Origin of the sequence: Pseudomonas sp. MPC6, from assembly GCF_006094435.1 — a bacterium.
GTDB lineage: Bacteria > Pseudomonadota > Gammaproteobacteria > Pseudomonadales > Pseudomonadaceae > Aquipseudomonas.
Map to the genome: position 1 here is coordinate 6,515,491 of NZ_CP034783.1, position 57,671 is coordinate 6,573,161.

Consider the following 57,671-nt stretch of genomic DNA (forward strand, 5'->3'; position numbering starts at 1 on the left):
GCCGAACAGGCGTCCAGCGTTCGCGCCTACAACCTGCCGGCCGCGCCACTGGCCAGCACGCTGAACCAGATCGCCAGCCAGGCCGGCCTGGCGCTGTCGCTGAATCCATCCCTGGCGGCAGGCAAAACCTCGGCCCCTGTCCAAGGCCAGTTCGACGCTGCCGGCGCCCTGCGCGAAGCCCTGCGTGGCACCGGCCTGCAGCTGGAACAGAGCAGCGCTGGCACCTATAGCCTGGTGGCCGTGCCCGAGGGGGTGATGGCGCTGCCGGAAACCGCCGTCATCGGCGTGGAAAACACCGAGAGCGCCTGGGGCCCGGTGGAAGGCTACCTGGCCACCCGCACCGCCGCCGGCACCAAGACTGACACCGCCCTGGTCGAAGCCCCGCGTTCGATTTCGGTCGCCACCCGGCAGCAGATGGACGACCGCAAAGTGCAAAACATCGATGATGCCGTGCGCTACATGCCCGGGATCACCGCCAGCAGCTACGGCAGCGACACCCGCGCCGACTGGCTGCGGGTGCGCGGTTTCGAACCGACGCAATTCCTCGACGGCCTGCCGCTGCCCAAAGGCGTGTACGCCAACCCGAAACAGGAAACCTGGAACCTGGATCGCCTCGCCCTGCTGCGCGGCCCGGCTTCGTCGGTGTACGGCCAGACCCCGCCAGGCGGTTTGCTGGACATGGTCAGCCGCCGCCCCAGCGCCGAGTCGAGCAACGAAATCCAGGTGCAATACGGCAGCGACAACCATCGCCAGATCAACTTCGCCAGCACCGGCAAGATCGACGAGGAAGGCCGATTCCTCTACGGCCTGAGCGGCGTGATACGCGACAGCGGCACCCAGATCGACCACGTCGACAACAAACGCTACAACATTGCGCCGAGCCTGACCTGGAACATCGACGACGACACCCGCTTCACCCTGCTCACGCAGTTCACCCGTGACGATACCGGAACCACCAGTCAGTTCTATCCCATCCAGGGCACCAAGATCGACATGCCCTTCGGCAAGATCTCCCACCACAAGAATCTGGGTGATCCGAATTACGAATACTACGACCGCACCTACTACGCACTGGGCTACGCCTTCGAACATCGGCTGAACGACGTATGGCAGTTCCGGCAAAATCTGCGCTACACCAAGTCTGATCTGTCGTTCCAGGCAATCACCGTCAACAGCTACTTCCCGGAGTTTGGACTGGTCGTCGACGATGAAGGCAATACCGGGCGGGGCACCACCAATGTGGACGAAGATATCAGCCAGTTCGCGGTGGATAACAATTTCCAGGGCGACTTTGCCACTGGCGATATCCAACATACGCTGCTGATCGGGCTCGACCACCAGCGTAACAACACCAACTACACCTCAATCTTCGGTTCCGCCCCAAGCATCAACGTCAATCACCCGGAATATGGCTTGCCGATCACACGCCCACCTCGCTCCGCAGCATTCTATGACTACGACCAAAAAACTCGTCAGACCGGACTGTACATCCAGGACCAGATGGCTCTGGACCAATGGCGCCTGACCGTGGGTGGGCGTGAGGATTGGGTCCACACCGGGACTAAATTCTTTAACAAAGGCGATGCCACCAACACCGAGCGCGACAAGAAATTCAGCGGCAACGCGGCAATCAGCTACGTGTTCGACAACGGTTTCGTGCCCTACTTGTCCTACGCCGAATCATTCCAGCCGACCAGCAACGCCACGGCGTCACCGACCGACTCGTTCAAGCCGACCGAGGGCAAACAATGGGAACTGGGCATCAAGTACCAACCGCCTGGCAGCAACACCCTGCTGACCGCTGCGGTGTACAACCTGACCCAGAAAAACGTCTCCGTCACTACCACCAACTCGGACAACGTGCCGATCACCAGCCAAACCGGTGAAGTCAAAGTCAAAGGCCTGGAACTGGAAGCCGTTTCAGACGTGACCGACAACCTCAAGGTCATCGCCGCCTACACCCTGGCCAAGTCCGAAGTGCAAAAAGGCGACTTCAAAGGCAACCGCCTGCAACTGATGCCCAACCAACAGGCCTCGCTGTGGGCCGATTACACCTGGCACAACGGCGTGCTGGACGGCTTCGGCATCGGCGCCGGCGCGCGTTACACCGGCAATACCTACGGCGATCAGGGCAATACCTGGCTGGGCAAGGCCGACGCCTACACCGTGTTCGATGCAGCGGTGCATTACGACCTGGGGCGTCTGGATAACAGCCTCAAAGGCGCCTCCCTGGCACTCAACGCGACCAACCTGTTCGACAAGGACTACATCTCCACCTGCGACAGTTTTTATTGCTACTACGGCGACCAACGCAGTGTCGTCGCCAGTGCCACGTACAAGTGGTAATTGCTTGATCTGACACGCTCGATACCCAGGCCGTCCTACGAGGACGGCTTTGGTATTTCTGAAGGCCATGAAATGAAAAGTAAAACAATTCGCCGCTGGTCCTTCGTCCACACCTGGACCAGCCTGATCTGCACCGTGTTCCTGCTGATGCTGGCGCTGACCGGCCTGCCGCTGATCTTCCATCACGAGATCGACCACCTGTTGGGCGATGCCGCCGAGTTGAAGGCAATGCCGGCGGACACCCCGCAGCTGAACCTGCAGCAGTTGGTGCAGGCGGCCGAAAAACATCGTCCCGGCGAAGTCATGCAGTACTTCGGCTTCGAAGAAGACGAGCCCAACGCCGCGATCGCGATCATGGCGGCCACGGCCGGCACCGAGCCGAACTCGTCGCACACCTTCATGCTCGACGCCCGCACCGGCGAAGCGCTGGAGATGCCGTCGGCCAACGGCGGTTTCATGATGGTGATGCTGCGCCTGCACGTGGACATGTTCGCCGGCCTGCCGGGCAAGCTGCTGCTGGCGTTCATGGGGCTGCTGTTCGTGGTCGCGATCGTCTCCGGCACCGTGCTTTACCTGCCGTTCATGCGTCGCTTGAAATTCGCCACCGTGCGCCAGGACAAATCCACCCGCCTGCGCTGGCTCGACTTGCACAACCTGATCGGCGTGGTCACCCTGACCTGGGCCCTGGTGGTCGGCGTGACCGGCGTCATCAGCGCCTGCGCCGACCTGCTGATCGCCGCCTGGCGCAACGACAGCCTCAGCGCCATGATCGCACCGTACCGCGATGCGCCAGCGCTGACGCAACTCGCTCCGGCGACACGTTTGCTCGACATCGCCAAAGACGTCGCGCCCGGCATGCAACCGGACTTCATCGCCTTCCCCGGCACCCGGTTTTCCAGCGAGCACCATTACGCCGTGTTCATGAAAGGCAGCACGCACCTGACTTCGCATCTGTTGACACCGGTGCTGATCGACGCCAGCACCCTGCAAGTCACCGCCGTGGCCGAACGGCCGTGGTACATGGACGCCATGGGCATGTCGCAGCCCCTGCACTTCGGTGATTACGGTGGCATGCCGATGAAAATCCTCTGGGCGACCCTGGATGTGCTGACCATCATCGTGCTCGGCAGCGGTGTTTACTTGTGGGTCGTGCGGCGCAAGGCCGCCAGACCTGTCCATGAAAACGCGGAGGCTCAAGCGTGAAGCCACGGCAGTCGAACTTCTGGAAGGTCTTCGCCACGCCCACGGTCATTGCCCTGCTCAGCGGCGCGGGGTTGTTTGCCGCGTTGCTGGGCGACGGCGTATGGGATGCCTTGAGCTGGCTGGGGCTGGGCGTCCCCGCAATCCTAGCCCTTCGCGGCTTGATGCAACGCCCCTGACGTTTTGCATGGTCATCACATCCCCCTGTAGGAGCCGGCTTGCCGGCGAAGGCGCCCTAGAGCCTGGCGCAAGATTCGAAGACGCATTCGCCGGCAAGCCGGCTCCTACAGAGTTCGGTTCGCGAAAATTACGCGCTATGCTGCCGACACTGCCACTGACCGAGACGCTGCCATGTCCGCCCCAAGCATGACCCTCTACCACAACCCCCTATCGCCCTTCGTTCGCAAAGTCATGGTGCTGCTCCACGAAACCGGCCAACAAAACCGCGTGGCCCTGCAAAACTGCGTGCTGACGCCAGTCGACCCGGACCTTGCACTGATCGGCGACAACCCCCTGGGCAAAATCCCGGCCCTGCGCCTGGCCGACGGCAACGTCATCCATGACAGCCGGGTCATCCTCGACTACCTCGACCACCAACACGTCGGCAACCCCCTCATCCCCCGCGACGGCTCGGCCCGCTGGCGGCGCATGACCCTCGCCTCCATGGCCGACGGGATCATGGACGCGGCGGTGCTGACCCGCTACGAAGTGGCCCTGCGCGCACCGGAAAAACACTGGGACGAATGGCTGGACGGCCAACGCGACAAGATCCGCCGCACCCTGGCGCTGCTGGAAAAAGACGCGATCGCCGAGCTGACCAGTCATTTCGATGTGGCGGCCATCAGCGTGGCCTGTGCATTGGGTTATCTGGATTTGCGTCACCCGGACCTAGACTGGCGTGAAGCGAATCCCAAGCTGGCGGGCTGGTATTTCGAGGTGAGCCAGCGGCCGTCTATGTTGGCGACGATGCCCAAGGTTTGACGCCAGCAAGAGCAGATTTATTGATGAGCATAAACAGCGGGCCAGATTTGAACCAAACAAAACTGTCCCGCTTCGTATTCTAAAAAACCGTCCTTACCTGCCATTATTTTTTGTGCTCGCCTCAACTTCCCTGTGGGAGCGAGCTTGCTCGCGATGGCGGTATCACCGTCGCCTAATGACCTGGATCAGACTCAGCTTTCTTCATCCCCAGACAATCAATCGACCGATCAACCATGGCCTTGGCGATCTCCAGCAAATGCCAGACGGAAAACACCATGGCCCTGTCTGCGCCTTTGAGGTGCTCGCCGCACTGATAGGCGGTGACCGAGGCACAGCGCAGCAGGTCGGCGACATAGAGTTGGGTATCTTCGAAACTCACATCATCACTGACGTTGTAGAACCGGAGCTCATCCGGTGCCGACGGTTGTTCGCCGGTCAGGTAGAAATCGATCGCCCGATAGAGTGCGGAGCGGTCTCTGGGCAGTTCGTCGTTTTCGGTTGGATTGGAAGGTGGATCGGGAACTGATCGTTTCATCTGTGTTGCTCCTATTGCTACGTGGGAGCCGACACTTCTCGCCTACTAAACGATGGGTGGCAGCTGTGCGTAGGTTAGTAGGCCGGTCAATAGGAAACCCGGTGCATCCGAAGATGCCCCACACACAGCCGCCATATTCAATACCCGGCAACATTGCCGGGCATGAGCATGAAAACGCTATGCACCTATTGGTCCGGGCTACTAAACCCGATCACTGATGAGCAGTGACGGACGAAGACTAGGCACGGAAATCTGTCGGCGCAAGCGTGCGGAATAATCTAGGAAACGTCCTGCAAAGGGAAGGGATTAGCCCTGTAGGAAGCCTGTTTTTCCTGTAGGAAAACTTACTTTTTTACGAGAGAAATCCTCTGTGCGAAGCAACGACGGAACAGATTTATTTAACCCGTTACCAGGCAGCTCCCCTCACTGACCCCTTGGTGAACAAACCCGCACACACTTCATCTTTGTGGAAGCGAGACCGGCTTGCCGGCGAAGGCACCAAACCGAATCTGCTGGAAACAACATCGCAACCCGCGTCGCCAACGCTTCCCCCTCCCGCTGATCTTCGCGCAATCCCACGGACCGGCTCATTCCACCGCCCCGATGTCGAACGCCAGTGGCTTGGCAGTCTTCTGCCCAACCCCATACCAATCCAGTTTCCGCGTCAGCACCATAAACACGCCCAGCAACCCGAACAGCAACAGCGAGCCCATCAACAGCGCGTAATCCTCTGCACTCAACAACCCATAGAGCAAGCCATACAAGGCCGCCAACCCGGCCGAAAAACTCAGCCCGTGACGCACGCTACGCAGTACGTGGCATACATAGAAGCCGATCAGCAACACACAGGCGCTCGCCGATAACAGATACGCCAAGGCAAAGCCGATATGTTCGGCAAGCGACAACAGCAGCAGATAAAACAACGCCAGGGCCACGCCGACCAGGGCATATTGCACCGGGTGCACCGCCAGGCTTTTCAGCACTTCGAAGAGGAAGAAACCCGCGAACGTCAGGACAATAAACAACAGCGCGTATTTGATCGCCCGATCGCTTTTCAGGTACTGGTCCACCGGGTCGATGAAGCTCACGCCAAAGCTGCGGCCGCTGAATGCTTCGCAACCGCTGCCCGACACGCAGCTGTTCAGGGCTTCTTGCAAGTTGGTGGAGAAAAACGAGGTTTGCCAACTGGCAGTGAACCCCAGGTCGGTGACTTCGCGCTGAGCCGGCAGGTAGTTGCCGATGAAGCTCGGATGCGGCCAGTTGGCGGCCAGCGATACCTTGCTGGTTTTGCCCACCGGCACGACTTGTAACTGACCGGTGCCTTGCAGGCGCAGGTCAAAACCAAAGGTCAGTTCCGTTGGCTGCCCGGCGTCCAGGGCCGGCAGCGTTACGTGTACGCCTTCACCCAACCAGCGAACCTGGGTGCCTGGAATGAAGTCCAGACGTTGGCCGTCCAGCTCCAGTTTCAAGGCGTTCTCGATGCCGCGAATATCGCTGATACCGACGGCAAGGAACGGCTGATCGAACTGGTAATCGTTGAAGTCTTCCTTGATCCCCAATTGCGCTGGCAGCGAAAAATGCCCACTGATGCGATTGTCGGCGTGGAACAATCGCGCTTCATAAATGCCCCGTTTACGCAGTTCAGTCTGAACCTGGCCATCGAGCTCGAAGCGCTCAGGCAGGAAATACAGGCGACCTCGTTCCTCACCGAGTTCCTGATAGCGCTGGTTGGTTTTCTCGTTGAGTTTCCAGGTGCGGACCACCTTGCGATAGGGCACCACCATCAGCGGGCCGCTCAGTAGTTGGCTGTAACTGGAGCTGCGGGCGATGTCTTCGAGCACGCCATCGCGCAGTTGCTGGCGGTCCTGGATTACGCCGCTGATCATCAGCAACGGGATGAGCAACAACAGCATCAGCAGGGCAATGGCCCCGAGTTTGAGGGTCAGGCTTCGGTTCATGGGACGCTCCCTGTTTGGATAGGGAGAGTCTGGTGTGGGGGTGTGGGGGTTTTATGTGGGGAATATGGAGACTGTGTGGAGACTGGGCCGGCGAAGGGGCGCAACTCGGTCCTAAGCCAGGCGCAACCTGACTTCAACCCCGCCCTCGACGTTACCGATACTCATTTCTGCGCCATGCAGCTTCACCACCTCCGCCACAAAGTTAAGCCCTAGCCCGGTGCTTTTACGTCCACTGTCCGGACGCGGCAGCGAGTAAAAACGCTCGCTCAGGCGCGGCAGCGCATAGTCGGGAATTGGCTCGGCCTGGTTGAACAGCCTGAATTCAACCCGGCCCCCAACCCGCTCGGCGCTGAATCGCAGCAGGCCCTGGGCCGGAGTGAAATCCAGGGCATTTTCAAGCAGATTGCCCAGCGCCTGACGCAACAGGAAAGGTTCGCCAAACAGCTGCAGATCCGATGTGATCTGCTGTTCGACTCGCAACTGCTTGCCCTCGATCCGCGCCGCTTGCGCGCTCAACAACTCATCGACCAACGCCGCCAACGGCACCCTCACCCGCTCCTCCAACCCCTGCCGTTGTTCCACCTGCGCCAGGTTCAACAAGCGCTCGATCAACTGCTGCATCCGCGCACTTTCGCTGTCGATGTTGTCGACGAACCGTTGCCGCTGCGCTAACGGCATCTCGCCTTGCAGCAGCTCCGCCGCGCCACGAATCGCCGCCAGCGGGCTTTTCAGTTCATGGGTCAGCGTGTGGACATAACGCTCCACGTAAGCCTTGCCTTCAAGCTGGATGCGCATCTGCTCCACCGCTGTCGCCAACTGCTCCAGCTCGCCGCCACGATAGTGCGGCACCTCGACACGCCGACCTTCGCTGACCGCCTGCGCGTACATCGTCAACCGGCGCAACGCGGCGCTCAGCCACCACGACAACAGCGCGCCGAACAACAGGCCAAGGCCGATCAACCCGGCGCCGTACGCGAGCAATCGCCGTTCGGTGCGATCAACATAAGGTTGCAACGAGCTATTGGGTTTGGCCACGGTAACCACGCCGATGATCTGGTCGTTGTCGCGGATCGGCGCGCCGACGTGCATCACCGAGGACTCGGGATCATCCGGATCGCTGCGGCTGGAGCGCGCACCGTATTCACCGCGCAGGGTCAGGTAGACGTCGTTCCAGCGCGAGTAATCCGCCCCCACCGCCACCCCGCTGGAGTCCAGTACCACGATGCCGTTGGCGTCGGTGACGTAAATGCGGTGGTTAACCTGATTCTTCGGCAACCCCCAAATGCTCGCCTTCGGTTGCCGCTCACCGTAGGCCTCGAGCAGTTGCGGCCAGCGGTTCTGATTGAGGGTGCCGGCCTTGAAGTCATCACGCAGAATCTCGGCCATCAGGTTGGCAGTGTCGACCAGGGTTTCTTCGGTGGATTGGCGCACGCCGGGGCGGATTTCCTCCATGACCGTGCTGAGCACGAAGTAACCGGTCAGGCCGATAAACAGCACATAGACCAGGAAGATCCGGATCCCCAGCGGCATCAACTGCGCTCCGGGCTGTAGCTATAACCCAGGCCGCGGTGGGTCTGGATTGGCTCGGCATCAGCCTTCACCAGCCGCAATTTGGCGCGCACGCTTTTGATATGGCTGTCGATGCTGCGCTCATAACCGGCATCTGCGGCGACACCCAGCGCATCGAGCAACTGCTCGCGGCTGAACACACGCTCGGGTCGCTCCAGCAGGCATTGCAGCAGACGAAATTCGTGACGGGTCAGGCTCAGCGACTGGTTGCGATAGCTGATCTGCACACGCTCGCTGTCGATGCGAAACAATGCCGCAGAGGCCTCGGTCACGGCTCGTGGCGCCATGCGCTTGAGAATCGCCCTGACCCGCGCCGCCACTTCACGGGGACTGAACGGCTTGACGACGTAATCGTCCGCGCCGATTTCCAGACCCACCACGCGATCGATTTCCCCATCCCGGGCGCTGAGGAACATCACCGGCACTTCGCTGAACCGCCGCAGCTGCTTGCAGGTTTCGAAACCGCTGATGTCCGGCAAGCCAATGTCGAGAATGATCAGGTCCGCCGGAGTCTGGCGTTGATGCTCAAGCGCCGCCGCGCCGAGACTCAACCAGGTCGTGGTGAAGCCCTCACCCTGCAGGGCGAAAATCAGGGTGTCGGCAATGGCGGCTTCGTCTTCGACTATCAGGATATGGGGCATGGCGTTCGAGCCCGGCAGTTGAGTGGGCGAACGGTGGACCAAGGTTGATACGACGTCAATCCGCAACGGAGGGTTAGAGGCTCGGACCTAGCAGTTCTGTTAGTAGGCAAAAACTGAAAACAGTCTGATGCTGAAGGTCCGACTTTATGGACCTTGCCAGGAGCTCCGCCGATGCCTTCGCACTCTCGCAAAACAATCCTGCTGGCTACCGATCAACAGCGCTCGGTGCTGAACGCGCTTGACTCGAATCGGCCTCGGCCCATCGCCTACACACCCTACGGTCATCGCCCACCGGAAAACGGCTTGCTCAGCCTGCTTGGGTTCAACGGCGAACTGCCGGACCCGTTGACCGGGCATTATCATTTGGGGAAAGGGTATCGACAGTTCAACCCGGTGTTGATGCGGTTTAACAGTCCGGACAGTTGGAGTCCGTTTGGGGAAGGGGGGTTAAATGCGTATGGTTACTGCGGAGGCGATTCGATTAATCGGAGTGATCCATCGGGACATTTTTGGGGGATTGGAAAGTTCTTCAGAAGGATTTTCGGGCGCGGACCTAAAGTAGCTAAAAATACAAACCCGGTATCAAAAACAGTTGCCCGTAGTAGCACCGAGGCATCAATGCCAAGTGGAGTAGCAAAGCCACCTCCTTTGTCCTCCCCAAAGATCGTTACCGATTTAAAACCTCAAGATTATTACGCCGACCTGGATTATGGCCTCTTCGAACCGGCAAAAAAACCAGTCCCCCGCGTTCACGTACAGTATTTACATGACCCCAGGGAAAGGCTCGCTAACCTTGAGTCCGCAAGAATCAATGTATCCAAGAGACTCGCCTCCGACCGCCCCGGTGACAGAGAGAGGCGTCTAATCCTGCTAAATAACATAGACAGCGACATTTCCGAACTCACTAAACAGGTAAATCAGATTCGCAATCCCCGCTCACCAATATCCATATGACGATCACAAAAGGACGTTAAATCTCGATCGATCAACAATCCGGCTTGTCCGCCGTAAACCGCCGAGCCGGATTCACCGCCGCCCCAAACTCACGCAACGCCTTGGCGCCAATCAGCAACGGATAATTAAAGCTGCTGCGGTCGGTCAGGTTGACCTCAACCGTGCGTTTAACATTGCCCAGGCACAGCTCCAGATCAACCACTGGCCGCTTGGTGGGTGCAACGTCTTCGTCGTCATCGTCGCCTTCTTCGGAGCGGGTCTTGATCTTGCTGATCCGCGCGACCTTGTGCTCGTAGACCTTGTTGCTCGCGTCCTTGGTGCCGAGGCGGAAGCGCACCCATTCATCGCCGTCGCGGGTGAAGGTTTCGATGTCCTTGGCCGAGAGAGACGCGGTCAGGGCGCCGGTGTCCATTTTGGCCTTGAGCACTTCGCCGCCGATTTCCGGCAAGGCGATGTATTCGTAGCGGCCGTAAAGGGTCGGCTCGGCGGCCAGGATTGGCAGGGCCACCAGGGAGAGCAATGCAAGGAGGGATTTCACGTAATGGGCTTCCTTGGGGAGTTGGGGCAATGGGGTTTTAGACCGTCGCTCTTGAATTCGTTCGGCGTGGTTGAAGATCAAAAGATCGCAGCCTGCGCCAGCGCCTGCATAGGGATGGCGTACACCCTTGGCCAAGGCTGCGATCATACCGCTGCCCAAGTGAAACATTCGTCACCCGATACGGGAAACCCTCCAGAACCGGGTCAACCAGCTCTGGATCGAAAAGGACCAGCGCATCGACGCCTTGCGCGTCGAGCGCCGCTGAATCAGCTACCGATGCCGGTGCCGACACCCCAAATTCCGCCCAGGCTTTGCAGCAACGAACCGCCGACGCCCTGCTGACCGAAGTATTGCAGGATAAGCGGGGCAAACTGGGCGATCATGCCGGTGTCCATGCCCAAGGCGCTGAACGCATTGTTCAAGTCGTTGGTGTCCTTGACGGCGCCCAGGGCGTTGTCCAGGCCGGCCGCCTTGCCAGACGAACCCAGCAACCCGGCGAGCGCACCCAATTCACCACCGCCCGACAGTTTGTCGATCCCCGGTACACTTTTCGCCAGCTGCGAATAGTCGGTCGAGCTCAACTGGTTCTTCGCCAACCCCAACATCGCACTGGTGCCGCCAACGGCCTGTTGTGGCGTCACGTTCAATTGGCTGAGCGCACTCAGCAGACCGGCCGTCTCGGAAGTAGGCGCGGCCGTGGCGGCGGCGTTATCGCCTTTCATGCCGGAAATGGCATTGGCTGCATCGTTCAGGCTGAACTGGGCAAAGACCGGGCTGGCGGCCAGGGTCATGAGCGATGCCAGTGCAAAACCGCGTGAAATCCTCATTCAGACATCCTCTTGTGCCATGAAAACCGCCTGTTGCCAGACGGAAAAACTGCCGGTTTGACCGGCTATTGGTCGACATGTTCCTCGATGCCACGTCCATTTTTGACCCACTCACGTAGATAAAATGTGAAACCCGAAAGCCTCGTGATGAATGGACCTTGTAACGAGGCCTGAACACCCGCGATGCCTCAGCGACCCTATCAGTTCTGCTAGTAGGCAAACCCGGCGAGTTGCAGCACAGTGAAAATCTCAATCGAGGGGGAGCTCAATCCATGCAGATCGACCGCGAAGCCCTGCTCTGCCGTTATCAGTACGACCCGCTGGATCGACTTGTTGATTACACGCTGTCAGCGAAAGCGAATACCCGGCGTTTCTACCTCAAAGATCGACTGGTCACCGAAATTCAAGACGAGATCCAGCGTTCGATCATGCAGCACGAAGATCAATTGCTGGCACAACAACAGCGCCAGACTGGCACCTTGGAAGTCAGCCTGCTCGCCACCGATCAACAGCGCTCGGTGTTGAGCGTACCCGATGCGTCTGGTCCGCGGCCGATCGCTCACACACCTTACGGTCACCGCCCATTAGCGAGCGGTTTGCTCAGCCTGCTTGGCTTCAACGGCGAACAGCCGGATCCAGTGACAGGGTGTTATTTGCTGGGGAATGGGTATCGGGCGTTTAACCCGGTGTTGATGCGATTTAACAGCCCGGACAGTTGGAGTCCGTTTGGAATGGGCGGGTTGAATGCGTATGCGTATTGTGGGGGAGAACCGATACTCAGGAGAGACTCAACCGGGCACTTTTCATTCTTTCCTAAAGGATACAACCCCTTCAAAGGCCTCAGAAATATGCTGCGCTCCAAGGTTTCATCACCGCCTAAAGCCACATCGGTTGCCAGGTCCCCCATTAGCCCTACCAACAAAATGGCCTTAAACCTCGGCAGCGAGCATGAGCTGGTTGGATACCATGGAACATCAGCGGAACATGCCAGAAAAATGCAAGTAACAGGACTGGACTCACGTTACATTGGCACAGGATCAGGAACTTTCTATGGCGACGGGTTTTATGCGACAACTGACATACACAAAGCGCTTCAGTACGCTAATGTTCGATCAGGAGCGTTTAACTCAAGTAACACCGAAGGTTTACTAGGAGTGTATGTAAAAAAACCCTCAGAAAAAATCTTAAACACACATTACAAATTCTTCCCCGAATCACGAGAACTATTAATAGACCCCTCCATATACAGAGATGTGCGAGTTGCCCCCGTCGAGCTTAGCTCTTACTCACCTCAACCAATTATCGAAGACATATTCAACATCCGATCAGGACGACCATCAACAGCAACCTCGCATTACAAATACTAAATAGACACACATCCCACTCACACTAATGTTATTGCGGCGCACTACAAATAATTATTGCAATTGGGCGACTTTAAGTCGCCCAATTGCAACCACAGCCCTTACGCCGCACTAAACAACTTATGCGGATCAATCACAAACTTCTTCGGCACACCCGCATCGAACTCGCCGTACCCACGTGGCGCGTCATCAAGGCTAATAACCTCAACCCCGACAATGTCGGCAATATGAATGCGGTCCCACATGATCGCCTGCATCAGCTGGCGGTTGTACTTCATCACTGGCGTCTGGCCAGTGTGGAAGCTGTGGGATTTGGCCCAACCCAGACCGAAGCGAATGCTCAGACTGCCCATTTTTGCGGCGGCATCCACTGCACCTGGATCTTCGGTGACGTAGAGGCCAGGGATACCGATCTTGCCAGCAACCCGAACGACGCCCATCAGGGAGTTGAGCACGGTGGCCGGGGCCTCGTGTTTCACGCCGTCATGGCCATGACCGCGTGCTTCGAAGCCTACGGCGTCGACGGCGCAATCCACTTCCGGCTCGCCCAGCAGTGCGGCGATCTGTTCGTGCAGCGGGGTGTCCAGGGACAGGTCGGCGATTTCAAAACCCTGGGCCTTGGCGTGTGCCAGGCGAACGGTGTTGACGTCGCCGATGATCACCACGGCCGCGCCCAACAGGCGAGCGGAAGCGGCAGCGGCCAGGCCGACGGGGCCGGCACCGGCGATGTACACGGTGCTGCCCGGGCCAACGCCGGCGGTGACTGCGCCGTGGTAGCCGGTCGGCAGGATGTCGGAGAGGCAGGTCAGGTCACGGATCTTTTCCATCGCACGGTCGCGATCGGGCAGTTTCAGCAGGTTGAAGTCGGCGTACGGCACCATGGCGTATTCGGCTTGGCCACCGGTCCAGTCACCCATGTCGACATAACCGTAAGCACCGCCGGGACGGGCCGGGTTGACGCTGAGGCAGACGCCGGTGTGCATCTCCTTGCAGGAACGGCAGCGCCCGCAGGCGACGTTGAACGGTACGGAAACCAGGTCGCCGATTTGCAGGTTTTCGACGTCGCTGCCCTTCTCGATCACTTCACCGGTGATTTCGTGGCCCAGCACCAGACCGGTCTGAGCGGTGGTACGGCCGCGCACCATGTGCTGGTCGGAACCACAGATGTTGGTGGAAACCACACGCAGGATGACAGCGTGGTTAATCTTCCTGCCGCGCGGGTCCTGCATTTTTGGATAGTCGATTTTCTGTATTTCGACTTTGCCATTGCCGAGATACACCACACCACGATTGCCAGACATGCTTTCACCTCGATGTTGTTTTTATGGAGTCGCGTCGCCCGGTATCGGCGGCGCGTTGATTGCTCGGGTTGTTGCCTGTATGTCTTGTGTTGTCTGTTCGGGCCTCTTCGCGGGCAAGCCTCGCTCCTACAGTTGACCGCGTTGCCCTTGTAGGAGCGAGGCTTGCCCGCGAAGGCGATCTAAAGAACGACGGTTCTGTTGGCGTTCAAGAAGACCCTTCGTTCAATGTGATAACCCACGGCACGCGCCAAGGTCAGCCCTTCGATATCCCGCCCCTTGGCGATCAGATCTTCGGGGTAATGACTGTGGTCCACCGCCTCCACGCCCTGGGCGATGATCGGGCCTTCGTCCAGGTCGTTGTTGATGTAGTGCGCCGTGGCGCCGACCAGTTTCACGCCCTTGTTGTAGGCCTGGTGATACGGCTTGGCGCCCTTGAAACCCGGCAGCAGGGAGTGATGAATGTTGATCGCCTTGCCGTCGAGTTTGCGGCACAGCTCTGGCGACAGGACCTGCATGTAGCGGGCAAGAATGACCAGCTCGGCGCCGGACTCTTCGATCACTTGCCAGACCTGGCGCTCCTGGGACGGCTTGTCGTTCGGGTCCAGCGGGAAATGGTAGTAGGGAATCTGGTGCCAGTCGGCCAACGGCTTGAGGTCCGGGTGATTAGAGACCACGGCGGCCACGTCCATGGACAACTGGCCGATGCGCTGGCGGTAGAGCAAGTCATTGAGGCAGTGATCGGCCTTGGAGACCATGATCACCACTTTCGGCCGGTAGTTCGGCGCGGTCAGTTCGAAGATCATGCCGAAGGCTTGGCCACGTTCTTCCAGGCCGGCGCGGAACGACTGTTCGTCGAAGCCGTCGGGCTGGCGAAATTCCACGCGAATGAAGAAACGGCCCGAGAGCCGATCATCGAAGGAATGGTGTTCGGTGACGTAGCAGCCCTGCTCGAACAGAAAGCGGGTCACCGCGTCCACGGTGCCGAGCACGCTTGGGCAGTCGGCGGTCAGAATCCATGTGTCTGGGGCGCGGCTCATAGTGCGGTGACTCCTGTTGTTATGGGGCAACCGCTGCGCGGTTGATCGCCGGCAAGCCGGCTCCTACAGGTTTGATGTCATCCGTGAAAATCCGGGACAACACGGTCCACTGCAGGAGCTGGCTTGCCAGCGAAGGCGATCTCAGGCCTGGACGCTAAGCCCGTACTCGGCCGAAGCATCCTGCAACCACAACCACCAGTAATCCGAGAAGCTGCGACGGATCAGCAGTTCCCAGGTGTCTTCGGCGGTGTGGCGGATCATCAGTTGCGACTTGGCAAACACCGTGCCCACCGCCTTGCCTACCGGAAAGCTGTTGGGGTGCACGTCGTAGCTGGTGGATTTCATCAGGACCTGGCGCACGTTCGGGCCGCTCAGTTCGAGGAGCTGCTGGCCGCCGCTGACGTTGACGATGGCGATGTGCAGGTCGCCCAGCGCTTTACGCAGTTTTTGCTCGACGGCGAATTCTTCGCCAGTCGGCACGATCAGCAACCATTCATCCGGCCCCATCCATTGCAGGCTGGTTTCGCCTTTGACGATGACGGTCAGCGCACCTGGCAATTCGATGCCCAAGGCTTTTTGCACGCCCGCGGCGAAGGCCGCATCGTGGCCGTCGCCACGAATGGTCAGGTGGCCGAGCAGTTTTTTCTCGCGCACGATCACGCCGGCGCTTTTTCGACCCTTGCCCACCAGGCTGGCGAGGTCGGCATGATGCAACGACGATTCGGCCTTGGCCCCGGTGGTTGGGCGTTGTTGGTACACATTGGCTGCGGTCATAAAGCACCTGTTCCTGAATTCTGTTGGTTCTAGCCTTGTGGTGGCTGAACTACCGCCTTCGCGAGCAAGCCAGCTCCCACATTTGACCGCGTTCCCCTGTGGGAGCGGGCTTGCTCGCGAAAGCGCCAGCCAGCCCACCACAGGACTCGAGATCATCACACGTTCTGGCGATCACCCTTTGGATCGAAGAACACCGAAGAAACGATTTCCGCCTCGATCACGCTGCCGTCGGCCAGCGGTGCGAACACTCGCTCACCCATGCGCTTCAAGCCGCCCTTGACCACGCCCATGGCAAACGAATAGCCGAGGGAGTTGTGCAGGTAACTGGAAGTCACGTGACCAACCATGGTCATCGGGATGGTTTGCTTGGTGTTGAACACCAACTGCGCACCCTCTGGCAGCCATTTGGTCGGATCGATCGGCTTCAGGCCCACCAGCTGCTTGCGCTGATCACGCACGCAGTCTTCGCGGTTCATGCCACGCTGGCCAATCCAGGAGAACGGTTTGGTGCGACCGACACACCAGCCCATGTTCAGGTCATCCGGGGTCATCGAGCCGTCCGTGTCCTGCCCGACGATGATGAAACCCTTCTCGGCCCGCAGCACGTGCATGGTTTCGGTGCCATAGGGGGTCAGGTTGTACTTCTTGCCAGCATCGACAATTTTTTCCAGCACGCCCATCGCATAGTCGGCCTGCACGTTGACTTCGTACGACAGCTCACCGGTAAACGAAATCCGGAATACCCGCGCCGGCACACCGCCGACCAGGCCTTCTTTCCAGGTCATGAACGGGAAGGCTTCGTTGCTGATATCGATGTCGGTGACTTCGCCCAGCAGCTTGCGGCTGTTCGGCCCGGACAGGGTCATGGTTGCCCAGTGATCCGTCACGGACGTGAAGTACACCTTCAGGTCTGGCCATTCGGTCTGGTGGTAGATTTCCAGCCATTGCAGCACGCGCGCAGCGCCGCCGGTGGTGGTGGTCATCACGAAGTGGTTGTCGGCGAGACAGGCGGTTACGCCGTCGTCGAAGACCATGCCGTCTTCTTTGCACATCAGGCCGTAGCGCGCCTTGCCCACGTCCAGCTTGGTCCAGGCGTTGGTGTAGATGCGGTTGAGGAACTCACGGGAGTCCGGGCCCTGGATGTCGATCTTGCCCAGAGTCGAAGCGTCCAGCAGGCCGACGCTGTCGCGCACGGCTTTGCATTCGCGCTTGACCGCGGTGTGCAGGTCTTCACCGTTTTTCGGGAAGTACCACGGACGTTTCCACTGCCCGACGTCTTCGAACTCGGCGCCATTCTTCACGTGCCAGTGATGCAGCGCAGTGAAGCGCACCGGCTCGAAGATGTGCCCACAGTGACGACCGGCCACGGCGCCGAAGGTCACCGGCGTGTAGTTCGGACGGAACATGGTGGTGCCCATCTGCGGGATGGTCACGTTCAGCGAGCGAGCGGCGATGGCCAGGCCGTTGACGTTGCCCAGCTTGCCCTGGTCGGTGCCGAAGCCCAGTGCGGTGTAGCGTTTGACGTGCTCGACCGATTCGAAACCTTCGCGGGTCGCCAGCTCGATGCCACCAGCGGTGACGTCGTTCTGGAAGTCGACGAATTGCTTCGGCGCTCGTGCAGAGTTCTTTTCATGAGGCACCTGGAACAGCGCCAGCGTCGGTTCTTCGACACGGCCCAGGGCTTTGGGCAAGGTGCCTTCGACCACACTGAAGCCGGCTTCGCTGGCCGCGCGAGCGCCACCCTCGAAACCATCGGCCAGGGAATCGCCGAGGCCGTAGACGCCGTTGATGCCACCGACACACACGCGTTTCTGCGGCGCTTCGCCCGGGACGAAACCGAGGATGTCGTCGCGCCAGATCGGCTTGCCGCCCAGGTGCGAGGCCAGGTGAACCACCGGGCTGTAACCGCCGGAACTGGCAACCAGGTCGCATTCGAGCCATTCACCCGGGCTGGTCACGGCGTGCGCCTTGACGTCGATCGCGGCAACGCGAGCTGCAGTCACGCGCTTGGTGCCGCGAGCCTCGATCACGGCACTGCCGGTCAGGATGCGGATGCCTTTGGCACGAGCTTCTTCAACCAAGGCGCCGCGCGGATTGCTGCGGGCATCGGCGATGGCCACCACTTGCAGGCCGGCATCGAGCCAATCCAGGGCAACGCGGTAAGCGTGGTCGTTGTTGGTCGACAGCACCAGTTTTTTGCCCGGTGCCACACCGTAACGACGGATGTAAGTCGACACTGCGCCGGCGAGCATGTTGCCCGGCACGTCGTTGTTACCGTAAACCAGTGGACGCTCGTGAGTGCCGGTCGCCAGCACCACACGCTTGGCGCGAACCCGGTGGATGCGCTGACGCACCTGGCCAATCGGTGCGCGATCGCCGAGGTGATCGGTCAGGCGCTCGTGAATGGTCAGGAAGTTATGGTCGTGGTAACCGTTGACCGTGGCACGCGGCAACAGCAGCACGTCCGGGGTATCCTTGAGTTCGGCAATGACGCTGGCGACCCACTCGGTGGCAGGCTTGCCGTCGAGGCTTTCGCGGGAATCGAGCAGGCTGCCGCCGAACTCTTCCTGTTCATCCGCCAGAATCACCCGGGCACCGCTGCGGGCAGCCGCCAGTGCAGCGGCCAGGCCGGCAGGGCCACCGCCGACGATCAGCACGTCGCAGTGCTGGTTCATGTAGTCGTAGGTGTCCGGATCGTTCTCGGTCGGCGAGCGACCCAAGCCTGCGGCCTTGCGGATGTACTTCTCGTAAGTCATCCAGAACGATTGCGGGTACATGAAGGTTTTGTAGTAGAAGCCCGGCGGCATCAGCTTGCCGCCGACCTTGCCGAGAATCCCCATCATGTCGTTGTTCACGCTCGGCCAGCCGTTGGTGCTGGTGGCGACCAGGCCTTGATACAGCGCCTGTTGCGTGGCGCGCACGTTGGGAATCTGGGTGGCTTCGGTGGCGCCGATCTGCAGCACCGCGTTCGGCTCTTCGGCACCGGCGGCGAAGATGCCGCGCGGACGCGAATACTTGAAGCTGCGGCCGATGATATCCACACCGTTGGCGATCAGGGCGGCAGCCAGGGAGTCGCCTTCAAAACCTTTGTAGCTCTGGCCGTTGAAGGTGAAGCTCAGCACTTTGTTGCGGTCGATCCGTCCGCCGTTGGACAGGCGATTGATCTGGCTCATACCTTCTCTCCCAGAGCCGTGGCGGCCGCTTTCGGGCTGTCGGTCTTGTCGGTGAATTGTGGCTTGGTGCCGATCTTGTAGGTTTCGAGAATCTCGTAGGTCACGGTGTCGCGGGTGGCGTTGAAATACTGACGGCAACCGGCGACGTGATCCCACAGCTCGTGGTGCAGACCGCGAGGGTTATCGCGGAAGAACATGTAGTCGCCCCACTCCTCGTCGGTGCAGCTGGCCGGGTCCAGTGGACGCGGGATGTGCGCCTGGCCGGAAGCGTGGAATTCCTCTTCGGAGCGCAGTTCGCCACAGTGAGGACAGAAGATATGCAACATAGGGATTTCTCCTGTTAGTGGGCGACTGCTGCAGCGCCGTGTTCGTCGATCAACGCACCGTTGTGGAAACGGTCGATGGAGAAAGGTGCAGCCAATGGGTGCATTTCACCCTTGGCCAGGCTCGCGGCAAACACGTTGCCCGAGCCCGGTGTCGCCTTGAAGCCGCCGGTGCCCCAACCGCAGTTGAAGAACATGTTCGGTACCGGGGTTTTCGAGATGATCGGGCAGGCATCCGGCGTGGTATCGACGATGCCGCCCCACTGCCGGTTCATGCGCACGCGGGACAACACCGGGAACATCTCGACGATGGCCTGGATGGTGTGTTCGATCACCGGGTACGAACCACGCTGGCCGTAGCCGTTGTAGCCGTCGATACCGGCGCCGATCACCAGGTCGCCCTTGTCGGACTGGCTGATGTAACCGTGTACGGCGTTGGACATGATCACGCTGTCGATAATCGGCTTGATCGGCTCGGACACCAGCGCTTGCAGCGGGTGGGATTCGATCGGCAGGCGGAAACCGGCGAGCTTGGCCATGTGCCCGGAGTTACCGGCAGTGACCACGCCGACGCGCTTGGCGCCGATGAAGCCCTTGTTGGTTTCAACGCCGATGCACACGCCGTTTTCCTTGCGGAAACCGATCACTTCAGTCTGCTGGATCAGGTCGACGCCCAAGGCGTCAGCGGCACGGGCAAAGCCCCAGGCCACGGCATCGTGACGGGCCACGCCGCCGCGACGCTGGACGGTGGCGCCCATTACCGGGTAGCGGGTGTTTTTCGAGCAGTCGAGGTACGGAATCTCGTCAGCCACTTGCTTGGCATCAAGCAATTCGCCGTCGACGCCGTTGAGGCGGTTGGCGCTGACCCGACGCTCGGAATCACGAATGTCCTGCAGGGTGTGGCAAAGGTTGTAAACGCCGCGCTGGGAGAACATCACGTTGTAGTTCAGGTCCTGGGACAGGCCTTCCCACAGTTTCATCGCGTGTTCGTACAGGTGCGCCGACTCGTCCCACAGGTAGTTGGAGCGCACGATGGTGGTGTTGCGCGCGGTGTTACCGCCGCCCAGCCAGCCTTTCTCGACCACGGCCACATTGGTGATGCCGTGCTCCTTGGCCAGGTAGTAGGCGGTCGCCAGACCATGCCCGCCACCGCCGACGATGACCACGTCATAGACCTTTTTCGGGGTCGGCGTACGCCACATGCGCTGCCAGTTTTCGTGATGGCTGAGGGAGTGTTTGAAGAGGCCGAAGCCTGAGTAGCGTTGCATAGTCATTTACTCCAAAACCGCGCTCAGCGATAAACCGGGAAGTCCGCGCACAGGGCCGACACTTGCTGGGCGACATTGGCCTCGACATCGGCGTCGCCGAGATTGTCGAGGATGTCGCAGATCCAGCCGGCCAGCTCCGTGCACTGCGCTACCTTGAAGCCGCGAGTGGTCACCGCCGGGGTGCCGATGCGCAGGCCGGAGGTCACGAACGGCGACTGTGGATCGTTCGGCACGGCGTTCTTGTTCACGGTGATGTGGGCGCGACCGAGTGCTGCATCCGCCTCTTTGCCGGTGAGGCCCTGACGGATCAGGCTGACCAGGAACAGGTGGTTATCGGTACCGCCGGACACTACATCGTAGCCGCGTTTGATAAATACGCCGGCCATGGCCTGGGCGTTGTCGATCACTTGTTGTTGGTAGGCCTTGAAACCAGGTTCCAGCGCTTCCTTGAAGCACACCGCCTTACCGGCGATCACGTGCATCAGCGGGCCGCCCTGGCCGCCGGGGAACACGGCAGCGTTGAGTTTCTTTTCCAGCGCTTCGTTGGCCTTGGCCAGGATCAGGCCGCCACGTGGACCGCGCAGGGTCTTGTGGGTGGTGGTGGTGACCACGTCGGCGTACGGCAGCGGGTTCGGGTACAGGCCGGCAGCGACCAGGCCGGCTACGTGCGCCATGTCGACAAACAGATAAGCGCCGACTTTGTCAGCGATCTGCCGGAAGCGCGGGAAGTCCAGGGTCTTCGAGTAAGCGGAGAACCCGGCGATGATCATTTTCGGCTGGTGCTCGACCGCCATGCGCTCGACTTCGTCGTAATCGATCAGGCCGGTGGCGGTGTCGATGCCGTATTGCACCGCGTTATAGAGCTTGCCGGAGAAGCTGACCTTGGCCCCGTGGGTCAGGTGACCGCCGTGGGCCAGGCTCATGCCCAGCACGGTGTCGCCGGCCTGCAGCAGCGCCAGGAATACCGCGGCGTTGGCCTGGCTGCCGGAGTGCGGCTGCACGTTGGCGTAGTCGGCACCGAACAGTTGCTTGGCGCGGTCGATGGCCAGTTGCTCGACCTTGTCGACATGTTCGCAGCCACCGTAGTAGCGCTTGCCCGGATAGCCTTCGGCGTATTTGTTGGTCAGGCCGCTGCCTTGCGCTTGCATGACACGTTTGCTGGTGTAGTTCTCTGACGCGATCAGCTCGATGTGATCTTCCTGGCGTTGCTCCTCGGCATCCATCGCCGCCAGCAGTGCATCGTCGTAGCCTTTGATCTGGTCTTGCTTGCTGAACATCGCGTCTCTCCCAGCGGCGGTGGTGCGCCATTCGTCTCGGTGAGGCACGTACCTTTCGGCAGTGCCCTTTGAATGCGATGGTATGACCGGCGCAGACAGGCCAAATGCCTACGGACGCCACGCAAAGGTGCGTTTACGACATGGCCCGAAATGGCACACTGAACACGATCTCCAATTCAGCAGAGCCCCCCGTAGGAGCGGGCTTGCCAGCGAAGGCGGTGTGTCAGTTAGTACATGTGTCGACTGACACACCGCTTTCGCTGGCAAGCCAGCTCCTACAGGGTTAAGCGGCGAGCTTGCGGATGAGTAGCAGCAATAGAAAATGCAGTGGATACAAGGCATACGCCCAACGCCGCATCGGTGGCGGCTTGAAATGCCCGGCATGTCGCAACAAGACCAGCCCCAGCAATGGCGCGACCAGACAAACGGCGATGCCCAGAATGGCAGTACCATTGCCGAGCCGGGCCGAGTAATACAGCACCTCCCACTGATTGGCCGCCAGGCACACCAGCCCCGGCAACAAGCTCAAATACCAGGGCCGCCTGACCACCAGCAACATTACCCACGGCAACAACACCCCGAAAAAACCGAACATCAGTCGTTCCGGGAACAGTGCCGCCAACACCACGGCAGCGACCGCCAGCAATCGCGATTGCACGAGCGGTTGCTGCCAGCCACGCGCCACCACCAGGCCCAGTGCCAGCGTGGGCAATACATTGAAGGTGTCGGGATCAGGGATGAACAGCCGGTAGGGAATCTCACTGATGGCACTGAACAGCAGCAACCACCCCAGATAACGCCACTGGCCGTCGGTGGTGGCGCTTGGGGCGCGCGACAGATTGGCCGCCATCGCCAGACAGAACCACGGGAACGCCAGCCTGCCGGGCACATACAGGATATCGACGGAATAACCGACATATCGCAGGTGATCGAGCACCATGCTCAATAGCGCCAGCCACTTCAGCAGATCCAGTGCCCCGTCCCGTTGAGTCATGTGCATAATTGCCCTGTATTTTTCTTACAGAAAGATCCCGTGTGCTCCCCGAACGACCTTCGGTAAAGTACGCACCATCATTGACCACGAAGCTCTTCATCATAAGAGCCTCGTTCACGGAAGCCGGCCATGACCGACAAGAGCCAACAATTCGCCAGCGACAACTACTCCGGTATCTGCCCTGAAGCCTGGGCTGCCATGGAACAGGCCAACCACGGCCACCAGCGCGCGTATGGCGACGATGAATGGACCGCCCGCGCGGCCGATCAATTTCGCAAACTGTTCGAAACCGACTGCGAAGTGTTTTTCGCCTTCAACGGCACCGCCGCCAACTCCCTGGCCCTGTCGTCGCTGTGCCAGAGTTACCACAGCGTGATCTGCTCGGAAACCGCCCACGTCGAAACCGACGAATGCGGCGCACCGGAGTTCTTTTCCAACGGTTCAAAATTGCTCGTCGCCCGTACCGAAAACGGCAAGCTGACCCCGGAATCGATCCGCGAAGTCGCCCTCAAGCGCCAGGACATCCACTACCCCAAACCGCGCGTGGTGACCCTGACCCAGGCCACTGAAGTCGGCAGCATCTACACCCCCGAAGAAATCCGCGCCATCAGCGCCACCTGCAAAGAACTGGGCCTGAACCTGCACATGGACGGCGCGCGCTTCTCCAATGCCTGCGCATTCCTCGGTTGCTCACCCGCCGACCTGACCTGGAAGGCCGGTGTCGACGTGTTGTGCTTTGGCGGTACGAAAAACGGCATGGCGGTCGGCGAGGCCATCCTGTTCTTCAATCACAAACTGGCCGAAGACTTCGACTACCGCTGCAAACAGGCCGGCCAGCTGGCGTCGAAAATGCGCTTTCTCTCGGCCCCGTGGGTCGGGATCCTGGAAAACGACGCCTGGCTCAAATACGCCCGCCACGCCAACCACTGCGCCCAATTGCTGGCGGAACTGGTCAGCGACATTCCGGGCGTGGAACTGATGTTCCCGGTGCAGGCCAATGGCGTATTCCTGCAACTGTCGGAACCGGCCATTGCCGCGCTGACCGCCAAGGGCTGGCGTTTCTACACCTTCATCGGCAACGGCGGCGCCCGCTTCATGTGCTCGTGGGACACTGAAGAAGAGCGTGTGCGGGAACTGGCGGCGGATATTCGCGAAGTGATGGCCCGCTAACCTTCGTCACGACACGCAACCCTGTGTAGGAGCCGGCTTGCCGGCGAAGGCGTCTTCATGGGCGCTGCAAGGCTTGAGGCTTGGCAAAACCCAAGCCCTGGTCATCCTCGCCCGCAAGCTGTGCCGGGTGGCATTCGCACTCATGAAAAACCAAAGCGAATACCAGCCGAATTTAAGGTTGCAGGGTTCCCCTGCAACATAGAATCTCCCACAGGTTGTGTGGTGTATTAGAACTCGATCCGCACGTCGCCCTTCGGCACGCTGCAGCACGAAAGAATGAACCCTTCCGCTTCGTCTTCTTCGGTGATCCCGCCGTTGTGGTCCATTTCGACCTCGCCACCCAGTTTCAACACCTTGCACGTCCCGCAAATCCCCATGCCGCAAGCTTTCGGAATCAACAGGCCCAACTTGGCAGCAGCGGCGTGCACGGTTTCCCCCGGTGCCACGCGAATGCTCTTGCCGGACGCGGTGAACTCCACCTGATGCAAATCCGCCACGTCGATGTCCGGTGCGTCCGCGGCGATTTCGGCCTGCTCCACCGCATCGGCGCGGGCTTCCGGTGGCGTCGCGCCGAAGGATTCTTCGTGATAACGCGACATGTCGAAACCGATCGATTCGAGCATGCGTTTCACCGCGTTCATGTACGGCGTCGGGCCGCAGCAGAACACTTCGCGCTCAAGGAAATCCGGCGCCATCAACTCGAGCATCTTCTGGTTCAGGTAACCGCGATAACCGGCCCATGGCTCACCCAGGCCATGCTTCTCGCAGATCAGGTGCAGGCTGAAGTTGTCGATCCGCGACGCCATGTGTTCCAGCTCGCGGTGATAAATGATGTCTTTGGGCGAACGGGCGCTGTGGATAAACACCATGTCGACGTTGCCGTTGGTGTCGTAGAACCAGCGCGCCATGGACATGACGGGCGTGATGCCGACGCCGCCACTGAGGTACAGCACTTTCGGCGCAGTGAAGTCCATCGCGTTGAACAGCCCGACCGGTCCGTGCACCGCCAGTTCCTGGCCTTCATGCAGGGTGTCGTGCAACCAGTTGGAGACCTTGCCGCCCGGCACGCGCTTGATGGTCACCGAAAAGCTGTACGGCACCGACGGCGAGCTGGAAATGGTATAGGAGCGCATGATCGGCACGCCTTCTATTTCCAGCTCCAGGGTGACGAACTGCCCCGGTTTGAAGAAGAACAGGATCGGCTGGTCGGCCATGAAGCAGAAGGTGCGCACATCCCAGGTTTCCTGGATGACTTTGACGCAACGGACGATATGTCGACCATTGGCCCAGGTCTGGGTGGTTACCGGATTCAGGAAGCTGTTGGACATGCTGTTCTCCACCGCCGATGGTCGGCCTTATGTTGGCGATTCTGCGTATACCGCGAACCACCCATTTACCTATCTGCGACATTCACATACTTATCGCGACCAGCCCCCAACTACCGGGGGTTGCGCGTCGGGAACAGATTGGGCCATGTCGCCCATGGATAAGGTTCCGGGCGGCGCCGGCCCCACACTCGCCTCAACAGATAAATGCTGTTTGTGTCTTGCGTAGCAACCGTATCAGCCACTATTCGCCGGCCACACAGAATGGCCATGAGGATCAAATCGATGGACGTCACCGCAAAAATCAGCCTGGGCGATCCGCTGGAACCCGCACGCAAGGCCACCGCGCAAATGCTGCAGGAGCGCGAGCGCACTTTTTCGCTGCCGCAGCCGTTTTACTCTGACGAGCGGCTGTTTGATATCGACATGCAGGAAATCTTCCAGAAAGAGTGGTTGATCGCCGGCATGACCTGCGAGATCCCGGCCAAGGGCAACTACCTGACCCTGCAAATCGGCAAGAACCCGATCATCGTGATCCGCGGCGCCGAAGGTGTGGTGCATGCATTCCACAACGTCTGTCGCCACCGTGGTTCGCGGCTGTGCACCAGTGAAAAGGGCAAGGTCGCCAAGCTGGTCTGCCACTACCACCAGTGGACATACGAGCTGGACGGTCGGCTGCTGTTCGCCGGTACCGAAATGGGCGCCGACTTCGACATGAAGCAATACGGCCTCAAACCAGTGAGCGTGAAGACCGCCGGCGGCTACATCTTCATCAGCCTGGCGGAGAACCCGCCAGCCATCGATGACTTCCTGGCGACGCTGAACCATTACATGGAACCGTACGACATGGAGAACACCAAGGTGGCGATTACCACCACCTTGATGGAAAAGGCCAACTGGAAGCTTGTGCTGGAGAACAACCGCGAGTGCTACCACTGCAACGCCTCGCACCCGGAACTGCTCAAAACCCTGCTGGAATGGGACGACGTCACCGACCCGCGGGCCGACCAGGCGTTCAAGGACCACGTAGCCGCCTCCGCCGCCGCCTGGGAAGCCGAGAAGATTCCTTACGCCCACGCCAGCTTCGGCTTGCGTAACCGCATCGTGCGCATGCCGCTGCTCAAGGGCACCGTGTCGATGACCCTGGACGGCAAGCAGGGCTGCGCCAAACTCATGGGTCGCATCAAGAACCCGGACCTGGGCTCGATGCGCATCCTGCATTTGCCACATTCGTGGAACCACTGCATGGGCGACCACATCATCGTCTTCACGGTGTGGCCGATCAGCGCCCAGGAAACCATGGTCACCACCAAGTGGGTCGTGCACAAGGACGCGGTCGAAGGCGTGGACTATGACGTGGAGCGCATGCGCCAGGTCTGGGATGCAACCAATGACCAGGACCGTCGCCTGGCGGAAGAGAACCAGCGCGGGATCAACTCCACGGCGTACCAGCCTGGGCCTTATTCCAAGACCTATGAGTTTGGTGTGGTGAATTTTGTCGACTGGTACAGCGAGCGCCTGCTGAACAACCTCGGGGCCGAGCCTGCGCCTTACCTCAAAGGCGTCCCGGTTCAGGGCTAACTGCAAAAACATCGCGAGCAAGCTCGCTCCCACAGGGATTGAAGTCGTTCACACTATTTGTGACACCACCAATCCCCTGTGGGAGCGAGCTTGCTCGCGATAAGGCCGGCACATTCACTACTTTACTTTGAAGACCACCGCACGCCCCCTCCTCCCCATAAACTCCTCGATAACGCTCTCCTCTCCCCCACCCACCGCACCTTCACATAACCATTCAACACCCGATCCGGGTACGTTGAGGTTATCCATCGCGCGCTCTCCCTGAACCGGATGTGGATTATTGCCAGCTGTCCTTGTGCCGTGTAAGCGAACAGGTGACCGGTTTGAATCAACACATGCCTTAGAACTGTATGAAATCTGATCTATTGCGTTCAGGCCTATGCTGATCGTGGCTTACAGGGTTTGGCGAACAAGTTATCCACAACTCCACCCACAGCTAATGGGGACAAGTGTGCAATTGGTGGAAATTTTATTCACAGAATGCGAAGAAAATCCGTGACTTATCTGGATACAGGGTTCCTGGCGATAATTGGTTGTTTTTTGATCTAAAGCCTGTAAGCCACGGTTTACCTGGCCCCCAGAGGATGGCGAACACCTTATCCACAGAAGCGCCAACAGACTTTGGGGGCAACTATGGTCGATCTGTGGAAAACCACGCAAACCCGCGATAAATCGGGGTTTGCGCAGGGTATTCAAGAATAAAACGCTGATTTGGCTGTTTTTTAATCAGACACCTAAGAAGCCCGGTTTATATGGCTTGTAGCCGAAAGCAAACATCTTATCCACAGAAGCGCCAACAGAGATTGGGGGCAAGTATTGGCTCGCCGACAAACTTATCCTCTTGAAAAAGCTCGAAAAAACCGTGGGTTAGGCTGAGTGTTTTTTGTACGACGGGCTGCAGGGCTTGGTTTACATAGGCTGGAGCCAGGGGCGAACAGGTTATCCACAGAAGCGCTAACAGAGATTGTGGGCAAGTAAACGGCACCCCTGGGATAACTATCTCAGTTGACGTATTGAACTGACAACATCCACCGGGTCAGAGGGCACTACTTGCGGGTTGACTGCGCCTGCGGATTCCACCCGGACTTGGCTCAAAGGCACGTCTGGCATTCTGACCGGGACTCGACCAGGCGCTTGTCTGCGGACCAGGTTCCATCCGCTTGCCTCCTTGCCTGCCTCCCACAACACGCTCAATGTCGACTGTCCATTGGCGCGAGCCCTCGTGATCCATTGACCGGCGCTAGCGAAATTCTGCATGACAGCACCCGCACCGGTGGATACCTGGCTAAGAATCGTGCCCGCGTTCGATACCAGTGATCTCGAAGTGCTTGGCATCGCCTGGGCCAACGCTTCAGGTATTCCCACAGTACGAGCTGGCAGGCCTGTGGCGCCCCCCCAAAAACTGAGCGTATTACCAACCCGCGTAAGCCAAGCTGGAGTGGTGTTACTGACGATTGCCGCTGCGGCCCTATTGACCGCTGCACCCGCGAAAATCAGGTTCAACCCGGAACCTACAACACTCCCAAGCACTGACAGCCAGGATTTACCCGATGGATCGACTCGATTAATGGGGGAGCCCGAACAATAGACATAGGGATTCAGCCCGCCACGACCAAACGGACTCAACCGGTCCGGGCTATGAAAGCGCATCAACACCGGGTTATACACACGATGGCCATTGCCCAGGTGATACCAGCCCGTTGGCCGCTCCATGAGCTGCCCACTGAAGCCAAGGCTGCTTTGCGCTGCAAGCAGGCTGCTCCGGGAACCATAGGGGGTATAGCCAAGACGATTCGGACCCGTGCGGTCGAGTTCCGCGAGAATGGTTTGTTGCAGATCAGGCGCCAGCAACAGGGTTCGCGAAAAGGCCGCCGCAGGAGAGCGGACAAGACCTCGGGTTTGACGAAGAGCGGGCATCGGCAGCGTCCTTTTGCTGGCGTAATGGACCCGCAGTGTTACAGCAAATTCGCGGGTGAACCGGCGATCACCCCGCTCAGGGTAAGCGGGCATGAACTGTCCAGCAACGTAACAAACCACCCGTAAAACCGACACTAGCAGTTCTGCTAGGATCACCCGCAAACCCGACGAAGAGGAGCCGCACCCCCCATCCTACGGCCGATACATCAGATAGGCCTCACCCGTCACCCGAATCAGCGGATGCGGCGTTATCTGGCAGGTATCGACGATACGAAAGCCATGTCGCTCATAAAATCGGCGGGCGCCGGTGTTCGCGGCGTAATCGATCAGGCTCAAGCCATTGAGGCCGAGCTGGTTGGCACGGTCGTAGGCATAGGCGAGAAATTGCTTGCCCAACCCCTGGTTGCGCCAGCCCTCATGCAGCGCCAGGCTGGAAATGTAGAGGGTGTCGGGGATTTCCATCGTCGCGTAGGGCGCCAGGACCGGGTCCGTGGTCGGCTCCGCCAGCGGATCGTGACGCATCACGTAGCTGTGCATCATGCCAATGACCTGGTCGTTCGACTCGGCGATAAGGCAGTTCTGCCAGGAGAAGTCCACGTCGTCGCGGGCATATCGAATGGCGCCGACATCCAGCAGTTCCTGACCGGGCTGCGCCAATTGGCTCCAGATGTAATCCGCAGCCCCCTCTGATGTGATCTGAAACAAACGGGCTATTTCCCGCGCGTCCGCACGCACGGCCGAACGAAATTCAACTGCCATTTACCTGACTCCACAGGACATCGAACGTCCGTTTTTACACGGACGCTGCAGACGCTACAACGCGCCGAAGGGATGCTTATATATCTGGTTGTTGCTGTTGAAGCTCAACGCTAGCGGACCACGCCTTCTTCGATCAGCAGCTTGAGAATGGCCTCAGCCCCCGCCTCGGGACTCAGCCCTTTGAGCACCTGCCCACCACCGCCACTGGCCTTGGCCGTGGCCGCCTTCATCCGGTCCGCGCCGCTCTTGGCCTTGATCACCTTCAAGCGCTTGGGCCGTGGCTTGGCCGGTTGCAGCGTCGCAACAGCCAGTAACTCATCATCGACCACTTCAACTTCGTCGGCCTGCAACACGCCACGCCGAGCCGGGCCGTAGGCGCTCTGCCGAGGCTTCGGCGCGGCGTTATCCACAGTGGCGAGAAACGGCAACCGCACTTTCAACCGACGACGCTGACCCCGGGGCAAGGCTTGCAGCACCAGGGCCGAACTGCCGTCGATGGATTCAACCTGGGCCAGCCCCACCACCAGCGGCCAGCCAAGACTTTCGGCCAGCAGGAACGGCAGCATGCCCGAGCCTTCGCCGGTTTCCGCCTGGCTGCCGGTCAATACGACCTGAGCGCCGGCGTCACGTAAATAGGCGGTCAATGCGGGCAACGCATCGGCGCCTGCAGGTTGCTCCAGTACATGCAGCTGTTCCAGGCCCATGCCCAGATACGCCCGCAGCGCAGGTTCGGCAACATCGCCGGCATGCAGCACTTGCAAGTTATCCCCAGCCAGTTGCAAGCCCAGTTCCACCGCCCGCGCATCCTGCTCCGCGCGACGTGGCCGGCCGGAGGTCGGGTGGGCGCCGATGGACACCAGGCTGATGATTTTCGTGCTCATAACCCTTTCCTTCCCTTAAGCCGCATCGCGCTTGGCTTCGTTGCGGTAGGCCTCTACCGCCGCGATCAAGGCTTGAAGTATCTCGGCGCTCTCGCCGATCACCGACAGGTCGGCCCGTTTGATCATGTCGCAGCCAGGGTCGAGGTTGATCGCCACCACCTTGTCGCAGGCACCGATGCCTTGCAGGTGTTGGATCGCCCCGGAAATCCCCACCGCCACGTAGACCCGCGCAGTGACCCAGGTGCCGGACGCGCCGACCTGACGGTCGCGGGCCATGAAACCATCGTCCACCGCCACGCGGGACGCGCCTTCGGTAGCGCCAAGGGCGGCGGCGGTCTGGTGGAACAGAGCCCAATCCTTGACCCCGTTGCCGCCGGAGAAAATGAATTCCGCTTCGGCCATCGGAATGGCCGCCGGGTCCACCGCCACCGCGCCCAGATCCTCGATGCGCGACAAACTGCGCGCGATGGCTGTGGATAACTCCACCGGCAGCGCCTCATGCCGGGTTTCGCTGACCGGTTCGGCACATTCGACGGCGGCCAGAATCAAGCGCGCCACCGGGCGTGCCAGATCTTGCAGGCCGGCACCGGCGCGGCCGATGCATGCCTGATCCTTGACCTGCCAGATGCGAGTGGCCGGGCGTTCGCCAAGCGCTGCGGCAAAGCGTCGACCCAGTTCGCCGCCACCGGTGCGACTGTCCGGCAGCAACCAGTGGCGCGGGCTGAACTGGTTATCCACAGCCCGCAGGCCCTGGACCCGTTGTTCCGGTGCATAACCGCTGAATTCATCGCCATCGAGCACCAGCAAGCGATCGACGCCCGCGGTGGCGAAGGCATTTTCCTTGTGTTCACCGAAGACCACGGCCAATACCGCGCCGTCCTTGCCGGCCAGTTGATGCGCCAGGCCGAGCAGGTCGCGGTCATGGCTGCTCAAGCGGCCACCGACCATGTCCGGCACCACGCTGATGTAGAACGCAGGTGCAGGCACCTGATGCAACGGCAATTGCACTTCAACCGCGGCCGAGCGTTTGCTCGCCCCGCCCTGCTGGGCGCCGCTGCGGTCGATGCGCTTGATACCGTTGGGACCGATAAAACCAATGCCATGGGGATTCTTGCGGATGATGCCGTTAGGTCCCATCCAGCTGTGTTGCACCGGTTGCATCGCCGCATGCAGCGGATGCAGGCGGTTGCGGGCAATCCATTCGGCGCGTGGGTCGCGGCGGATAATGTCGCTCATCAGTGGGCCTCCGCAGGTTCTTCACGTTTGGCCGGCGCAATGGGTTTGCTTGGGGCACCGTCTTCGAGCAAGGCATCGGCGACCAGTTCGGCGATGTCCTTGATCAACGGACGGGGTTCGACCACTCCTTCGAGCATCGCGGTGCATTGCGGGCAACCCACGGCCACCAGTTCGGCGCCGGTTTCGCGGATGTCGTCCATGCGCATGTCGGGGATACGTTGCTTGCCCGGAATGTCGGTGATCGGCGCACCGCCGCCACCGCCGCAGCAGCGCGAGCGGAAACCGGAGCGTTGCATCTCTTTCACCTCAATCCCGAGGGCGCGCAGCACTTCACGCGGCGCCTCGTATTCGCCGTTGTAGCGGCCGAGGTAGCACGGGTCGTGATAGGTCACGCTGCTGCCTTTGTGCTGGCCGAGGCTCAGGGCGCCAGCGCCGATGATTTCCGCCATGTAGGTGCTGTGGTGCTGCACGAGGTAGTTGCCGTCGAAGGCGCCGTACTCGTTTTTCAGCACGTGGAAGCTGTGCGGGTCGCAGGTCACGATGCGGTTGAAGCTGTATTTGGCCAGGGTCTGGATGTTGCGTTTGGCCAGCAACTGGAAGGTCGCTTCGTCACCCAGGCGGCGGGCAACGTCGCCGCTGTCGCGCTCTTCGAGCCCCAGTACGGCGAAGTCGACCTTGGCCGCTTTCAGCACTTTGACGAAGGCGCGCAAGGTGCGCTGGTTGCGCATGTCGAAGGCACCGTCGCCGACCCAGAACAGCACGTCGACCGATTTCTTCTCGCTGAGCAGGTTCAGGTTCAAGTCCGCCGCCCAGTTCATCCGCCCGCCCGGGGCGAAGCCGCCCGGGTTGTCGGTGGCGATCAGGTTCTCCAGGACTTCGGCGCCCTTGTTCGGGGTCGCGCCTTTTTCCAGGGTCAGATGGCGACGCATGTCGACGATGGCATCGACGTGCTCGATCATCATCGGGCATTCTTCGACGCAGGCGCGGCAGGTGGTGCAGGACCACAAGGTTTCGGCGTCCACCAGGCCGTTGACGATCGGTTGATGCGGGTTACCGGCGTGTTCGCCGATGGCTTTGCCGGGATACGGGCTGCCGGCGAACTTGGCGTCGGTGCCACCGGCCAGGCCGACCACCATGTCCTGGATCAGTTTTTTCGGGTTCAGCGGCTGGCCGGCGGCAAATGCCGGGCACGCGGCTTCGCATTTACCGCACTGCACGCAGGCGTCGAAGCCGAGCAGTTGGTTCCAGGTGAAATCCTTGGGTTTTTCCACGCCCAGCGGCGCGCTCGGATCGTTCAGGTCCAGCGGTTTCAAACCGGTGGAACGGCCGCCGCCAAAACGCTCGGCGCGACGGTGCCAGGCCAGGTGCAAAGCACCGGCGAAGGCGTGCTTCATCGGCCCGCCCCAGGTCATGCCGAAAAACAATTCCGATACGCCCCACAGCACACCGACGCCGAGGATCGCCGCCACCACCCAACCGCCGAAGTTTTCCGGAAGGATGCCGGCGACCGGCAGGGTCAACAGGAAGAAGCTCGCCGAGAATGCCAACAGGCTTTTCGGCAGACGCATCCATGGCCCTTTGGACAGGCGAGCCGGTGGGTTGCGACGACGCAGGTACATGAAAATCGCGCCGACGAACATCACCGCCGAGGCAATCAACAGGGCAGCACCGAGAATGCGGCTGTGCAGGCCGAAACCGTGAACCAGAATCGCCAGCACAATGGACGCCACCGCACCACCGGCTGTGGCCACGTGGGTGTTGGCAATGTATTTGTCCCGCGCGACGACATGGTGCAAGTCGACCATGTAGCGCTTGGGCATGGCGAACAGGCCGCCGATCAGGTCGACTTTCGAAGCCCGGCCCCGGCGCCACATAGCCACCCGCCGCAACGCGCCCAGGACAGCCAGGCCCAGGGCAGCGAACAACAGGATTGGAAGAAGGGTGTTCAACATGGTGAAGCTCCCAAAGACCGCACGGTCTTGCAGGCCAAACTACCTGGATGCCTTGCCCGATGCCCTGTGTAGGAGCGAGCTTGCTCGCGAAAAACCTGAGAACGTCGCGTTAAAACAGACTCCCCGCGTCATCGTTCACGTCCATCGCGAGCAAGCTCGCTCCTACAAGGGTTATCCACAAGCTCTTAGAAATCCTTGCACAGCCGCAGGGCGTCGTAGATCGCCGCGTGCACGTTACGCTGCGCCACGCAGTCGCCGATGCGGAACAGCAAGTAGCCGTCGCCCGGTTGGCTCAACGAAGGTTGCGGCTTGATCGCGAACAGGGCTTCGACGTCGATCTGGCCCTTGTTGCGTGAACCTTCCTTCATCGCGTAGTAGATCTCTTCGTCCGGGCGCACGCCGTTTTCGATGACCACCTGGTCCACCACCCGCTCCTCTTTGGCGTCGGTGTATTCGTTTTCCAGTACCGCGATCAGCTTGTCGCCTTCGCGGTAGACCTTCTCCAGCATCATGTCGCCGGTCATGATCACTTCTTTCGGGTACATGCTGCGGTAGTAGGTCGGGAACGATGTGCCGCCGATCGCCACGCCGGGCTTGATGTCGTCGGTGACGATCTCGACCTGGCTGCCTTTGTCGGCGAGGAAATCGGCGGTCGACATGCCGGTGAACTCGCAAATGGTGTCGTAGACCAACACGTTCTTGGCCGGCGCAACCTTGCCGTCGAGGATGTCCCAGCTGCTGACCACCAGGCCTTCAGCCGCGCCCCAGTGCTCGTTCTGCTCGATGAAGGGATGACCGCCGACGGCGAGCACCACCACGTCCGGGCGCAGATCGAGAATGGTCGGCGCATCGGCCGCCACGCCCAGGCGCAGGTCGACTTTCAAGCGTGCCAGCTCCAGCTGGTACCAGCGCGTGATACCGGCGATCTGGTCCCGTTGCGGTGCTTTCGACGCGGTGGTGATCTGCCCGCCGATGAACTCCTTTTTCTCGAACAAGGTCACGTCGTGGCCACGCTCGGCGGCCACACGGGCGGCTTCCATCCCGGCAGGACCGGCGCCGACCACCACGACCTTGCGTTTCACGCCCGTGGTCTTTTCGATGATGTGCGGCAGGCCCATGTACTCGCGGGATGTCGCGGCGTTCTGGATGCACAACACATCCAGGCCCTGGTATTGCCGGTCGATGCAGTAGTTGGCGCCGACGCATTGTTTGATCTGGTCGATCTGGCCCATCTTGATCTTGGCGATCAGGTGCGGGTCGGCGATGTGGGCGCGGGTCATGCCGACCATATCGACGTAACCGCCTTCCAGGATACGGGTCGCCTGGTTCGGGTCCTTGATGTTCTGCGCGTGCAACACCGGCGCCTTGACCACTTCCTTGATACCGGCCGCCAGGTGCAGGAACGGCTCCGGCGGATAACTCATGTTCGGAATCACGTTCGCCAGGGTGTTGTGGGTGTCGCAACCCGAACCCACGACGCCGATGAAGTCCAGCATGCCGGTATCGTCGTAGTACTTGGCGATCTGTTTCATGTCCTCGTGGGACAAGCCGTCCGGGTGGAACTCGTCACCGCACAGGCGGATGCCGACGCAGAAATCCGGCCCGACTTCGGCCCGCACGGCCTTGAGCACTTCGAGGCCGAAGCGCATGCGATTCTCGAAACTGCCGCCCCATTCATCGGTACGTTTGTTGACGCGCGGGCTCCAGAACTGGTCGATCATGTGCTGGTGCACAGCGGACAGTTCGACGCCATCCAGGCCCCCGGCCTTGGCCCGGCGGGCTGCCTGCGCGTAGTTGCCGATCACCCGCCAGATTTCTTCCGGCTCGATGGTCTTGCAGGTGGCACGGTGCACCGGCTCGCGCACGCCCGAGGGCGACATCAGCGTCGGCCAGTTAAAGCCGTCCCAACGCGAGCGACGGCCCATGTGGGTAATCTGGATCATGATCTTGGCGCCGTGCTTGTGCATGGCGTCGGCGAGATTCTGGAAGTGCGGAATGATGCGGTCGGTGGAGAGGTTCACCGAACTCCACCACTCCTGCGGGCTGTCGATGGCCACCACCGAGGAACCGCCGCAAATCGCCAGGCCGATCCCGCCCTTGGCTTTCTCTTCGTAATACTTGACGTACCGGTCGGTGGTCATGCCGCCGTCGGTCGCGTAGACCTCGGCGTGCGCGGTGCTGAGCACGCGGTTGCGGATGGTCAGTTTGCCGATCTGGATCGGCTGGAACATTGCTTCGAAAGCCATGGCGGGATCCTCGACTTACAACGGCTTGACGGTGAATAAACCGTCGTCGTGGCCTTCTTCGGAGCCACCGTAGACTTGTTCGGCAACCGTGCGGATCTGGCTGCCACGGGCTTGCAGGATCTGGTCCATGGCCCCGGCAAACCAGCCCGTGAACATGTAGTCGACCTTGCGCCCGACCTTGCCATACACGTAGACAAATGCGGAGTGCTCGAGCTTGACGCTGGCGGTGCCTTTGTCGAGGTCGATGTCCTGGATCTTGAACAGGCCCCAGCCGCGTTGCGACAGGCGCTTCATGTAGTGCTCGAACACCGCGACGCCTTCCAGGCCATGGCATTCGGCTTCTTTTTCACACCAGTGCCAGGCGGACTTGTAGCCGGCCTTGTAGAGGATGTCGGCGTAGGCGTCGGCGCCCAGCACTTCCTCGATGCCCATGTGGTTGTTGACGAAGAAGTGCCGCGGTACGTACAGCATCGGCAGGGCGTCGGAGGTCCAGACACCGGTCTCGCTGTCGACTTCGATAGGCAATTGCGGGGCGATCTTGGCCATGGAAACTTAACTCCAGAAAAATTTTGGTGTTGCCTGCGGCGCGGATGGCCGCAGGAAAGGATTCAGAAGTGCGGCGGCTTATTCGCCCCAGACATCTTTCAAGACGTTGACCCAGTTCTCGCCCATGATCTTGCGCACCACGCGCTCGGAATGGCCGCGCTTGAGCAGGGTTTCGGTCAGGTTCGGGAACTCGCCGACGGTGCGGATGCCCAGCGGGTTGATGATCTTGCCGAAGCTGGTCAGGCGGCGGGCGTAGCCCTTGTCATGGGTCAGGTATTCGAAAAAGTCCTGGCCATGGCCCTGGGTGAAGTCGGTGCCGATGCCGATGGCGTCTTCGCCGACGATGTTCATGGTGTATTCGATGGCTTCGGCGTAATCGTCGATGGTCGAATCGATGCCCTTGGCCAGGAACGGCGCGAACATGGTCACGCCGACGAAACCGCCGTGATCGGCAATAAACTTAAGCTCTTCATCGGATTTGTTGCGCGGGTGGATTTTCAGGCCCGACGGCAGGCAATGGGAGTAGCACACCGGTTTCTTCGACTCGAGGATGACTTCCTCGGAAGTCTTGGAACCGACGTGGGACAGGTCGCACATCACGCCGACGCGGTTCATCTCGGCGACGATTTCGCGACCGAAACCCGACAGGCCGCCGTCACGTTCGTAGCAACCGGTACCGACCAGGTTCTGGGTGTTGTAGCACATCTGCACGATACCGACGCCCAGCTGCTTGAACACCTCGACATAGCCGATCTGGTCTTCGAAGGCGTGGGCATTCTGGAAGCCGAACAGGATGCCGGTCTTGCCCTGCTCCTTGGCCTTGCGGATGTCGGCGGTGGTGCGCACCGGAATCACCAGGTCGCTGTTCTCGCGGATCAGCTTCTGACTGGCGGCGATATTGTTGACGGTGGCCTGGAAGCCCTCCCACACCGACACGGTGCAGTTGGCCGCGGTCAGACCGCCCTTGCGCATGTCTTCAAACAGCTCGCGGTTCCACTTGGCAATAATCAGCCCGTCGATAACGATGCTGTCGGCGTGCAATTCGGCTGGGCTCATCAGGCTGTCCCCTATTAGCGATTCATGCGCCGAATCGTGTGCCGGCGCTTTGGGGCCAGCATATGCCTCGGTGCCTTGGCAGCCGGGTGCAAAAACGACAGGGGAATTGCCGAAAGCGTCAATCCGCGACAAAGGGCCGTCCACCGGCCGGATAAGCCACCTGTTCAAGCCCGTCCGCTTGCGCCAGAATCCGTTGCATCACTGGGTTTTTTAACTGGATTTAGGGGCGGCGACGCAATGAAATCGATCATCCTGGCTTTGGCACTGATAGCGACCGGCGCGCAGGCGGCTGAAGAGGCCGACGACAACCCCTGCGACGCCGTCGAAAACGACATCCAGACTCTGGAATGCTCGGCCTACAGCAGAACCACTGCCGAAGACCTGCTGAGCGAAAACTACAAAAGCCTGACCGAGCGCATGCAGATGCGCTACGGCAAGAACCCGGCGCAACTGACCGACATCACCGCCAAGCTCAAGGCGGCCCAGCAACAGTGGCTGAAAACCCGGGACACCGATTGCGCCGTCGAGGCGTTTCCGGCGACCAGCGGCAGCAAGGCGTTCACCATTGCGCAGAATGATTGCGTGGCGCGGATGAGTGATGAGCGGTCGGAGTTTCTGGAATCGATCGGGCAGGAGTAATCCTGATGGCCTGTGGGAAGCTGGCGCTATTGTCAGCTTTCAATCTTAGATAAGGCCCTTTTTCCTACGACATCGGTTTACTAAGACTACAAGGCCCCTCCCGCCACTGTCTAACCATACTATTCGGGCACCATGCCGACATGATTCGCTGGTTGGACGCTGTCGAAATATAAGCAAAGATTGGCAAATCTTATAAAAGACTTATATTCTCCTATGAACAGCATCCACTGGACGCGAAAGGCCGTTAAGCAACTGTTGAAATTGCACTCCGCTCATCAGATCCAGGTACGTGATGCCGTCACGGTGCTGGCTGGCATGCCTGATGTAGGCAAAGTCAAAGCACTGGTTGGTCATGACTGCTCCTATCGTCTGCGTGTGGGCAATTATCGGGTTATGTTCGACTGGGACGGCGCAATTAAAGTGATCAGTATTCAAGAGGTCAAAAAACGCGATGAACGCACCTGCTGACGTTCAAATCATCAACGACGCAGAGGGAAACCCTGCGTTCGTGGTCATCCCCTACGCCCAGTATGTGGCGCAAAAGATCGAGCCCGATCTGATTCCCCACGAGGTGGTCAGTCGCATCGTCGACGGTGCAACGCCTATTCGCGCCTGGCGCGAACACCTCAGCCTTACACAGGACGAAGTGGCCAAGCGCATGGGCATTTCCCAGCCGGCCTTCGCCCAGCAAGAAACCGTCGCCAAGCCTCGCAGGGCGACCCGTGAGAAAATTGCCGCGGCGTTTGGCATCACCGCCAACCAGTTAGAGCTGTAACCTGCACGCCAGCATCGGAAAAAGGGATTGAAATGATTATCTGCGGCATCGAAATCAAAGGCAGCGAAGCGATTATCGCGTTGGCCTCCCTCGACGGTCTGGCGCTGAGCCATGTCGCCCTGGCCACCAAGAAAATCGCCTTGGAGGATGACGACGAGGCGGCAAACGTCAAAGTGTTTGCGGCTCAAGTGGCGTCGTTTGTGCGCGAGAACTCCATCGATCGGATCGCGATCAAGAAACGCAGCAAGAAAGGCGAATTTGCCGGAGGGCCGACCACGTTCAAGATCGAAGGGGTTTTCCAGTTGCTGGAAAATTGCGAGGTGACGCTGCTGTCGCCGCAGACCATCAATGCGCAGAACAAAAAGTTCGATTTCGAGCTGCCGGCGACGTTGAACAAGTATCAGCATGAGGCGTACAAGGCGGCGTGTTCGGCGTTGATGAAAAAGTAATGACACACATCCTGTAGGAGCTGGCTTGCCAGCGAAGAGGCCATCACATTCAACATCAATGTTGACTGTTACGCCGCCTTCGCCGGCAAGCCGGCTCCTACAGGAACGGCGTTATGCTTTCTGGGTTTGTCGCCGGTCTTCCCGCGGGCACCGCGCAAACCGCGCCCGATAACTGCGGGTGAAATACGACGGCGACTCAAACCCGCACGCGATACTCACCTCCAGCACGCTCATGTCGGTCTGACGCAACAACTGCCGGGCCTTTTCCAGCCGCAAGCGCAGGTAGAAGTTGCTCGGCGTGTCGTTCAAATGCAGGCGAAACAACCGCTCCAGCTGCCGGCGCGTCACCTTGATCGATTCTGCCAGTTCCAGCGTGCTCAACGGCGGCTCACTGTGCTGCTCCATCTCCCCAATCACCTGCACCAGTTTCTTGTTCCTGATGCCATAACGCGTGGCGACTTCCATGCGCTGGTGGTCTTTGCGCGGGCGGATGCGGCCGAGCACGAATTGTTCGCTGACCTGGATCGCCAGTTCCGGGCCGTGGGCCTGACCGATGAGGTCGAGCATCAGGTCGATGGACGCGGTGCCGCCCGCTGAAGTGATACGCCGCCGGTCGATCTCGAACAGCTCCTGGGTAACGCTGAGCTGCGGGTAGGACTCCTTGAACGCGTCGATGGCTTCCCAGTGCAAGGTCAGGCGATGGCCGTCGAGCAGGCCGGCCTCGGCGAGGACGAAGCTGCCGGTGTCGATGGCGCCGAGGGTCACGCCTTCGTTGTCCAGGCGGCGCAACCAGTGCTCCAGGGCCGGGGTGGCGAATTTCAGCGGTTCGAAACCGGCGACCACCAATAGGGTTGCACCTTTTTTCAGCGGTTCCAGCGCGGCGTCGGCGTTGACCGACATGCCGTTGCTGGCCAATACCGCGCCACCGTCGGCGCTCAGCACATGCCAGCGATACAGCTCGCCGCGAAAGCGATTGGCGACCCGCAGCGGCTCGATGGCCGAGATGAAGCCGATGGCCGAGAAACCCGGCATCAACAAAAAGTAGAAATCCTGGGACATGGAGCGCACTCGACTGGCAGGTAACGAGAGGCGGAAGCGTGTCGACGTTGATACGCCAGTTGCACGCGGCATTCAAGGGCACAGGTCGCTGCAGTGCAAGAGCTGGTCGCCGTAGTGCGCTTCCACGGGGTCTATGCTGCGTAACTTGTCATTACCGGCGCACGAAGATGCCGGAACCCACAATAACGTCTGCCGAGGAACCCGACATGAAACGACTGATCAGCAGCTGTGTTCTTGCACTCAGCGGTACCGCCTTATTGAGCGCCGGTGTCATGGCGGCCGAACCTGCATCGTGCCAGAACGTGCGCATGGGCGTCGTGAACTGGACCGACGTGATCGCCACCAGCGCCATGACCCAGGTGCTGCTCGACGGCCTCGGCTACAACACCAAACAAACCAGCGCATCCCAGCAAATCATCTTCGCCGGGATCCGCGACCAGCGCCTGGACCTGTTCCTGGGCTACTGGAACCCGTTGATGACGCAGACCATCACGCCTTTCGTCCAGGCCAATCAAGTCAAGGTGCTGGAAGCGCCCAGCCTGAAAGATGCCCGCGCCACCCTCGCCGTTCCGACTTATCTCGCCGACAAGGGCCTGAAAACCTTTGCCGACATCGCCAAGTTCCAGAAAGAGCTGGGCGGCAAGATCTACGGCATCGAGCCTGGCTCGGGCGCCAACACCCAGATCAAGGCGATGATCGCCAAGAATCAGTTTGGCCTCGGCAAGTTCCAGCTGGTCGAGTCCAGTGAGGCCGGCATGCTCGCCGCGGTGGATCGCGCCGTGCGGCGCAAGGAAGCGGTGGTGTTCTTCGGTTGGGCGCCACACCCGATGAACGTCAACGTGCAGATGACTTACCTCACCGGCAGCGAAGACGCCCTGGGCCCGAACGAAGGCATGGCCACGGTCTGGACCGTCACCTCGCCGACATACGCCGAGCAGTGCCCGAACATTGGTCGTTTGCTGAGCAACCTGACCTACACCGCCGAAGACGAGAGCCGGATGATGCAGCCGTTGCTGGAGCACAAGGACGCCTTCGAGTCGGCCAAACAATGGTTGAAGGATCACCCGCAAGACAAACAACGCTGGCTCGAAGGCGTGACTACCTTCGATGGCAAACCGGCGGCTGACAACCTGAAATTGACCACCAAATAAACCCGATTGAACCACCGATTCGCAGCCCGACCGGGCTGCGGACGGAATCATCACGCCTGCAAGGAACCCCCCTCATGAACCACGACGTCATCATCACCTGCGCACTCACCGGTGCTGGCGACACGACCGCCAGAAGCCCACACGTGCCGGTCACCCCGAAACAAATCGCCGCGTCCGCCGTGGAAGCCGCCAAGGCCGGTGCCACCGTGGTTCACTGCCACGTTCGCGACCCGCAAACCGGCAAATTCAGCCGCGACGTGGCGCTGTACCGCGAAGTGATGGAGCGCATCCGCGAGGCGGACGTCGACATCATCGTCAACCTCACCGCCGGCATGGGCGGCGATCTGGAAATCGGCGCCGGCGAAAACCCGATGGAGTTCGGCCCCAATACCGACCTGGTCGGCCCGTTGACCCGTCTGGCCCACGTCGAAGCATTGCTGCCGGAAATCTGCACCCTCGATTGCGGCACCCTGAACTTCGGCGACGGCGACACCATCTACGTGTCCACCCCGGCCCAGCTGCGCGCTGGCGCCAAACGCATTCAAGAGCTGGGCGTGAAGGCCGAGCTGGAAATCTTCGACACCGGCCACCTGTGGTTCGCCAAGCAGATGATCAAGGAAGGCCTGCTGGATAACCCATTGTTTCAGCTGTGCCTGGGCATCCCGTGGGGCGCCCCGGCGGACACCACCACCATGAAAGCCATGGTCGACAACCTGCCGGCAGACGCCGTCTGGGCCGGGTTCGGCATCGGCCGCATGCAAATGCCGATGGCCGCACAAGCGGTGCTGCTGGGCGGCAACGTGCGGGTCGGCCTGGAGGACAACCTGTGGCTGGACAAAGGCGTACTGGCGACCAACGGCCAACTGGTCGAACGTGCCACGGAAATCCTCAGTCGCCTCGGTGCCCGGGTGCTGACGCCGGCTGAAGGCCGGGCAAAAATGGGCCTGACCCAGCGCGGCTAAACCCACACATAACCCCTGTAGGAGCTGGCTTGCCAGCGAAGAGGCCGGTACATCCGCCACATCTTCTGTGACAGAAACACCGCCTTCGCCGGCAAGCCGGCTCCTACAGGGGATCACCAGATCTTTTCAGGACGTCGCCATGACCTTTATCACCGAAATCAAAACCTTCGCCGCCCTCGGCAGCGGTGTCATCGGCAGCGGCTGGGTCTCCCGCGCCCTCGCCCACGGCCTCGACGTGGTGGCCTGGGACCCGGCGCCCGGCGCCGAGGCGGCCCTGCGCAAACGCGTCGCCAATGCCTGGGGCGCGCTGGAAAAACAAGGCCTGGCCCCCGGCGCATCACAGGATCGCTTGCGCTTTGTCGCCACCATTGAAGAGTGCGTGCGCGACGCGGATTTCATTCAGGAAAGCGCGCCGGAACGTCTGGACCTGAAACTGGAACTGCACAGCAAAATCAGCGCGGCGGCCAAGCCAAATGCCCTGATCGGTTCCAGCACCTCCGGCCTGCTGCCGAGTGAATTCTACGAGAGCTCGACCCACCCGGAACGCTGCGTGGTCGGGCACCCGTTCAACCCGGTTTATCTGTTGCCGTTGGTGGAAGTGGTGGGTGGCAAAAACACTGCCCCTGAAGCCGTGCAGGCCGCCATGAAAGTTTACCAATCCTTGGGGATGCGCCCGCTGCATGTGCGCAAGGAAGTACCGGGCTTTATCGCCGACCGCCTGCTCGAAGCGCTGTGGCGTGAAGCCCTGCACCTGGTCAACGATGGCGTGGCGACCACCGGTGAAATCGACGATGCGATTCGTTTTGGCGCCGGTCTGCGCTGGTCGTTCATGGGTACGTTCCTGACTTATACCCTGGCCGGAGGCGACGCGGGCATGCGCCACTTCATGGCGCAGTTCGGCCCGGCATTGCAGTTGCCGTGGACTTATTTGCCGGCGCCGGAACTGACAGACAAGTTGATCGATGATGTGGTGGATGGCACCAGTGATCAGCTGGGCACGCACAGCATTTCGGCGTTGGAGCGCTATCGTGATGATTGCCTGCTGGCGGTGCTGGAAGCGGTGAAGACTACTAAAGAGAAGCATGGGATGGCGTTCGCCGAATAATTATCCAGCAGGACCGGCCCCTTCGCGGGCAAGCCCGCTCCCACAGGGATTTGCTGTGTGGCATAGATTGTATCCACACCTCAAATCAACTGTGGGAGCGGGCTTGCCCGCGAAAGCGGCAGTCCAGTCACCACACTTCTTGGATTACTCATCATGCCCACCCTCACCACCTACCAAACCGCAATCATCCCCGACTGGGTCGACTACAACGGCCACCTGCGCGACGCCTTCTACCTGCTGATCTTCAGCTACGCCACCGATGCCTTGATGGATCGTCTGGGCATGGACAGCAACAACCGCGAAGCCAGCGGCAACTCGCTGTTCACCCTCGAATTGCACCTCAACTATCTGCACGAAGTGAAGCTCGATGCCGAAGTCGAAGTGCACACGCAGATCATCGGCCACGACAGCAAACGCCTGCACCTCTACCACAGCCTGCACCTGGTGGGCGATGACAAGGAACTGGCGGGCAATGAGCAAATGCTGCTGCACGTCGACCTCGCCGGGCCGCGATCCGCGCCCTTCAGTGCAGAGACCTTGAGCAAACTGCAAGCCATCGTCGCCGAGCAGGCCGACTTGCCCGCCCCCGCCTGCGTTGGCCGCGTGATCGCACTGCCCCCGGCAAAATAACCACCCCCGAACAAGGAGATCGCCCTTGAACACTGCCGCCGCTTTTGCCGACTTCCGTACCTATCCGTTGATCAGCGCGCTGGCTGGCGTGCAGACCCTGGCGGATCGTGTCCTGGTGAAATGGGCCGACGACCGAGTCAGCCCCTTTCATCACCCATGGCTGCGGGACAACTGCCCGTGCCCGCTCTGCGTGTACACGGTGACTCGCGAGCAGGTGCTGGAAATCGTCGATGTCGAAGAAGACCTGATGCCTGCGGAGACGAGCGTCGATGCTGAAGGTTGCCTTTGTGTCGCATGGCAGGACGGCCACCGCAGTCGCTTCGATCCGGGCTGGCTGCGCGCCCACGCCTATGACGATGAGTCCCGCACCGAGCGCCGTGCGGGAAAACCGCAAGCCAGGCTTTGGAACAGCGATTTGCAGTTGCCGGTGTTCGACTACCAGGCATTGATGAACGACAACGACGCCTTGTTGCAGTGGCTGCTGGCGGTGCGCGACATCGGCCTGACCCAGGTCCGTGGCGTGCCCACCGAGCCCGGCTCGCTGAAACTGATCGCCCAGCGGATTTCCTTCATCCGCGAGAGCAATTTCGGTGTGCTGTTCAACGTGCAATCCAAGGCCGATGCCGACAGCAATGCCTACACCGCCTTCAACCTGCCGCTGCACAGCGACCTGCCGACCCGGGAGCTGCAACCGGGGCTGCAATTTCTGCATTGCCTGGTGAATGACGCCGATGGCGGCGAGAATATTTTTGTCGACGGTTTTGCCATCGCCGAAGCGTTGCGCGAGGAAGACCCCGAAGCGTTCCAGGCCTTGTGTGAAATTCCCGTGGAGTTTCGCAACAAGGATCGTCATAGCGACTACCGCCGTCTCGCGCCGATCATCGCTTTGGATGCTGTTGGACAGGTGTCGGAGATCCGCATGGCGAACTTCCTGCGCGGCCCGTTCGATGCGTCGGTGGAACAGATGCCCAAGCTGTATCGCGCTTATCGGCGCTTTATTGCCATGACCCGCGAGCCTCGATTCCGGTTGATGCAAAGGCTCAATCCCGGGGAGCTGTGGTGTTTCGACAACCGCCGTACTCTCCATGCGCGCAATGCTTTCGACCCGGCCACTGGCGCTCGGCATTTCCAGGGTTGCTATGTTGACCGGGATGAATTGTTGTCGCGGATCCTCGTTTTACAGCGTTAGACCGCGTCATCGTTCTTCGCGGGCAAGCCACGCTCCCACAGGGGATTTGTGAACGAAGCAGATCCAATGTGTGTGTGTGTGGGCTTGCTCGCGAAGGCGTCAGCCCAGACGCTACCTGCCTCCCCGATTCACAGGCAAAAAAAACCCCGATCAAGCCGTGACAGGATCGAGGCAGAGGTGGGTACTGTTGAGGAGCCGTTGCGCGAGGGTGACCAAACCTTCGTGAAGCCAGCTGAGCCCAGTGTGCCCTCTGCGCTCTTTGGAAAGTTAGCCGAAAACGACATGTTCATAGCCAATGCGGTCATTGCGACAAATTGCCCTTGCCGCCACCTCGAGCCCCAACCAGAATCGAGCCAAGACCACGTTCCCTGAAGAAGGATTTGCGTCATGATGCACGCTGATTTGATTGACCAGGAAGACCTGTTGGGCCAACTAAAGTCGTTGGGTTTTCAAGTACCGAGCGGCTCCACCGCCGAGCAGGCTTGCGAGTGTGCGGTGCGAGGCTTGAACGATGAGCGGGCGATAGTGCTGCGGACCATGGTCAAGCAGATGTACACCAGCAGCGCGACCATCCTGCCGGCCGTGCGTCAGGCTATCGACAAGCAATTGCTGCCGGCATTGGCGGCGTATCAACAGAGCCGTAGCGCCTGACAGAACGCCTTCGCAAGCAAGCCCGCTCCCACATTGACCGAGTTCTCTTAGGGGAATGCGGTCAACTGTGGGAGCGGGCTTGCTCGCGAATGCAGGCGCCTCGGTTTAGAGCCTTACGCTGGCGAAAGTCGACTCGTTACGCGCCTGACTCAACGCCGACAGCGGCCCGGACAACGGCGACAGCACCAGTGCCTGCGGCAGCGGCATCATCGCCACTTGCTGCGTGGTGTTGGAACCGACGCGTTCGTCACGCGGCGGAATACCGAAGTATTCGCGATAGCACTTGGAGAAGTGCGGCGTAGACACAAAGCCGCACACCGACGCCACTTCGATGATCGACATCGGCGTTTGCTTGAGCAACTGCCGAGCGCGGATCAGGCGCAGTTTCAGGTAGTAACGCGACGGCGAGCAGTGCAGATACTTCTGGAACAGCCGCTCCAGCTGACGACGCGACACGGCGACATACACCGCCAGTTCATCGAGGTCGATCGGCTCCTCCAGGTTGGCCTCCATCAGCGCGACGATTTCCTGCAGCTTCGGCTGGTTGGTGCCGAGCATGTGCTTGAGCGGCACACGCTGATGATCCTGCTCGTTGCGGATGCGCTCGTAGACAAACATTTCCGAGATCGCGGCCGACAGTTCACGCCCGTGATCGCGGCTGATCAGGTGCAGCATCATGTCCAGCGGTGCGGTGCCGCCGGAACTGGTGAAACGGTTACGGTCGAGGGTGAACAGACGAGTACTCATGGCCACACGCGGGAAGGCTTCCTGCATCGAGGCCAGGCATTCCCAGTGCACGCTGCAGTCGAAGCCGTCCAGCAGACCGGCGCACGCCAGAGCCCAGCTGCCGGTGCACACCGCGCCGAGACGGCGCGACTGACGCGCCTGGCTTTGCAGCCACGACACGTGTTCGCGGGTAACAGTGCGTTGAATGCCGATGCCGCCGCAGACAATGATGGTGTCCAGGGCGGGCGCTTTGTGCATGGAGCAATCGGGGGTGATCTGCAGACCATCACTGGCCCAGACCTGACCGCCGTCGACGGTGATCGTGGTCCAGCGATACAGCTCGCGACCGGACAATTGGTTGGCCATGCGCAGCGGTTCCACTGCGGAGGCCAGAGAAATAAGCGTGAAATTGTCCAGCAGCAGAAAGCCGATGGATTGAGGCGCACGGTTCTGGGGTTGAGCCCCGGAGTTGAACGTCGTCATCGCAGAATCTCCTCACACAAAGCGGGTGATGGCCTCAGGCGGAGGCTCTTGTTATTGCCATCGTTCTCGCGTGGGAGACGGGCTTTGTAATGACAGAGCAATTGCCATGCCTAAAATTGAATGCGCGTTCAATAACTCCTGAAAACGACGTCGCGATGTGTCTGTATAAGCCGCGCTGCGAGTAGGGGCTATAAGTGCCATTATTGGCGGCAGGCGCTCTGCCCCGTCAGGCGTGAGCAAATCGGTAGCACTTGTGGGAACAGGGCTACAGCGACTTGATGAAGAGTGTCACCACAAGCACAGGTGACAGGCGGTAATGGCCAACCTGGATCCGTGATCCAGCTGAAGGCGCTTATCTGTAAGCGACGCGCCAAAACGTGGCGCGTTTTCATTTCGGTGTTCACTTTGCGCGCAGTTTTGACTGGTCCGACGCTATCTGTAGGAGCCGGCTTGCTGGCGAACCGGGCGGCGCGGTGTATCAGATACACCGCCTTCACCTGTAGGAGCTGGCTTGCCAGCTCCTACAGGGGGTCGCGGCGTGTCAGCACTCGACGGCGCTAACCGCCAACCCACCCCGCGATGTCTCTTTATATTTGTCATGCATATCAGCCCCGGTATCCCGCATGGTACGGATCACCCGGTCCAGCGAGATAAAGTGCTGACCGTCGCCCCGCAGCGCCATCTGCGCCGCGTTGATCGCCTTCACCGCCGCAATCGCATTGCGCTCGATGCACGGCACCTGCACCAGCCCGCCCACCGGGTCGCAAGTCAGCCCGAGGTTGTGCTCCAGGCCGATTTCCGCCGCGTTGCACAGTTGCTCCGGGGTGGCACCGAGGATCTCGGCCAGTCCAGCCGCCGCCATGGCGCAAGCCGATCCGACCTCGCCCTGGCAGCCGACTTCCGCACCGGAAATCGAAGCGTTCTTTTTGCACAGAATCCCCACCGCCGCCGCACTGAGGAAATAGTCGACCACGTTGGCGTCAGTCACCGCTTCGCTGAACTTCATAAAGTAATGCAGGACCGCCGGAATGATCCCCGCCGCGCCATTGGTCGGTGCCGTGACCATGCGCCCGCCCGCGGCGTTTTCTTCATTGACCGCCAGGGCGAACAGGTTGACCCATTCCATGGCGCTCAGCGTCGAGCCAATCACGTTCGGCTTGTTCAACTCCTGCAGGCTACGGTGCAGCCTGGCGGCGCGTCGACGTACATTCAGGCCGCCGGGCAGGATGCCTTCGTGCTTGAGGCCCTGTTCGACACAATCTTGCATCGCGCGCCAGAGCGTCATCAGGCCGGCGCGGATTTCTTCTTCGCTGCGCCAGACCTTCTCGTTGGCCATCATCAATTCGGCCACACGCAGGTTGTGTTGTTTGCAGAGACTGAGCAGCTCGACGGCGCTGGAGAAATCGTACGGCAACACCGTGCGATCCAGGTCCACCACACCGCTGCTGGCTTGTGCCTCATCGACGACAAAGCCGCCACCGATGGAGTAGTAGGTGTCGCGATGCAGCTCACCGTCATCGCCCTCGGCAACCAGGGTCATGGCGTTGGGGTGGAATGGCAGGTTTTCGTCGATCAGGCGCATGTCCCGGGCCCAGATGAACGACACCGGCAAACGCCCATCAAGCAACAGCGTGTCGGTTTCGCGCAGGGTGGCGATGCGCAGGCCGATCTGCGACGGATCGATCGCGTCCGGCCACTCGCCCATCAGCCCCATGATCACCGCGTTATCGCTGCCGTGACCGATGCCGGTGGCCGACAGCGACCCATACAGCTGAACCTCGACGCGCCGCACTTGCTCCACAAGCCCCTGCTCACGCAAACCTTGCACGAACAACGCAGCGGCACGCATGGGCCCCACGGTGTGCGAACTGGAAGGGCCAATACCGATTTTGAACAGGTCGAAAACGCTGATAGCCATTACTGCCGAACTCCTGGATGTGCCAACTCCAGACGCAAAAGCGCCTGGTGACGGAGCTGCTACGCTCAAGCTGCAATCCGCCGGTATGGCTGCATCATCAGGCTTTTGCCGGGTCATTCGACGTCTGACACCGACGTACTCTTGTCCACAAACGCCGCGTGCGTTTTACGCTGTGTTTTCGCCGTTTTTTTGCAGTTCAGAACAGCAAACAGGGCTGAAAAAAGCTGTAAGCGACGTCACCGACACTGGATGCGACCCTCCCTGTACTGGTTACGACGCACCCTGTAGGCGTCAGATTTTCACTGGTACATGATCGTATCGACTCGATTGCAAGGCGCCGTGGTAGAGATGTCTCCAAAACGCCATCCAACCGCAACCTATAAGTGCGGTGGTCCAGTCGGAACACTGCCAAAAAAAACACCAAGGAGTCCATTCATGAAAGGTTCCCCGCCGTTGTTGTTGGCCGCCATGCTGAGTCTGCCGATTCTGGCGCAAGCCGCCGAACCGGCTCAGTGCAAAACCGTAAACTTCTCCGATGTCGGCTGGACCGACATTACCGTGACTACCGCCACCACCAGCGTCGTGCTCGATGCCCTGGGCTACAAGACCAAGACCACGATGATTTCCGTGCCGGTGACCTACAAATCCCTGGCCGATGGCAAGAACATGGACGTCTTCCTGGGTAACTGGATGCCGACCATGGAAAACGACATCAAGGCTTACCGCGATGCCGGCACTGTGGACACCCTGCGCGCCAACCTCGAAAACGCAAAATACACACTCGCCGTCCCCGAAGAGTTGTATAACAAGGGTCTGAAAGATTTCGCCGACATCGCCAAGTTCAAGAAAGAACTCGACGGCAAGATCTACGGCATCGAACCGGGCAACGACGGCAACCGCCTGATTCAGAGCATGATCGACAAGAACGCCTTCGGCTTGAAAGACGCCGGCTTCAAGGTGGTCGAATCCAGCGAGGCAGGCATGCTCTCGCAAGTCGATCGCGCCCAGCGCCGCAACACCGCCGTGGTGTTCCTGGGCTGGGAACCGCACCCGATGAACACGCGTTTCAAGATGAAGTACCTGACCGGCGGCGACGACTTTTTCGGCCCGAACTTCGGTCAGGCGACCATCTTCACCAACACCCGCAAGGGTTACGCCCAGGAATGCAGCAACGTGGGTCAGTTGCTGAAAAACCTGGTGTTCACCCTCGACATGGAAAGCACGCTGATGGGCAACGTCCTGGACGACAAAATGAAGCCTGACGCGGCCGCCAAGGCCTGGCTGAAAAAGAATCCACAGGTGCTCGATACCTGGCTCGCTGGCGTGACCACCATTGACGGTAAACCAGGCCTGGAGGCCGTGAAAACCAAGCTCGCGCAGCCTTGAATCAGGAAGCATCGCTTACGCCGGGCGAGCCAGCTCGCCCGGGCTGTTTATTCCTTGCATGCGGACGTTCACTACCATGCTGATTGATCAGAAAATACCTTTAGGCCAGTACATCGCAGGCTTCGTTGAATGGTTGACGCAACACGGCGCCAACACCTTCGACGCAATCGCCGTGTCACTGGAAACGATGATCCACGGTGTGACTTTTGCGCTGACCTGGTTCAACCCGCTGGCATTGATCGGCCTCATCGCGCTACTGGCACACTTCATTCAACGCAAGTGGGGCCTGACCGTTTTTGTCATCGCCTCCTTCCTGCTGATCCTCAACCTGGGGTACTGGCAGGAAACCATGGAAACCCTTGCCCAGGTGCTCTTCGCGACCCTGGTCTGCGTGGTGATCGGCGTGCCGCTGGGCATCGTCGCCGCGCACAAACCGATGTTCTATACACTGATGCGGCCGGTACTCGATCTGATGCAGACCGTGCCGACCTTCGTCTACCTCATTCCTACCCTGACACTCTTCGGTCTGGGTGTGGTCCCGGGCCTGATCTCTACGGTGGTGTTCGCGATTGCCGCACCTATCCGCCTGACTTACCTGGGTATTCGCGATGTCCCGGAAGAATTGATGGACGCTGGCAAGGCCTTTGGCTGCTCGCGACGTCAGCTGCTCTCGCGAATCGAACTGCCCCACGCCATGCCAAGCATCGCGGCCGGTATCACCCAGTGCATCATGCTGTCGTTGTCGATGGTGGTGATCGCGGCACTGGTGGGCGCCGATGGCCTGGGCAAACCCGTGGTCAACGCACTGAACACTGCTGATATCGCCCTGGGCTTCGAAGCCGGCCTGGCGATCGTACTGCTGGCGATCATGCTCGACCGTATCTGCAAACAACCCGAAGCCAAAGTAGGGGGTGACGCATGAGCATTATTCGCTTCGAAGACGTCGACGTAATCTTCACCAAGGATCCACGCGAGGCACTCAAGCTGCTGGATCAAGGCATGACCCGTAACGAGATCCTGAAAAAGACCGGGCAGATTGTTGGCGTCGAAAAGGCCAGCCTGGATGTCGAAAAAGGTGAAATCTGCGTACTGATGGGCCTGTCCGGCTCCGGCAAGTCCAGCTTGCTGCGTTGCATCAACGGCCTCAACACCGTCAGCCGCGGCAAGTTGTTCGTCGAGCACGAAGGCAAGCAGATCGACATCGCTTCCTGCACCCCGGCGGAACTGAAAATGATGCGCACCAAGCGCATTGCGATGGTGTTCCAGAAGTTCGCCCTGATGCCTTGGCTGACCGTTCGCGAGAACATCAGCTTCGGTCTGGAAATGCAGGGTCGTCCGGAGAAAGAGCGGAAAAAACTGGTCGATGAAAAACTTGAGCTGGTGGGCCTGACCCAATGGCGCAACAAGAAACCCAACGAGCTGTCCGGCGGTATGCAACAACGCGTGGGCCTGGCCCGTGCGCTGGCGATGGACGCCGACATTCTGCTGATGGACGAACCGTTTTCGGCCCTCGACCCGCTGATCCGCCAAGGCCTGCAAGACGAACTGCTGGAGCTGCAAAGCAAGCTGAACAAAACCATCGTATTCGTGAGTCACGACCTCGATGAAGCCCTGAAGCTCGGTAGCCGTATCGCAATCATGAAAGACGGCCGGATCGTCCAGTACAGCAAGCCGGAAGAGATCGTGTTGAACCCGGCGGACGACTACGTCCGGACCTTCGTCGCCCACACCAACCCGCTGAACGTGCTGTGCGGGCGCAGCCTGATGCGCACCCTGGACAACTGCAAACGCATCAACGGTTCGGTGTGCCTCGATCCGGGCGGCGATTCGTGGCTGGACCTGGCCGAAGGCAACACCATTAAAGGCGCACGCCAGAACGGTGCCAGCCTGGACCTGCAGAACTGGATTCCAGGGCAAGCGGTTGAAGGGTTGGGGCGTCGGCCGACATTGGTGGACTCCAACATCGGCATGCGCGATGCGCTGCAGATTCGTTACCAGACCGGCAACAAGCTGGTGCTGCACGATAACAACAAGGTGGTGGGGATCCTGGGCGACAGCGAGCTGTACCACGCACTGCTCGGCAAGAACCTGGGGTAAGGGCCACACACCCAAAAACGCCGCGAAAGGATCGCGGCGTTTTTGTTTTAGCGCCATCTTGAAAGCGACGACTTGTCGTCGGACTTATTTTTTGTTGATTGAACGTTCAATCAAAACAAAATAGACTGGTCGTCAATTCGAGACCTTTTATGTCCGCCGGTAACGCCTAAGGAGTTGTGCAAGATGCCCAAGGTCGGTATGCAACCCATCCGCCGTCAGCAGTTGATCGAAGCCACGCTGCAGGCGGTGGACCAGGTCGGAATGGGGGACGCCAGCATTGCGCTGATCGCCCGTTTGGCCGGTGTCTCGAATGGCATCATCAGTCACTACTTTAAGGACAAGAACGGCCTGATCGCCGCCACGGCGCAGTACCTGATGAGTGTCCTCAGCGTGAACGTCACCGCGCGCCGTCAGGCGCTGGAGGACAGCAGCCCGCGGGCCCACCTCCAGGTAATTATCGAAGGCAACTTCGACGCCAGCCAGGTCAATGGCCCGGCAATGAAAACCTGGCTGGCCTTCTGGGCCACCAGCATGCACCACCCGTCACTGCACAGGTTGCAGCGGATCAACGATCACCGCCTGTATTCCAACCTGTGCTGCCAGTTCCGCCGTGTATTGCCGCTCGATGATGCGCGCAGTGCAGCTCGAGGCCTGGCAGCCCTCATTGACGGTTTGTGGTTGCGCGGCGCCCTGTCGGGAGATGCATTCGACACCGAGCAGGCGCACCGCATCGCTTACGAATACATGGATTTCCAATTGGCCAAGCAGGTGAGCTAGCGCACACATAACCGCTCAGCCCCTGAACCGCCACTGACCAGCGCCGCCAACGTCATACGGCACGCCCCAGTGGTTAACGCCAACCAAACTTATGCACTTGCGAGGACTATATGGCCCGTTTCGAACTGCAAAAACTCTATATCGATGGCGGCTACAGTGACGCCAGCAGCGACGCCACCTTCGAAGCCATCAACCCGGCTAACGGTGAAGTCCTCGCAACCGTACAACGTGCGACCAAGGACGACGTCGAGCGCGCGGTGGTCAGCGCCGAAAAGGGCCAGAAAATCTGGGCCGCGATGACCGCCATGGAGCGTTCGCGCATCCTGCGTCGCGCCGTGGACATCCTGCGCGAGCGCAACGATGAACTGGCTGCCCTGGAAACCCTGGACACCGGCAAGTCGTTCTCCGAAACCAAGTACGTCGACATCGTCACCGGCGCCGACGTGCTGGAGTACTACGCAGGCCTGGTGCCGGCCATCGAAGGCGAGCAGATCCCGCTGCGCACCACGTCTTTCGTCTACACCCGTCGCGAGCCGCTGGGCGTCGTGGCCGGTATCGGCGCATGGAACTACCCGATCCAGATCGCCCTGTGGAAGTCCGCGCCAGCCCTGGCGGCCGGTAACGCGATGATCTTCAAGCCAAGCGAAGTCACGTCCCTGACCACGCTGAAACTGGCGGAAATCTACACCGAAGCTGGCGTTCCGGCGGGCGTGTTCAACGTCCTGACCGGCAGCGGCCGTGAAGTCGGCACCTGGCTGACCGAGCATCCGCGCATCGAAAAAATCTCCTTCACCGGCGGCACCGACACCGGCAAGAAGGTCATGGCCAGCGCTTCCGGCTCGTCCTTGAAAGACGTGACCATGGAACTGGGCGGCAAATCCCCGCTGATCATCTTCGACGACGCCGACCTCGATCGCGCCGCCGACACCGCGATGATGGCCAACTTCTACAGCTCCGGCCAGGTCTGCACCAACGGCACTCGCGTGTTCGTGCCAAGCCACCTGAAAGCCGCGTTCGAAGCCAAGATCGTTGAGCGCGTCGCGCGCATCCGCATCGGCAACCCGGAAGACGAGAACACCAACTTCGGCCCGCTGGTCAGCTTTGCCCATATGGAAAGCGTGTTGGGTTACATCGCCAAGGGCAAGGAAGAAGGCGCTCGCCTGCTGTGCGGCGGCACTCGCCTGACCGAAGGCGAATTCGCCAAGGGCGCGTTCGTCGCCCCGACCGTGTTCAGCGACTGCACCGACGAGATGACTATCGTGCGCGAAGAAATCTTCGGCCCGGTGATGAGCATCCTGACGTACGAGACCGAAGATGAAGTGATCCGTCGTGCCAACGACACCGACTTCGGCCTGGCGGCTGGCGTCATCACCAAGGACCTGAACCGCGCTCACCGCGTGATTCATCAACTGGAAGCCGGTATCTGCTGGATCAACGCCTGGGGCGAGTCCGACGCGAAGATGCCGGTCGGCGGCTACAAGCAGTCGGGCGTGGGCCGTGAGAACGGCATCAGTTCGCTGAACAACTTCACACGCATCAAATCGGTACAGGTCGAACTGGGCGATTACGCCTCGGTGTTCTAAGGCGATATTTGTTTCGCCTGCGAGGCCGCCTTCGCGGGCAAGCCTCGCTCCTACAGGTTTGGCGTCGTTCGCCAAATCATCGGCTACCCCGATCCTGTAGAAGCCGGCTTGCCGGCGATCGAGTGCGAAGCACTCGCCATGGCCCGACCTGACCAACTTCAAAGAGGGTGCATTCAATGTCCCAAGAATTCGACTACATCATCATCGGTGCCGGCTCGGCTGGTAACACCCTGGCGGCCCGTCTGACGGAAGACGAAGGCGTCACCGTCCTGCTGCTCGAAGCCGGCGGCCCGGACTACCGTCTCGATTTCCGCACGCAAATGCCGGCCGCCCTGGCGTTCCCGCTGCAAGGCCGTCGCTACAACTGGGCCTACGAAACCGACCCGGAACCACACATGGACGGTCGCCGGATGGAATGCGGTCGCGGCAAGGGCCTCGGTGGCTCTTCGCTGATCAACGGCATGTGCTATATCCGCGGCAACGCCATGGACTACGACAACTGGGCCAAGCTTCCAGGTCTTGAAGACTGGGACTACCTCAACTGCCTGCCGTACTTCAGAAAAGCGGAAACCCGCGACATCGGCCCGAACGACTACCACGGTGGCGACGGTCCGGTCAGCGTGACCACGCCCAAAGCCGGCAACAACCCGCTGTTCCATGCGATGGTCGAAGCAGGCGTGCAGGCCGGTTACCCCGCTACCTCCGACCTGAACGGATACCAGCAGGAAGGCTTCGGCCCGATGGACCGTACCGTGACGCCGAACGGCCGTCGCGCCAGCACCGCCCGCGGTTACCTGGACATCGCCAAGAAGCGCTCGACCCTGACCATCGTCACCCACGCCCTGACCGACAAGATCCTGTTCGAAGGCAAGCGTGCGGTCGGCGTGCGTTACTTGATCGGTGCCGCTGAAGAGCGCATTGAAGCCCGTGCCCGCAAGGAAGTGCTGCTGTGCTCCGGCGCCATCGCGTCGCCGCAAATCCTGCAACGTTCCGGCGTTGGCCCCGCCGAGTTGCTGAAAAAACTCGACATCCCGGTGGTCCACGACCTGCCGGGCGTCGGTGAAAACCTGCAGGATCACCTCGAGCTGTACCTGCAATACGCGTGCACCCAACCGGTGTCGCTGTACCCGTCGCTGCTCTGGTACAACCAGCCGGCCATCGGTGCCGAGTGGCTGTTCAACGGCACCGGCATCGGCGCCAGCAACCAGTTCGAAGCCGGCGGTTTCATCCGCTCCCGCCCGGAATTCGATTGGCCGAATATTCAGTACCACTTCCTGCCGGTCGCGATTAACTACAACGGCAGCAACGGAGTGAAAGAGCACGGTTTCCAGGCGCACATGGGTTCCATGCGCTCGCCGAGCCGCGGTCGCATCCAGGCCAAGTCCAAGGATCCGCGCGAGTACCCGAGCATCCTGTTCAATTACATGGCCACCGAGCAGGACTGGCAGGAATTCCGTGACGGCATCCGCCTGACCCGGGAAATCATGCAACAGCCGGCACTGGACGCCTTCCGTGGCCGCGAAATCAGCCCCGGCATCGAGGTGCAAACCGATGAGCAGCTCGACAAGTTCATCCGCGAACACGCCGAAACCGCGTTCCACCCGTCCTGCTCATGCAAGATGGGCACCGACGAGATGGCCGTGGTCGATGGCGAAGGTCGTGTGCATGGCATGCAGGGCCTGCGTGTGGTCGATGCCTCGATCATGCCGATCATCACCACCGGCAACCTGAATGCGCCGACGATCATGATCGCCGAGAAAATCGCCGACAAGATCCGGGGCCGCCAGCCGTTGCCGCGCAGCAAGGCTGATTACTATGTCGCCGGTGATGCACCGGTGCGTGGCAAGCCGTTGCGGGATGTGAGCCTGACTGCTCAGTAAGTCATAACACCGAGGCGCGCCCTTCGCGGGCAAGCCTCGCTCCTACAGGAGAACGCGATTCCTTGTAGGAGCGAGGCTTGCCCGCGAAGACGCCAGACCAAGCACCATACCTCCCGAAGTAATCCTTTCCTACACCGCCCCGCCCTTGATATCGCTCCCCGCCCAGGCCTAATCTAGCCCCACGCAATCGTTTCACCCCCCCTCGCAACACCGATGCTCCATACCAAGGAGGTCCACGAATGTTCGATTTCCACCCCCAGCTCAAGCAGCGCTTTGCTGCCTTGCGCACGGGCGCTGAATTCTTTTCGCTGCGCTATGTGCGCGAGTCCGGCCAGTACCTGTCAGTGCGCAAGAACGTTGCCGAGCCGCCGAGCCTGAGCCGTGACGAAGGCGCGATGCTGACCGTTCGGGTCAACGGTGTGGAGACCTATGCCGCGACCAACGACCTGTCCCAATCCGGTCTGCAAGCCGCGCTGGACAAC

Annotated in this window: 50 protein-coding genes and 2 pseudogenes (2 of these 52 only partly in view); 26 read left to right on the forward strand and 26 right to left on the reverse strand. The window is 60.3% G+C overall.

The window, feature by feature from the left end; all coding sequences use genetic code 11:
* From ELQ88_RS32460 to ELQ88_RS32480, 4 genes are all read left to right on the forward strand, one after another.
* Positions 1-2,346, forward strand: partial view of a TonB-dependent siderophore receptor gene (locus ELQ88_RS32460; RefSeq protein ID WP_138969345.1) — the 3' portion only. The gene continues 93 nt to the left of window position 1, outside the view; 2,346 of the gene's 2,439 nt are visible here — the last part of the coding sequence; the start codon falls outside the window, past its left edge; the stop codon is at positions 2,344-2,346.
* Between the two features lie 72 nt (positions 2,347-2,418).
* On the forward strand, positions 2,419-3,549 hold the full coding sequence (locus ELQ88_RS32465) for a PepSY-associated TM helix domain-containing protein (RefSeq protein ID WP_128874030.1): 1,131 nt from the start codon (positions 2,419-2,421) through the stop codon (positions 3,547-3,549).
* Positions 3,546-3,725, forward strand: a complete 180-nt coding sequence (locus ELQ88_RS32470) for a hypothetical protein (RefSeq protein ID WP_128874031.1) — start codon at positions 3,546-3,548, stop codon at positions 3,723-3,725. Before ELQ88_RS32465 ends, ELQ88_RS32470 begins: the two co-directional genes overlap by 4 nt.
* Positions 3,726-3,897: 172 nt before the next feature.
* Positions 3,898-4,527 (forward strand): glutathione S-transferase, encoded by a 630-nt coding sequence (locus ELQ88_RS32480; RefSeq protein ID WP_138969346.1) that lies wholly within the window; start codon positions 3,898-3,900, stop codon positions 4,525-4,527.
* A gap of 172 nt (positions 4,528-4,699) precedes the next feature.
* On the opposite strand, the gene ELQ88_RS32485 is transcribed toward ELQ88_RS32480, so the two are convergent.
* The 4 genes from ELQ88_RS32485 to creB form a co-directional block, all read right to left on the reverse strand.
* The gene (locus tag ELQ88_RS32485; RefSeq protein WP_138969347.1) at positions 4,700-5,062 is read right to left on the reverse strand and encodes a hypothetical protein; all 363 of its coding nucleotides are present in this window, start codon (positions 5,060-5,062) and stop codon (positions 4,700-4,702) included.
* Between the two features lie 587 nt (positions 5,063-5,649).
* Positions 5,650-7,020, reverse strand: a complete 1,371-nt coding sequence (creD, locus tag ELQ88_RS32490) for a cell envelope integrity protein CreD (RefSeq protein WP_138969348.1) — start codon at positions 7,018-7,020, stop codon at positions 5,650-5,652.
* Between the two features lie 111 nt (positions 7,021-7,131).
* Positions 7,132-8,550 (reverse strand): two-component system sensor histidine kinase CreC, encoded by a 1,419-nt coding sequence (gene creC, locus ELQ88_RS32495; protein WP_138969349.1) that lies wholly within the window; start codon positions 8,548-8,550, stop codon positions 7,132-7,134.
* Entirely contained in the window at positions 8,550-9,230 is a 681-nt protein-coding gene (creB, locus tag ELQ88_RS32500; protein WP_128874035.1) for a two-component system response regulator CreB, read from the reverse strand. The genes creC and creB overlap by 1 nt, the downstream gene beginning before the upstream one ends.
* 192 nt (positions 9,231-9,422) lie before the next feature.
* Here creB and ELQ88_RS32505 point away from each other — a divergent pair.
* A pseudogene (locus tag ELQ88_RS32505) lies at positions 9,423-9,737 on the forward strand (RHS repeat-associated core domain-containing protein); the annotation flags it as partial.
* Positions 9,738-10,215: 478 nt separating this feature from the next.
* Here the strand turns inward: ELQ88_RS32505 and ELQ88_RS32510 are convergent.
* Together ELQ88_RS32510 and ELQ88_RS32515 are read right to left on the reverse strand one after the other, a co-directional pair.
* Positions 10,216-10,722: an ATP-dependent zinc protease gene (locus ELQ88_RS32510; protein ID WP_064680154.1), complete on the reverse strand. Its 507-nt coding sequence runs from the start codon at positions 10,720-10,722 to the stop codon at positions 10,216-10,218.
* 266 nt (positions 10,723-10,988) lie between these two features.
* The gene (locus ELQ88_RS32515) at positions 10,989-11,549 is read right to left on the reverse strand and encodes a DUF2780 domain-containing protein (RefSeq protein ID WP_138969350.1); all 561 of its coding nucleotides are present in this window, start codon (positions 11,547-11,549) and stop codon (positions 10,989-10,991) included.
* 272 nt (positions 11,550-11,821) lie between these two features.
* On the opposite strand from ELQ88_RS32515, the gene ELQ88_RS32520 reads away from it, so the two are divergent.
* Positions 11,822-12,916 (forward strand): RHS repeat-associated core domain-containing protein, encoded by a 1,095-nt coding sequence (locus ELQ88_RS32520; RefSeq protein WP_138969351.1) that lies wholly within the window; start codon positions 11,822-11,824, stop codon positions 12,914-12,916.
* Positions 12,917-13,014: 98 nt separating this feature from the next.
* Here the strand turns inward: ELQ88_RS32520 and fdhA are convergent, their stop codons facing one another.
* From fdhA to ELQ88_RS32560, 8 genes are all read right to left on the reverse strand, one after another.
* On the reverse strand, positions 13,015-14,214 hold the full coding sequence (gene fdhA, locus ELQ88_RS32525; protein ID WP_007947729.1) for a formaldehyde dehydrogenase, glutathione-independent: 1,200 nt from the start codon (positions 14,212-14,214) through the stop codon (positions 13,015-13,017).
* 179 nt (positions 14,215-14,393) lie between these two features.
* Complete coding sequence (purU, locus tag ELQ88_RS32530) at positions 14,394-15,251, reverse strand: formyltetrahydrofolate deformylase (RefSeq protein WP_064680161.1); 858 nt, start codon at positions 15,249-15,251, stop codon at positions 14,394-14,396.
* A gap of 141 nt (positions 15,252-15,392) precedes the next feature.
* Positions 15,393-16,025, reverse strand: coding sequence for a sarcosine oxidase subunit gamma family protein (gene soxG / locus ELQ88_RS32535; protein WP_128874039.1), 633 nt, complete (start codon positions 16,023-16,025; stop codon positions 15,393-15,395).
* A gap of 155 nt (positions 16,026-16,180) precedes the next feature.
* Positions 16,181-19,198: a sarcosine oxidase subunit alpha gene (locus ELQ88_RS32540; RefSeq protein ID WP_138969352.1), complete on the reverse strand. Its 3,018-nt coding sequence runs from the start codon at positions 19,196-19,198 to the stop codon at positions 16,181-16,183.
* Positions 19,195-19,524 carry a sarcosine oxidase subunit delta gene (locus ELQ88_RS32545; RefSeq protein ID WP_028619944.1) on the reverse strand — a complete coding sequence of 110 codons (330 nt, stop codon included), beginning with the start codon at positions 19,522-19,524 and terminating at the stop codon, positions 19,195-19,197. The genes ELQ88_RS32540 and ELQ88_RS32545 overlap by 4 nt, the downstream gene beginning before the upstream one ends.
* Before the next feature lie 14 nt (positions 19,525-19,538).
* Positions 19,539-20,789 (reverse strand): sarcosine oxidase subunit beta, encoded by a 1,251-nt coding sequence (locus tag ELQ88_RS32550; RefSeq protein ID WP_007980419.1) that lies wholly within the window; start codon positions 20,787-20,789, stop codon positions 19,539-19,541.
* A 23-nt stretch (positions 20,790-20,812) separates the two neighbouring features.
* A complete protein-coding gene (gene glyA / locus ELQ88_RS32555) occupies positions 20,813-22,066 on the reverse strand; it encodes a serine hydroxymethyltransferase (RefSeq protein ID WP_128874041.1) in 1,254 nt (417 codons plus the stop codon).
* Positions 22,067-22,349: 283 nt separating this feature from the next.
* Positions 22,350-23,066 (reverse strand): TraX family protein, encoded by a 717-nt coding sequence (locus ELQ88_RS32560; protein WP_138969353.1) that lies wholly within the window; start codon positions 23,064-23,066, stop codon positions 22,350-22,352.
* A gap of 123 nt (positions 23,067-23,189) precedes the next feature.
* On the opposite strand from ELQ88_RS32560, the gene ELQ88_RS32565 reads away from it, so the two are divergent.
* Both ELQ88_RS32565 and ELQ88_RS34920 read left to right on the forward strand, forming a co-directional pair.
* Complete coding sequence (locus ELQ88_RS32565; RefSeq protein ID WP_138969354.1) at positions 23,190-24,230, forward strand: low specificity L-threonine aldolase; 1,041 nt, start codon at positions 23,190-23,192, stop codon at positions 24,228-24,230.
* A 67-nt stretch (positions 24,231-24,297) separates the two neighbouring features.
* Positions 24,298-24,432, forward strand: a pseudogene (locus tag ELQ88_RS34920) (IS110 family transposase); the annotation flags it as partial.
* 25 nt (positions 24,433-24,457) lie between these two features.
* On the opposite strand, the gene gbcB reads toward ELQ88_RS34920, so the two are convergent.
* Positions 24,458-25,558 carry a glycine-betaine demethylase subunit GbcB gene (gene gbcB / locus ELQ88_RS32570; RefSeq protein WP_128874044.1) on the reverse strand — a complete coding sequence of 367 codons (1,101 nt, stop codon included), beginning with the start codon at positions 25,556-25,558 and terminating at the stop codon, positions 24,458-24,460.
* 282 nt (positions 25,559-25,840) lie between these two features.
* Here gbcB and gbcA point away from each other — a divergent pair, with 282 nt between their 5' ends.
* A complete protein-coding gene (gene gbcA / locus ELQ88_RS32580; protein WP_128874099.1) occupies positions 25,841-27,136 on the forward strand; it encodes a glycine-betaine demethylase subunit GbcA in 1,296 nt (431 codons plus the stop codon).
* A gap of 996 nt (positions 27,137-28,132) precedes the next feature.
* Here gbcA and ELQ88_RS32585 read toward each other — a convergent pair.
* From ELQ88_RS32585 to ELQ88_RS32620, 8 genes are all read right to left on the reverse strand, one after another.
* A complete protein-coding gene (locus ELQ88_RS32585; RefSeq protein ID WP_138969355.1) occupies positions 28,133-29,146 on the reverse strand; it encodes an RHS repeat-associated core domain-containing protein in 1,014 nt (337 codons plus the stop codon).
* Between the two features lie 99 nt (positions 29,147-29,245).
* Positions 29,246-29,812 (reverse strand): GNAT family N-acetyltransferase, encoded by a 567-nt coding sequence (locus ELQ88_RS32590; RefSeq protein WP_128874047.1) that lies wholly within the window; start codon positions 29,810-29,812, stop codon positions 29,246-29,248.
* Positions 29,813-29,922: 110 nt separating this feature from the next.
* Positions 29,923-30,693 (reverse strand): electron transfer flavoprotein subunit beta, encoded by a 771-nt coding sequence (locus ELQ88_RS32595; protein ID WP_128874048.1) that lies wholly within the window; start codon positions 30,691-30,693, stop codon positions 29,923-29,925.
* Positions 30,694-30,708: 15 nt separating this feature from the next.
* Entirely contained in the window at positions 30,709-31,929 is a 1,221-nt protein-coding gene (locus tag ELQ88_RS32600; protein WP_128874049.1) for an electron transfer flavoprotein subunit alpha/FixB family protein, read from the reverse strand.
* Positions 31,929-33,881, reverse strand: a complete 1,953-nt coding sequence (gene dgcB, locus ELQ88_RS32605; protein ID WP_138969356.1) for a dimethylglycine demethylation protein DgcB — start codon at positions 33,879-33,881, stop codon at positions 31,929-31,931. The genes ELQ88_RS32600 and dgcB overlap by 1 nt, the downstream gene beginning before the upstream one ends.
* A 185-nt stretch (positions 33,882-34,066) precedes the next feature.
* Positions 34,067-36,127 carry a dimethylglycine demethylation protein DgcA gene (gene dgcA, locus ELQ88_RS32610; protein ID WP_138969357.1) on the reverse strand — a complete coding sequence of 687 codons (2,061 nt, stop codon included), beginning with the start codon at positions 36,125-36,127 and terminating at the stop codon, positions 34,067-34,069.
* Positions 36,128-36,142: 15 nt separating this feature from the next.
* Positions 36,143-36,673 carry a DUF5943 domain-containing protein gene (locus ELQ88_RS32615; RefSeq protein WP_128874052.1) on the reverse strand — a complete coding sequence of 177 codons (531 nt, stop codon included), beginning with the start codon at positions 36,671-36,673 and terminating at the stop codon, positions 36,143-36,145.
* A 78-nt stretch (positions 36,674-36,751) separates the two neighbouring features.
* The gene (locus ELQ88_RS32620) at positions 36,752-37,729 is read right to left on the reverse strand and encodes a dipeptidase (RefSeq protein ID WP_008033250.1); all 978 of its coding nucleotides are present in this window, start codon (positions 37,727-37,729) and stop codon (positions 36,752-36,754) included.
* Between the two features lie 237 nt (positions 37,730-37,966).
* On the opposite strand from ELQ88_RS32620, the gene ELQ88_RS32625 reads away from it, so the two are divergent.
* The 4 genes from ELQ88_RS32625 (at position 37,967) to ELQ88_RS32640 (ending at position 39,592) form a co-directional block, all read left to right on the forward strand.
* Positions 37,967-38,368: a lysozyme inhibitor LprI family protein gene (locus ELQ88_RS32625; protein WP_128874100.1), complete on the forward strand. Its 402-nt coding sequence runs from the start codon at positions 37,967-37,969 to the stop codon at positions 38,366-38,368.
* Positions 38,369-38,581: 213 nt separating this feature from the next.
* Positions 38,582-38,836: a type II toxin-antitoxin system RelE/ParE family toxin gene (locus ELQ88_RS32630; RefSeq protein ID WP_138969358.1), complete on the forward strand. Its 255-nt coding sequence runs from the start codon at positions 38,582-38,584 to the stop codon at positions 38,834-38,836.
* A complete protein-coding gene (locus ELQ88_RS32635; protein ID WP_138969359.1) occupies positions 38,820-39,143 on the forward strand; it encodes a helix-turn-helix transcriptional regulator in 324 nt (107 codons plus the stop codon). The genes ELQ88_RS32630 and ELQ88_RS32635 overlap by 17 nt, the downstream gene beginning before the upstream one ends.
* Before the next feature lie 32 nt (positions 39,144-39,175).
* Positions 39,176-39,592: a DUF3010 family protein gene (locus ELQ88_RS32640; protein ID WP_138969360.1), complete on the forward strand. Its 417-nt coding sequence runs from the start codon at positions 39,176-39,178 to the stop codon at positions 39,590-39,592.
* Positions 39,593-39,703: 111 nt separating this feature from the next.
* Here the strand turns inward: ELQ88_RS32640 and ELQ88_RS32645 are convergent, their stop codons facing one another.
* Positions 39,704-40,651 carry a GlxA family transcriptional regulator gene (locus ELQ88_RS32645; protein WP_128874057.1) on the reverse strand — a complete coding sequence of 316 codons (948 nt, stop codon included), beginning with the start codon at positions 40,649-40,651 and terminating at the stop codon, positions 39,704-39,706.
* A gap of 206 nt (positions 40,652-40,857) precedes the next feature.
* Here ELQ88_RS32645 and choX point away from each other — a divergent pair, with 206 nt between their 5' ends.
* The 6 genes from choX (at position 40,858) to ELQ88_RS32680 (ending at position 46,339) form a co-directional block, all read left to right on the forward strand.
* The gene (gene choX, locus ELQ88_RS32650; RefSeq protein ID WP_128874058.1) at positions 40,858-41,802 is read left to right on the forward strand and encodes a choline ABC transporter substrate-binding protein; all 945 of its coding nucleotides are present in this window, start codon (positions 40,858-40,860) and stop codon (positions 41,800-41,802) included.
* Between the two features lie 74 nt (positions 41,803-41,876).
* Complete coding sequence (locus ELQ88_RS32655; RefSeq protein WP_128874059.1) at positions 41,877-42,764, forward strand: 3-keto-5-aminohexanoate cleavage protein; 888 nt, start codon at positions 41,877-41,879, stop codon at positions 42,762-42,764.
* 139 nt (positions 42,765-42,903) lie between these two features.
* Positions 42,904-43,869: an L-carnitine dehydrogenase gene (locus ELQ88_RS32660; RefSeq protein ID WP_128874060.1), complete on the forward strand. Its 966-nt coding sequence runs from the start codon at positions 42,904-42,906 to the stop codon at positions 43,867-43,869.
* Between the two features lie 153 nt (positions 43,870-44,022).
* Positions 44,023-44,499, forward strand: coding sequence for a thioesterase family protein (locus ELQ88_RS32665; RefSeq protein WP_128874061.1), 477 nt, complete (start codon positions 44,023-44,025; stop codon positions 44,497-44,499).
* Positions 44,500-44,524: 25 nt separating this feature from the next.
* Positions 44,525-45,688, forward strand: coding sequence for a gamma-butyrobetaine dioxygenase (locus ELQ88_RS32670; protein WP_138969361.1), 1,164 nt, complete (start codon positions 44,525-44,527; stop codon positions 45,686-45,688).
* 387 nt (positions 45,689-46,075) lie between these two features.
* Positions 46,076-46,339, forward strand: a complete 264-nt coding sequence (locus ELQ88_RS32680) for a hypothetical protein (protein WP_138969362.1) — start codon at positions 46,076-46,078, stop codon at positions 46,337-46,339.
* 105 nt (positions 46,340-46,444) lie between these two features.
* Here the strand turns inward: ELQ88_RS32680 and ELQ88_RS32685 are convergent, their stop codons facing one another.
* The gene (locus tag ELQ88_RS32685; protein WP_046029844.1) at positions 46,445-47,548 is read right to left on the reverse strand and encodes a GlxA family transcriptional regulator; all 1,104 of its coding nucleotides are present in this window, start codon (positions 47,546-47,548) and stop codon (positions 46,445-46,447) included.
* 541 nt (positions 47,549-48,089) lie between these two features.
* On the reverse strand, positions 48,090-49,466 hold the full coding sequence (locus tag ELQ88_RS32690; protein WP_128874065.1) for an L-serine ammonia-lyase: 1,377 nt from the start codon (positions 49,464-49,466) through the stop codon (positions 48,090-48,092).
* Between the two features lie 435 nt (positions 49,467-49,901).
* On the opposite strand from ELQ88_RS32690, the gene ELQ88_RS32695 reads away from it, so the two are divergent.
* The 7 genes from ELQ88_RS32695 to ELQ88_RS32725 form a co-directional block, all read left to right on the forward strand.
* Complete coding sequence (locus tag ELQ88_RS32695; RefSeq protein WP_128874066.1) at positions 49,902-50,852, forward strand: choline ABC transporter substrate-binding protein; 951 nt, start codon at positions 49,902-49,904, stop codon at positions 50,850-50,852.
* Positions 50,853-50,928: 76 nt separating this feature from the next.
* Positions 50,929-51,774 (forward strand): choline ABC transporter permease subunit, encoded by an 846-nt coding sequence (gene choW, locus ELQ88_RS32700; protein ID WP_138969363.1) that lies wholly within the window; start codon positions 50,929-50,931, stop codon positions 51,772-51,774.
* A complete protein-coding gene (gene choV / locus ELQ88_RS32705; RefSeq protein ID WP_138969364.1) occupies positions 51,771-52,949 on the forward strand; it encodes a choline ABC transporter ATP-binding protein in 1,179 nt (392 codons plus the stop codon). The genes choW and choV overlap by 4 nt, the downstream gene beginning before the upstream one ends.
* A gap of 183 nt (positions 52,950-53,132) precedes the next feature.
* Positions 53,133-53,726: a transcriptional regulator BetI gene (gene betI, locus ELQ88_RS32710; RefSeq protein ID WP_128874068.1), complete on the forward strand. Its 594-nt coding sequence runs from the start codon at positions 53,133-53,135 to the stop codon at positions 53,724-53,726.
* Positions 53,727-53,836: 110 nt separating this feature from the next.
* Positions 53,837-55,309, forward strand: a complete 1,473-nt coding sequence (betB, locus tag ELQ88_RS32715) for a betaine-aldehyde dehydrogenase (RefSeq protein ID WP_128874069.1) — start codon at positions 53,837-53,839, stop codon at positions 55,307-55,309.
* Positions 55,310-55,485: 176 nt separating this feature from the next.
* Positions 55,486-57,189, forward strand: a complete 1,704-nt coding sequence (gene betA, locus ELQ88_RS32720; RefSeq protein WP_138969365.1) for a choline dehydrogenase — start codon at positions 55,486-55,488, stop codon at positions 57,187-57,189.
* Positions 57,190-57,428: 239 nt separating this feature from the next.
* Positions 57,429-57,671 carry the beginning of a TldD/PmbA family protein gene (locus ELQ88_RS32725; protein ID WP_138969366.1) on the forward strand. Its footprint extends 1,200 nt past the window's final position, so only the first 243 of its 1,443 coding nucleotides appear in the window; it begins with the start codon at positions 57,429-57,431; the stop codon falls past the right edge of the window.

Excerpts from the sequence above, each read along its gene's own strand:
- ELQ88_RS32465 (WP_128874030.1), top strand. The coding sequence starts at position 2,419 with ATGAAAAGTAAAACAATTCGCCGCTGGTCCTTCGTCCACACCTGGACC.
- ELQ88_RS32480 (WP_138969346.1), top strand. The coding sequence starts at position 3,898 with ATGTCCGCCCCAAGCATGACCCTCTACCACAACCCCCTATCGCCCTTC.
- ELQ88_RS32485 (WP_138969347.1), bottom strand. The coding sequence starts at position 5,062 with ATGAAACGATCAGTTCCCGATCCACCTTCCAATCCAACCGAAAACGAC.
- creD (WP_138969348.1), bottom strand. The coding sequence starts at position 7,020 with ATGAACCGAAGCCTGACCCTCAAACTCGGGGCCATTGCCCTGCTGATG.
- creC (WP_138969349.1), bottom strand. The coding sequence starts at position 8,550 with ATGCCGCTGGGGATCCGGATCTTCCTGGTCTATGTGCTGTTTATCGGC.
- creB (WP_128874035.1), bottom strand. The coding sequence starts at position 9,230 with ATGCCCCATATCCTGATAGTCGAAGACGAAGCCGCCATTGCCGACACC.
- ELQ88_RS32515 (WP_138969350.1), bottom strand. The coding sequence starts at position 11,549 with ATGAGGATTTCACGCGGTTTTGCACTGGCATCGCTCATGACCCTGGCC.
- ELQ88_RS32520 (WP_138969351.1), top strand. The coding sequence starts at position 11,822 with ATGCAGATCGACCGCGAAGCCCTGCTCTGCCGTTATCAGTACGACCCG.
- fdhA (WP_007947729.1), bottom strand. The coding sequence starts at position 14,214 with ATGTCTGGCAATCGTGGTGTGGTGTATCTCGGCAATGGCAAAGTCGAA.
- purU (WP_064680161.1), bottom strand. The coding sequence starts at position 15,251 with ATGAGCCGCGCCCCAGACACATGGATTCTGACCGCCGACTGCCCAAGC.
- soxG (WP_128874039.1), bottom strand. The coding sequence starts at position 16,025 with ATGACCGCAGCCAATGTGTACCAACAACGCCCAACCACCGGGGCCAAG.
- ELQ88_RS32540 (WP_138969352.1), bottom strand. The coding sequence starts at position 19,198 with ATGAGCCAGATCAATCGCCTGTCCAACGGCGGACGGATCGACCGCAAC.
- ELQ88_RS32545 (WP_028619944.1), bottom strand. The coding sequence starts at position 19,524 with ATGTTGCATATCTTCTGTCCTCACTGTGGCGAACTGCGCTCCGAAGAG.
- ELQ88_RS32550 (WP_007980419.1), bottom strand. The coding sequence starts at position 20,789 with ATGCAACGCTACTCAGGCTTCGGCCTCTTCAAACACTCCCTCAGCCAT.
- glyA (WP_128874041.1), bottom strand. The coding sequence starts at position 22,066 with ATGTTCAGCAAGCAAGACCAGATCAAAGGCTACGACGATGCACTGCTG.
- ELQ88_RS32560 (WP_138969353.1), bottom strand. The coding sequence starts at position 23,066 with ATGCACATGACTCAACGGGACGGGGCACTGGATCTGCTGAAGTGGCTG.
- ELQ88_RS32565 (WP_138969354.1), top strand. The coding sequence starts at position 23,190 with ATGACCGACAAGAGCCAACAATTCGCCAGCGACAACTACTCCGGTATC.
- gbcB (WP_128874044.1), bottom strand. The coding sequence starts at position 25,558 with ATGTCCAACAGCTTCCTGAATCCGGTAACCACCCAGACCTGGGCCAAT.
- gbcA (WP_128874099.1), top strand. The coding sequence starts at position 25,841 with ATGGACGTCACCGCAAAAATCAGCCTGGGCGATCCGCTGGAACCCGCA.
- ELQ88_RS32585 (WP_138969355.1), bottom strand. The coding sequence starts at position 29,146 with ATGCCCGCTTACCCTGAGCGGGGTGATCGCCGGTTCACCCGCGAATTT.
- ELQ88_RS32590 (WP_128874047.1), bottom strand. The coding sequence starts at position 29,812 with ATGGCAGTTGAATTTCGTTCGGCCGTGCGTGCGGACGCGCGGGAAATA.
- ELQ88_RS32595 (WP_128874048.1), bottom strand. The coding sequence starts at position 30,693 with ATGAGCACGAAAATCATCAGCCTGGTGTCCATCGGCGCCCACCCGACC.
- ELQ88_RS32600 (WP_128874049.1), bottom strand. The coding sequence starts at position 31,929 with ATGAGCGACATTATCCGCCGCGACCCACGCGCCGAATGGATTGCCCGC.
- dgcB (WP_138969356.1), bottom strand. The coding sequence starts at position 33,881 with ATGTTGAACACCCTTCTTCCAATCCTGTTGTTCGCTGCCCTGGGCCTG.
- dgcA (WP_138969357.1), bottom strand. The coding sequence starts at position 36,127 with ATGGCTTTCGAAGCAATGTTCCAGCCGATCCAGATCGGCAAACTGACC.
- ELQ88_RS32615 (WP_128874052.1), bottom strand. The coding sequence starts at position 36,673 with ATGGCCAAGATCGCCCCGCAATTGCCTATCGAAGTCGACAGCGAGACC.
- ELQ88_RS32620 (WP_008033250.1), bottom strand. The coding sequence starts at position 37,729 with ATGAGCCCAGCCGAATTGCACGCCGACAGCATCGTTATCGACGGGCTG.
- ELQ88_RS32625 (WP_128874100.1), top strand. The coding sequence starts at position 37,967 with ATGAAATCGATCATCCTGGCTTTGGCACTGATAGCGACCGGCGCGCAG.
- ELQ88_RS32630 (WP_138969358.1), top strand. The coding sequence starts at position 38,582 with ATGAACAGCATCCACTGGACGCGAAAGGCCGTTAAGCAACTGTTGAAA.
- ELQ88_RS32635 (WP_138969359.1), top strand. The coding sequence starts at position 38,820 with ATGAACGCACCTGCTGACGTTCAAATCATCAACGACGCAGAGGGAAAC.
- ELQ88_RS32640 (WP_138969360.1), top strand. The coding sequence starts at position 39,176 with ATGATTATCTGCGGCATCGAAATCAAAGGCAGCGAAGCGATTATCGCG.
- ELQ88_RS32645 (WP_128874057.1), bottom strand. The coding sequence starts at position 40,651 with ATGTCCCAGGATTTCTACTTTTTGTTGATGCCGGGTTTCTCGGCCATC.
- choX (WP_128874058.1), top strand. The coding sequence starts at position 40,858 with ATGAAACGACTGATCAGCAGCTGTGTTCTTGCACTCAGCGGTACCGCC.
- ELQ88_RS32655 (WP_128874059.1), top strand. The coding sequence starts at position 41,877 with ATGAACCACGACGTCATCATCACCTGCGCACTCACCGGTGCTGGCGAC.
- ELQ88_RS32660 (WP_128874060.1), top strand. The coding sequence starts at position 42,904 with ATGACCTTTATCACCGAAATCAAAACCTTCGCCGCCCTCGGCAGCGGT.
- ELQ88_RS32665 (WP_128874061.1), top strand. The coding sequence starts at position 44,023 with ATGCCCACCCTCACCACCTACCAAACCGCAATCATCCCCGACTGGGTC.
- ELQ88_RS32680 (WP_138969362.1), top strand. The coding sequence starts at position 46,076 with ATGATGCACGCTGATTTGATTGACCAGGAAGACCTGTTGGGCCAACTA.
- ELQ88_RS32685 (WP_046029844.1), bottom strand. The coding sequence starts at position 47,548 with ATGACGACGTTCAACTCCGGGGCTCAACCCCAGAACCGTGCGCCTCAA.
- ELQ88_RS32690 (WP_128874065.1), bottom strand. The coding sequence starts at position 49,466 with ATGGCTATCAGCGTTTTCGACCTGTTCAAAATCGGTATTGGCCCTTCC.
- ELQ88_RS32695 (WP_128874066.1), top strand. The coding sequence starts at position 49,902 with ATGAAAGGTTCCCCGCCGTTGTTGTTGGCCGCCATGCTGAGTCTGCCG.
- choW (WP_138969363.1), top strand. The coding sequence starts at position 50,929 with ATGCTGATTGATCAGAAAATACCTTTAGGCCAGTACATCGCAGGCTTC.
- choV (WP_138969364.1), top strand. The coding sequence starts at position 51,771 with ATGAGCATTATTCGCTTCGAAGACGTCGACGTAATCTTCACCAAGGAT.
- betI (WP_128874068.1), top strand. The coding sequence starts at position 53,133 with ATGCCCAAGGTCGGTATGCAACCCATCCGCCGTCAGCAGTTGATCGAA.
- betB (WP_128874069.1), top strand. The coding sequence starts at position 53,837 with ATGGCCCGTTTCGAACTGCAAAAACTCTATATCGATGGCGGCTACAGT.
- betA (WP_138969365.1), top strand. The coding sequence starts at position 55,486 with ATGTCCCAAGAATTCGACTACATCATCATCGGTGCCGGCTCGGCTGGT.